The sequence below is a fragment of the uncultured Gemella sp. genome (genome assembly GCF_963515875.1).
GTDB lineage: Bacteria > Bacillota > Bacilli > Staphylococcales > Gemellaceae > Gemella.
This window is the reverse complement of the sequence record NZ_CAUPZX010000001.1, coordinates 1-57,671: the sequence shown is the minus strand read 5'-3', so window position 1 is coordinate 57,671 and position 57,671 is coordinate 1. Positions and strand designations below refer to the sequence as shown.

Sequence of the window (57,671 nt, the reverse complement as noted above, 5' to 3'; positions counted from 1 at the left end):
TTATAACAGGACACATCGAATATGATGCAGATACTCTTCATAATGAGTATGTTCGTGATAAAAATAGTAATCTACCGATAGATATTCCTGTAAATTATTACCCAGGAAATAATGATGAAAAAGTACCTAAAAATAGATGGAGAGGAGTTGCCTATCTATTCTATCACAACTGGTTAAACCAGGTATATCAATTAACTCCATATGATTTAACAGAGTTAGGAAAATAAGGTGAAAACAATAGACTTTACAGATATGCTTTAAACATATTGTAAAGTCTATTTTTAGTTATCTTTATTTTCGTCCTTTTTATCTGAGTTTTCTTCTTCAGTTAATCCTGAAATTGATTTTTTAAATGATGTGAACATTTTTCCGATTGATTCTCCAAGTTCAGGCAGACGTTTAGGACCGAAGATAATTAGAGCAGCTATAATAAGAACTATAACTCCTGGGGCTCCTATATCACGTAAAAATCCCATTATTTTTCACCTCTTTTGTTGTAAATATACTTACTAATAATTATGCTAATCTCATAAATTAAAATTAATGGTATAGACATGACGATATCACTAATTAAATCAGCAGGTGTAATAACTACTGCTATTACAATTAATATAAAATATGCGTATCTTCTATTTTTAATAAGGAAGCTTGGTGTTAGTATACCTAATGATATTAGGAATGCAACAATAACAGGAAATTCAAAAAGTATTGCTATCGGTATTGTTGTATTAATAACAAATGATAGATAGTTTTGAGCTGTTAATTGAGTGTTGAATAAATTATCTCCAATAGAAAGTAGCACGTTTAAAATAGCAGGGGTCACTATAAAGAACCCGAAAGCTAATCCTATTGAAAAGCAAATGAATACCGCTGGTATATAAGCAAGTAATGCACGAGCTTCTTTTTCTTCTAATGCAGGTTTAATGAATGCCCAGATTTGATAACAAATAAATGGTATCGAAAAAGTGAAGGCACAAATACCTGCGAGTGTTAGATATATCCATAGTATATCATTAGGCCCAAGAACAATCAATTTATTATTAAAATTACTCGTTAAAAATTTATAAATATCTGAAGACCATAATAAACTTATTATGAAAGAGACAATAAAAAACACAAGGCTTAGTATCAATCTCTTTCTAAGTTCAGTTAGATGATCCACGGTAGAAATTTTATCTCCATATTTCATCATAAATTTTTCCTATTTATCTTTAGATTTTTCATAGAATATGCTAATAGCTATGACAATTATATAGATAACTTGAGTTATTACTACTTCAGAACTAGGATAGATTCCTAGAGTTTCAATAGTAGGTAGATAATCTATAATATGATTTGATAGAATGTTAGTAATTTGTAAGGCGTGTATGCTTACACCTAGCATTTTGAATCCTAGAATATATATTAGCCAAGATAATACTAGGAATACCTTACTGATAGGAAGTTTCCCTGAGGCTTTAACCATTATTAAACCGATAATTATTAAGGCAATAATAGCAAGAGCTATTCCGATTAGGAGATTTGTTGTTGAAATTAACGGCATGATTCCAGCATAGAATAAAATAGTCTCAGCACCTTCACGGAATACTGCCAAAAAGCTAAGTGTGAACATAGATATAAAGCTTCCGGTTGAAAGTACTAGATTTAGTTTAGTATCCATATATTTTTTCCATGCCTTAACAGAACTCTTACTATGTAACCAGATCCCGATACCTATCATCATTACTACTGCGAAGATACCAACCACACCTTCGATAATCTCTCGGTTAGTACCTGACGCAAGAGCAGGGAATGAGTATTTTAAAATAACGGCTGCTAGTATACTAGAAAGAATACCTACTAAGGCACCCGCATAAATCCAGATTAACCCTTTTTTCTGTTTAGCAGCTTTTAATGCACTTGCTAAAGATAAGACGATAATTAGTGCTTCTACACCTTCACGCAGTAAAATTAGCATAGAATCTACAGCGGTATAGTTAGATTTTGTATCTATTTTAGAAAGCTCTGAAATCAAGTTTTTAAGTTGATCTTGATATTTTTGTTCGCTACCTTTGACCATAATTATAGGAGTTTCGCTTTCTACTTTAGTATATAAAGAAGCGTTACGTGTGCGTACTTCTCCTTCGATAACAGGCCAAACTTCTATGAATTTCTTCATTTTTTGTGAACCTTGAGCGTTGTTTCCATCTTTAAAGGCTGAAAGACTATCTTCAAGAAGTCTTATTCCTTGTTCAAGTGTTTTAACATCTGTATTTTGTTCTAGTTTTTTACCTGCTAGAAAATCGTCTAGGTAATTTTTTAAATCTGTTAGATATAATTTTGTAGTTTGATAGTCATATGGTTCTATCTCCATAGAACTTCGTAGAAATGACATAGTTGTTTCTATTTTTCCATAGTAAGTAGGTTCTAGTGTTCTTACGATACCTTCATTTCGTACCCAAGCAGCATTATATTTAACGTATTCTGCTTTCATTGTTTCTATATTTTTAGTATTAATAGCTTTTTCTAATTTATCGAATGCAGGATAAAGTTTTGCTTTAAAAGCTTTTTTCTCGGCATCAACGTCTAAAGGATTTTGTTCATTTTCAAAAGCGAGTAGTGCTGTTGATAATTCCCTAAGTTGTTCTTCATTAATATCATTTGATTTTAATGTTTGTTTAACTTTTTTTCCAGCTTCAGAATCTGAATTTTTCGTTATTTCAAATTCTGTTTTAAATTCTTCTATTAGTTTTTTAGCTTTTTCGTGCTCATTATTTTTTAATGCAGTATTAGCGTCAGTAATTTTTATAAAAAGATTACTATATGATTCTTTAGCTACTATAGTTTTTAAATATGTTGAACTAAAGCTAAATAGCACGATGAAAGCTAAAATAATTTTAGTCAAAAAGTTTTTGCCCAATATATTCTCCCTCCTTAATTCCTCCAAAACATGCGAATAAACCACTACCTATGTGAGTTATGTATTCATTCATTTTATCTTCATTTCCAAGACTATTTTGGATTGTAATAAATTGTTTTGGATCTTTTTGGAATGAAATAAATAGTAATCCAGAATCAAATTGTCCAGTAGTTTCATTTATTCCATCTGAGTAAGAGTAAGAACGTCGTAATAGTTCTACACCCGGTTTATGTGCTAAATGAACATGGGAAGTAACGGGGATTAGTGGTTTTCCATCTGGCCCTTTTTTATTAAGGTCAATTGGTGCAAATTCATCAGTTTCTCCGAAAGGAGCACCACTATCTTTATATCTTCCAAATGTATTTTCTTGTTCATTTAGACTGGTTCTATCCCATGTTTCAAGATGCATTTGAATACGCCTAACAGCCATATAACTTCCATCTTTCATCCAGTTATTATTATCACACCAAACGATTTTATTAAACTGGTCTTCTTTAGTTGCATTAGCAGTACCATCCTTAAATCCAAAAAGATTACGTGGTGTTTCAATACGGTTTCCAATTGCAGCAAAACCAGATTGACTCCATTTCATAGTGACTGTAGAACGAGCTTTTCTAACTAAGTTACGAACAGCGTGAAATGCTACTTGTTCATCATCTGCACATGCTTGAATGCAAATATCTCCACCTGTGTATTTTTCTTTTAGTTGTTCACGAGCGAATGGAGGTAAGTCTTTAAATTCTTCAAGACTTTTATTCTCTAATTTCATTTTTTTTAGGAAACTTGGACTAACTCCAAATGTCAGAGTTAAACGATAGGGATTTAACCCTACCGTTTCTCCAGTATCTTTTGGTGGTAAATAATGGTTTTTAAGAGCAGGTTCAACAAGTTCACCATTCATTAATTTTTCACTATATTTAGTCCATTCTTTAAACATATTAATAACATCGTCACGTTTATTTGAGTGTAAATCTAATACGACAAAATAAACGCATTTTTGCATTAGTGTAGTAATACCAGCTTGGTGTTTACCATAGAAACTGATTTTTTCTTCACCATCAGCAATGACTCTATTGTTTTCAGCTTTATTTGCGAAAAAACCACCAAGAGCTGAGGCACCAACAACCGCACCGGCTCCAGTCATCCCTGCTTTTTTTAGGAAATCACGTCTTGTTATTTTTTTGTCAATCCATTTTTTACCAGATTCTTCCATATTACTTAGCCTCTTCGTCTAATATTACACCAATTTGTGAAAGTGGTTCACCTAATTTTGTTACTGCTTCAGAAAGTTCTTTAGTATTTTCTTTAGTTAAGTCAGTATATAGTTTATAGTGTTTGTCATCAGTTTTATACTTATCTAATAGTTTATTAATTGTAGCAAATTTCTCAACTAAATCACTAGCTAATTTGCTATCTTTTTTCTCGATTAATGGTTTAAAGATTTTGAAGATTTCTTCAGCACCTTCGATATTAGCTTTAAAGTCGTATAGGTCAGTGTGAGAGTAAATTTCTTCTTCTCCTGTGATTTTTTGTGTTGCAACTTCGTTAAGTAGGTCAACAGCTCCAGTTACCATTAAATCAGGAGTAACTTCAACAGTAGCAACTTTAGCTTTTAATTCTTTAATATCTTTTACTAGCTGTTCAGCGTATTGTTCAGTACCTTTTGTAGTATTTTGTTCCCACATAATTTTTTCAATTCTGTGGAATCCACGCCATCCTTCTTCTGTTTTGTTTTCTTCTAAGTAGTCAGCAAGACGAAAGTCGATATTTACATCTAATTCTCCAAAACTTTCAGCAATTGGCTCTGAACGTTCATAAGCCATACGAATAACTGGGTATTGTTTCTTAGCTTCTTCAAGATTCCCTGCTTTAATAGTTTCAGCAAACTTTTCAGTATCTTTAAGTAGAGTATCTACTTGGTTTTCTACGAATTTTTTATAAAGGTCAGTAGCTTGTTTAAGTTGCTCTTTTGTACCTTTAGAAGTGTCAACTTGAGCAGTTTTGTTTTCTTCTTTCTTGTCAGTTTTAGCAGAACATCCGCTAATTACGATAGTACCAGCCATTAGTGCTAAAAATAATTTATTTTTCTTCATTTATAATTATACTCACTTTCAATTTAATCTACTATAAATTATAATCATTATCAGTTAGAAAGTAAAGTGATAAGAAACAAATTTTTTCAAAAAGAAAAGTTTTATTCATTTATTAAAAAAATTAATGATTTATTAGGTAGATTTTCTAGTGAAATAATCAAGAACTTAGTGTATACTATAGGTATAAATGTTTAAATAAAAATGATAAAGTAGGAGGGAAAATATGAGAAAAGGTATTGCTATATTTTCTAGTATTATTGTTGCCATACTAATTTGCGCCACAGCTTATTATTTTATGTTTGGTGGTGGAAAGGATAACAAAGTAAAAGAGGAATATCAAAAATATGTTGATATGATTAATATTAAACATGATTTTGAAGGTGGATCTAAAGGCTTAGATACATTAACAACTGATGTTGCACAAAAAGTTATACCAACTATTAAAACAGATATAAAAGTTGCAAAGGAAATCAGAAATACAGCCATAAGTCTTGAAGATAAAAAAATTGATGATGCTAAGGAAAGCATAGAAAAAGCTAAGAAACTAGATACTAACTCTAATTTTTCACCAGCAATTAATTGGTTAAATTCGGATATTGATAATTATAAAAGAGCAGAAGATGAAATAAAAAATCTTAAAATAGATTCTAACTTTAATAAAAATCTTTCTCAAGTTTTAGAAAAATATAAATTTAATAATAATAGTTTGAAACAATTATTAAATGATGCGGGAAATAAAATTTTAGAGAAGGCTGAAGAGACAGCGAAAAAAGAAAAAGAACTTGCTGAAAAAAGAGAACAAGAACGTAAAAAGAAAAGATCGGATGTTGATTTAGGTGGACCTAATCCAGCTTTATTAAATGATAGCAATTCATTGCCAGCAGACGCAAAAGGTATAGGTGGTGCAATGGATGAAGAAGGGGCAAGAAAAATGAGCTCTGAGCTTGTTAATAGATATAAAGGATATCTTCTTAAAAAGTATGATGGTGAATCAATAGAATGGTCTACAAATGGTAAGAGCTTTAAAATTATTAAAGAAGATGGAAGTAAACTTACTTTTACCACTAAGGCTCAGCTTTATAAAAAAGTTGGAAACAGACTGGTTTCTGGAGTGAATCTTAATAGTGAAGAAGGTTCTGAATTCTTATATAGAACTTAATAATTTAATCTTAGATAATAAAACTCAAGGTAGGACGTATTTGTCTATTACCTTGAGTTTTATTTTATATTTCTACTATATCTATATCTGCTCGTGTTTTATAAATAACGTCTTTACGTTCAATAAGAATAGTAGCTTTTTCTAATAATTCTTTATTTTCTTTGATTTTACTTAGTAATTCACGGCTTGGATTCATGGCAACTGGGTTTCCTACACGTCTTAACATGTTATAGTCTCCGTTAGTGTCACCATAGGCGTATGATTCATTAAGATCGATATTATATTCTTCTACTAATTTATCAATCATTTTATTTTTACTGTCGGCATCCCACATAGGAATAACTTCCCCAGTGAATTTATCGTCTTCCATTATGTATTTACTACCAATTGCTAGAAATGCATGGTGTTTTTTCCCCATTGCTTCAACTAAATAATCTGGACTACCTGATATAAAAATAATTAAGTGACCATTTTTTTTATGTTGTTCTATGATATTTCTAGTAAATTTATATACACGATCTGCTTTTAATTTTATTACTTGTTCAGTTGCGAAATCAATATATTTTTTATGAAGTCCTGTTATTGCATTTACATAGGCTTCAGAAACGCCAAATAGATAGTTATCGTAGTCTTCAAATCTTTTATCCCAGTTTATATAGCTATCTTTAACACCGTTTAACCAATATTTTTCATCTACAACTTCGTATTTTATTAATTTTTTAAAATGCTCTGTCATTAAAGAATCCCTATAGAGAGTCCCATCAATATCAAAAAATGCAGCTATCTTTTTATCTTTCATATTTTATCCTCCTGGTTTTAAAATAATTACAATTATTTATAATTAAAGGCGAGAATCACTCGCCTTTAAAGTTCTAGAATTTAGTTGTATCAACAGAATTGATATATTTTTTAAGTTCTGGTACGATATTAGAAATAGTTCCGTCTTTGAATGGATTTTCTAAGTTAGCTTCTTTTACTAATTCTAAGAATGGTTTAGTTCCTCCAAGTTTACATAAATGTAGGTATTCTTTCCATGCTTTTTCTCTATTTTCGTTAGCTTTTTTCCAGAATTGGAATGCGCAAACTTGAGCTAGAGTGTAGTCGATGTAGTAGAAAGGTGCACCGAATAAATGACCTTGTCTATAGAAGAATAATCCTTCATCAAGTTCAGGAATATCTTCGTAGTAACGAGATGGTAAGTATTTTCTTTCAATTTCTAACCATTTCATTCTACGCTCTTTTGGAGTTAGTTCTGGATTTTCATATACTTCGTGTTGGAATTCATCTACAGTAACACCGTACGGTAAGAATTTAATAGCTGTTGCCATGTGATAGTATTTGAATTTTTCAGTTTCTTCTTTAAAGAATAGGTTCATCCAAGGCCATGTTAAGAATTCCATACTCATTGAGTGAATTTCGCAAGCTTCGTATGTCGGCCAAACATAATCTGGCATGTGATGTCTACTTTCAAAAACTTGGAAAGCATGTCCAGCTTCGTGAGTTAACACTGTGACATCATGAGGTGTTTGATTGAAGTTAGCGAAAATAAATGGAGCTTTGTAGTTTGGAATAAATGTACAGTATCCACCACCAGCTTTTCCTGGTTTTGTATCTAAGTCTAGTAAATTGTTTTCAGTCATAAATGTAAAGAATTCATTAGTTTCTGGTGATAATTCTTTATACATTGTTTTAGCATAGTCAACAAGTGTTGGACGATCTCCTTTAGGAGTAGGGTTACCTGATTTAAATGTTACACCTTCATCGTGGAATGAAAGTTTTTCAAGACCTAGACGATTAGCTTGCGTTTTTTTAAGTTCTTCAACTACTGGTACGATTTCTTCAAAAATTTGTTTTCTGTAGTTTGCTACGTCTTTTGCATTGTAATCAGTTCTACGTAAACGTAGGTAAGCAACTTCTACAAAGTTTTTAAAGCCAAGTTTTTTCGCAATACGTGTACGTACTTTAATCATACGATCATAGATACTATCGTATTGTTCTAAGTTTTCTTTGAAGAATTTAGCTACAGCTTTACTTGCTAATAAACGAGTTTCACGATTAGCATCTTGTGTATATTTAGCCATACCGCTTAAGTTATGTTCTCCACCATCGAATGGTATTTTAGCACTTGAAGTTAATTTAGTGTATTCTGAAGAGAGTTTATTTTCTTCTTTTAAGTCTTCGATAATTTCATCGCTGAATACTTTTAGAGAAGTTTCTATTAGATTGAAGTAATGTTCTCCAATTTCTTTTTTTAGTTCTTCTTTAAATTTTGAATTAAACATCGCTTCATCGAATTTGCTGTAAAGGGAATCTAATTCAGGACCGAATTCATCCCAAAATTCTTGTTCAGCTTCATAAAATTGATCTGTAGTATCAATTGTTACACGAATTTCTGCTAATTGTGACATTGTACTCACATCATCACGAAGTTTGTTGTATTCGTTGAAAATTTCTACAACTTCCTCAGCGCTGTTTGATGTATTTAATTTTTCTCTTAATGTTTCTAATTGTTCTTTTAATTGTTCTGTATTTGGTCTTGTATATTGGTAATTTTCAAAAGTCATAATTTATCCTCCTAAAAATTTTTAAAATTATCAATACCATTATCATAACATGAAATTAATAAAAACACAAAAGTAAATTTCAGAAAATTCAAAAATAAAAATAGAAAATTGCGGTTATATTTCGTGTAAAATAATACTACAAAAAAATTGTCGTATAGGAAACTTAGACCTTTGACATTCTGCTGTATTTATGAAATAATAGATAAGGAAGAAATACTGATATAAAAAATAAAGGAGAAAAATTTTGATTACAACTAAAGATATAATTATAGATCCTCATACGACTCTTAGAGCGAGAGCTGAGGAAGTGAAAAGCCCAATTTCGGATGAAGATAAAGCAACATTACGAGGATTATTAGAATATGTTATTGCTTCTCAAGATGACGAAAAAGCTGAAAAATTAGGATTAAAACCTGGAATAGGGTTAGCTGCACCACAAATCAATGTTTCAAAAAGAATGATTGCAGTGCATATTCCAGATGAAGAATATCCGGAAAATACGGTTTCTTATGCATTATATAATCCAAAAATCATCTCAAACTCAGCTGCAAAATGTTACTTAGCAGGTGGAGAGGGATGTCTATCTGTAGATAAAGAAATTAAAGGGTATGTTCCACGTTATTCAAAAATTAAAGTAGTTGGTTATAACGAAAATGATGAAAAAGTTACTTTAACTTTAACTGATTTACCAGCTATTTGTTTCCAACATGAGATTGATCATTTAAATGGAGTTATGTTCTACGATCATATTAATAAAGAAAATCCATTTGATGTTCCGGCAGAGTATGAAAAACTATAATATATAGAAGAAAATACACGGGAGTGACTCAAAAATCATGATTTCTAAGAAATCAATTTTATCGAGTCACCCTCGTGTATTTGATTATGATATTTCTTTTTCTTTCATATTAAAGTGAAGATAAGCGTCGATAAAGTCGATTATTTCACCATCCATTACTCTATCTACAGTAGAGACTTCATAGTTTGTTCTATGGTCTTTGACCATTGTGTATGGAGTAAATACATATGAACGAATTTGTGAACCCCAACCAATGTCTTTTTGTTCTCCACGAATAGCGGCTAGTTCTCTTTCTTTTTCTTCTATTTCAAGCTGATACAGTTTAGATTTCAAGTTTTTCATTGCTGCATCTTTATTTTTTATTTGGCTACGTTCGGCTTGTGATTGCACAACAATACCAGTCGGTAGGTGAGTAATACGAACTGCAGAGTCAGTAGTGTTAATATGTTGTCCACCTGCTCCTTGAGCACGATAAGTGTCTATTTTCAAATCTTCATTATTTATTTCTATATTAATTTCATCATCATTAAATTCTGGGATTACATCGATTGAAGAGAATGATGTATGTCTTTTTCCAGAGGGATCAAAAGGTGAGATACGAACAACACGGTGTACTCCTTTTTCTCCTTTTAATAAACCATAAGCAAAATCACCTTCGATTTTTATGGTCGCAGACTTGACACCTGTAATATCGCCAGATTGGTAATTTAAGTAGCTGTATTTTAATCCTTGTTTTGTGAAGAATCTTTCATACATACGAAGCATTAGCTCTGACCAGTCTGTAGCATCAGTACCACCAGCACCTGCATGTATTTCTAGTATAGCATTATTATTATCATATTCTTCAGAGAATAACAATCTAAAACTAAAATCTTCAACACTTGATTTAAGATTCACTACTGTTTCTAGTAAATCTTGATAAATTTCTTCGTCATCTTCATCTTTTAAAAATTCAATCATTTCTTCAGAGTGTTCAAGATAATCTACCATTTCGCTAAATTCATCAAGTTCTTTTTTTATACTTTTAGATTCGGTAACTAGTAAACTGGCAGCCTCACTATCATTCCAAAAATTAGCATAAAGCATCATATTTTCTATTTCAGCAACACGTTCAGTTTTATCTTCTATCTTTAATGAAGTTTTAAATTCAGTTATTCTTTTGTTAATTTCTTCGAGTTCTTTTCTAAGTTCAATAAGTTCCAAAATTTTTACCTCTATTAACTTCTTTCGCTTATTTATTATACAAGAATTTCGCTCAAGATACAAGATTAGAATAGAGTACGCAATAAATTAAACTAATAAAATAGAGTAGAAATAACATGAAAAATTAATATAAGGAATAAAGGTCAAAAAAAGTCAAAAAAATTTCAAAAAAGGTATTGACTTACTTTGACCTTAATGATATTATTATATATGTAATTAGCAGTCGAACTCTTAGAGTGCTAAATTACAAAATTGGAGAATAGGTGATGACGATGTTAATAGATAGACAAGTACTCATTCTTCAATCTATAGTCGAAAATTTTATTACAACCAATCAACCTGTTGGTTCTAAACAAATTGCTCAAAATATAGATTTCAGTTCGGCAACGATAAGGAATGACATGAGTAAATTAGAAAAAGAAGGTTTGATTAAAAAGACACATATTTCATCAGGTCGAGTACCTTCGGAAAAAGGTTATCGCTATTATGTAGATTATATAAAAAAAGATTATGAACTATCGAATAGTGAGAATGAAAAACTTAAACAGCTCGTTAATGGTGATATAGTTTCGGAAAATAACTTCTTAGAAAAAAATGCTATAGTATTATCGGACTTAACTGATTGTACAGCGGTAATATTAGCTCCGACAAAAACGGATAGGCGTATTAATAAAATAGAGGTTATTCTTCTAAGTAGTCGTAGTATTCTTGTTATATTAGTAACAAACATAGGAGAGGTATTCCAACAAAACTATAAACTTGATGCGGATTTTACTGCAGAGGATATAGTGGAAATTAATAAACTTCTTCAGAGTTATTTCTATGATGTGGATATGGCAACAGCTCACGTAATAATCCATGGTGAGTTAGAAAAATATCTTAAAAATAAAGTTAATAACTACGATATGATAGTAGTTGCTTTAAATAGATTGTTGCAAAATAAAATTAAGAAGACTGTAGCATTAGGGGGTAAGTACAATTTACTTAAACAACCCGATATAGATAATGTAGAAAAATTAAAAGAAGTAGTATCGCTCTTAGAAGATGATAAGATAGTCGAGCTTCTAGATAATAATGAAGTAACAGACCAACCATCTATTAAAATAGGAACAGAGCTTAACCTTGGAAATATAGATGATCTTTCATTAGTTTCTAGTAGTTATAATACATCTAATGGTCAAGGTGTAATCGCCGTTTTTGGACCGAAGAGAATGGACTATTCAAAAATCATGACACTTATAGCTTGTGTACGTGATAATTTAAATAATAATTTAAAATAATTAGGAGGTAGAGATGGCTACTGAAGAACAAAAAGAAACTCTACAAGAAGAAGTAACAGCAGAAGAAATTCTACAAGAAGATACGACAGATTCAGAGGAAGTAGTAGAGAAATCTGCAGAAGAGTTATTACAAGAACAAATTGAAAAACTGCAAGAAGAAGTAAAAGCGTCAGAAGATAAGTATTTACGACTTTATGCAGAGTTTGAAAACTTTAAACGACGTAAAAATCAAGAAATTGACACTATAAATGCTTATAAGAGTCAAAAAGTCATAACAGAAATCTTACCAAGTTTAGATAATCTTGAACGTGCTTTACAAGTTGAATCAACTAATGAAGAAGTACAAACAATTCTAAAAGGTGTTCAAATGGTGTATGAAGGATTACAAGCAGCGCTTAAATTAGAAGGTGTAGAATTAGTAGAAACTGAAAATGCTCAGTTCGACCCAAACTTCCACCACGCAGTAATGCAAGGGGAAGAAAGTGACAAAGAAAGTGGAGTAATCTTAGATACATTCCAAAAAGGTTACAAATTAAAAGATAGAGTAATCAGACCAGCAATGGTTAAAGTTAATTCTTAAAGGTTACATCGTTAGCATTTCAAGTATTGTAAATACGAAGAAATGGTTACGAGGAAGCTTCTCAAAGATACTCAAAGAATAAGGAACGAAGTGACGGAATGATTTGAAAGTATCGACTGAGCCTTAGTTTTTTCGAACCTAGAAGGTGAAGAAAAAAGTTAGGAGTAAGAATCGCACAGCTACACCAAGAATGAGGAGCGTAGCAATGAAATGATTGGTATGTAGCCACTGCGTAGATGAAATAAGTAATATTAGATTTTGTTAGAGTGAAAAATCATTTTAACAAACGAATTATAAAATATAGTTATTATAAATTTAAGGAGGACAAAAAAATGTCAAAAATTATAGGTATAGACTTAGGAACAACAAACTCATGTGTATCAGTATTAGAAGGTGGAGAAGCTAAAGTAATCCCTAATCCAGAAGGTAACAGAACTACTCCTTCTGTAGTAGCATTCAAAGGTGAGGAGATTCAAGTAGGAGAAGTAGCAAAACGTCAAGCAATTACTAACCCCAACACAGTAATTTCTATCAAACGTCACATGGGTACAGATTACAAAGAAGAAGTAAATGGTAAAAAATACTCACCACAAGAAATTTCAGCAATGATTTTACAAAACTTAAAAGCAACTGCTGAAGCTTACCTTGGTGAAAAAGTAACTAAAGCAGTTATTACAGTACCAGCATACTTCAACGATGCTCAACGTCAAGCAACAAAAGACGCAGGTAAAATCGCAGGATTAGAAGTAGAACGTATTATTAATGAACCTACAGCAGCAGCATTAGCATATGGATTAGAAAAAACAGATGTAGATCAAAAAGTATTAGTATTTGACCTTGGTGGTGGTACGTTCGACGTATCTATCTTAGAACTAGGAGATGGAGTATTCGAAGTATTAGCTACATCTGGAGATAACTTACTAGGTGGAGATGACTTTGACCAAGCTATTATTGACTACCTTGTAGATGAATTCAAAAAAGAACAAGCTATCGATTTGTCACAAGATAAAATGGCAATGCAACGTCTAAAAGATGCAGCAGAGAAAGCTAAAAAAGATTTATCTGGTGTAACTTCAACTCAAATTTCATTACCATTCATCTCAGCTGGAGCTAATGGACCAGTTCACTTAGAAAACACATTAACTCGTGCTAAATTCGATGAGCTTACTCACAACTTAGTTGAAAGAACATTAGTACCAACTCGCCAAGCTCTTAAAGATGCAGGATTAACACCAAGTGAAATCGATCAAGTAATCCTAGTTGGTGGATCAACTCGTATTCCAGCAGTTCAAGAAGCTGTTAAAAAAGAAATGGGCAAAGAGCCTCATAAAGGAGTAAATCCTGATGAAGTAGTAGCTATGGGGGCTGCTATTCAAGGTGGAGTAATCACAGGAGATGTTAAAGACATCGTGTTACTAGATGTAACTCCATTATCACTAGGTATTGAAACAATGGGATCAGTTATGACAGTATTAATCCCAAGAAATACTACAATTCCAACATCTAAATCACAAGTATTCTCTACAGCTGCAGATAACCAACCAGCAGTAGATATCCACGTATTACAAGGTGAACGTCCAATGGCATCTGATAACAAAACTCTTGGAAGATTCCAACTTTCAGATATACCACCAGCACCACGAGGAGTACCTCAAATCGAAGTTACATTCGATATTGATAAAAACGGTATTGTAAATGTTACTGCTAAAGACCTTGGAACTCAAAAACAACAAAAAATTACTATTGAATCTAGTAGCTCATTAACTGATGCTGATATTGATAGAATGGTTAAAGAAGCAGAAGCTAATGCAGAAGCAGACGCTAAACGTAAAGAAGAAGCAGATGTACGTAACGAAGCTGACCAACTTTCATTCCAAGCTGATAAAGCATTAGAAGAAGCTAAAGATAAAGTTGATCAAAGCTTATTAGATAACATTAAAGCTAAAAATGATACATTAAAAGAAGCTATTAAAAATAATAACTTAGAAGAAATTAAAGCAGCTAAAGACGAATTGAACAAAGCTGTTCAAGAAATGACTATGAAACTTTACGAGCAAGCTAATGCAGCAGCTGGAGCTCAAGGTGCAGATGCTGGAGCAACTTCATCTAAAAATGATGATGATACAATTGATGCAGACTTCACTGAGAAAAAATAATTAAATAAAAAGTTGAAGGGCTGGTAGCGTTAAGCGCTAGCCCTTCGTTAAATAATTATAGGAGAGATTAAGATGGCTAAAAGAGATTATTATGAGGTACTTGGCGTTAGTAAAAGTGCCAGTGCAGCCGAAATAAAAAAAGCATATCGTAAATTATCAAAACAATATCACCCAGATATCAACAAAGAGCCAGGAGCTGAAGATAAATTTAAAGAAATTACAGAAGCTTACGAAGTTCTAAGTGACGATACTAAAAAATCTCAATATGATCAATTTGGTCATGCTGCGTTTGAAGGTGGAGCAGGTCAAGGTGGATTTGGTGGCTTCGGTGGAGGATTCTCTGGATTCTCAGGTGGTTTTGATGACCTTGGAGATATTTTTTCAAGTTTCTTTGGAGGTGGTGGATCACGTCGTAATCCGAATGCACCACGTCAAGGAGAAGACTTATTACACCGCATTCGTATAAGTTTTGAAGATGCCGTATTCGGTACTAAAAAAACTATTAAAATCCGAAAAGATGTAGAATGCGATCACTGTCATGGAAGTGGAGCGAAAGATTCTTCATCTGTGAATACTTGTCATAGATGTAATGGTAGTGGACAAGAAGCGGTAATTCAAGATACTCCATTTGGACGTATGCAAAGTCAGCGTACATGTTCAGAATGCCAAGGACGCGGAAAAATTATTAAAGATAAATGTGCTCACTGTTTCGGTAAAGGATATAATAACCGTGAAGTAGAATATGAAGTAGAGATTCCAGAAGGAATTAGTTCAGGTCAACGTGTTCGTCTTCGTGGTAAAGGTGGAGCAGGTGAAAATGGTGGTCCAGCAGGTGATTTATTCATAGAAGTAATCGTTGCTGAGGATTCATACTTCCACAGAGAAGATGATGATATTTATACTGAATTAAGACTTTCACCAGCACAGGCAGCGCTAGGTACAAAACTTGATGTACGTACATTAACAGGAGAGATTGAATTAAATGTTCCTGCAGGAACACAACATGGCCGTAAGTTCCGTCTAGCAGGTAAAGGGGTTAAGAGTGTAATGGGATATGGACAAGGAGATCACTATATCGTGGTATCTATTGAAATTCCTAAAAACTTATCAACAAAAGAACGTGAGCTATACCTTGAACTTGCTAAATTAAATAATGAAAAAATTGAAGAAGATGAGAGCTTCTTAGATAAAGTAAGTAGAAAAGCGAAAGACCTATTTGACTAATAAAATTAAAAGATATTGGATTAAAAGTCTCATAAAATATTTTTAGATATAGCAATTTATTGATTTTATAAAAGCACTTTTGAGATCTAATAAATTATGCGAGGGTGATTCAACAAAACGATTTCAGAGAAATTATGATTGTTGAGTCACTCTTTTTTGTTATTTTGAAGAGTATGCTACTGTATTTATTTGAATTTTTTTGTAATACAAAGTAAAATATAATATGGATATAAAATATACAAAAGAAGGAGTGAGGAAATGTTCATAAGCGATTTTAAGACCGATCAAGAGATTGGTATGTTTTTATTGTTAGATAATGTAATTCGTGGAATTGCAACAAGTGGAAAAGCATATTTAACACTTTATCTTAAAGATAAAACAGGAAGTATTGATGGTAAAATTTGGGAAGTTAAAGAAGAAGATAGTGAAAATTTAAAAGCTGGTAAGATGATTTATGTTGAGGGAACTGTTTTAGACTATCGTGGGAAGCTTCAGTTAAAAATAAAGAACTATAGAATGGCAACTGATAGTGATAATATAGATATTCAAGATTATATTCAAACAGCACCAGTTCCAAAAGATGTAATGATAAATGAATTAAATTACTTCTTAAAAGAAATAGGAAATGATAATTTAAGAAATGTAACTATTGAATTGTTAAATAAATATAAAAAACAATTTATTAGTTATCCTGCAGCTAAATCAATGCATCATGATTTCTATTCGGGATTGATTTATCACACAACAACAATGCTGAAAATAGCGAAAGCTCTAGTAGCTATTTATCCATCACTAAATAAAGATTTATTATATAGCGGAATCATTTTGCATGATTTAGGAAAAACTGTAGAACTTAGTGGACCTGTAGGAACCTCTTATACATTAGAGGGAGAACTTTTAGGCCATATTGTTATTATGAGTGATGAAGTAGCTCGTATGGCAGATAAATTAGGAATTGAAGCTGAAGAGATTACACTTTTAAGACATATGATTCTTGCTCATCATGGTAAATATGAATTTGGTTCACCAAAATTACCAATGATAAAAGAAGCAGAAATTATTCATTTCATAGACAACATTGATGCTAGAATGATGATGTTTGAGAAAAATTTAGCGAATGTGGAACCTGGTACATTTAGTGATAAGTTGTTTGGACTAGAAGGGAGACATTTCTATGTTCCTACATTTGATAGAGAAAACAATTAAGGAAAAGAGAAAAGATATGAATAAAGGAATGAAATATTTATTAGGTTTTGTTACGATATTTATTGCAGCTATAATTTGTGTATTTGGTATTATTAAATATGAAGAAATGCAAGATGGTTCAGCTACAAACAATAGTGCGAACTTAGGAAGTGTAGATGGGAAGCAGCTTAGTAAAGAAACAACAATTATTATTGAAAAAATTTCAACATTAAATGATATCGATGCTCTTAACTCTGAATTACATTTATCACAATCTGTAATTGATATCTTGAAAAAATATGCACCAACTGTAAGTTACGCGGTAGATAACAGTGAAGGATATGATGTAATCTACTTCCGTTTAGGTGGATATTATGCTGATTTTAAAATTAATGATGTAAATAAAATTATCGGTTCTTATAAAGTTGATGGTGGAAAATTAACACCAACAGGGGATGATTTGAATAAGATTGGTACTAAAGTTAATGGTAATGATAAATTAAAATGGACTGATTTAAATCTAAAGAATACTGACCATAATAAATCTGCAGCAAAAGAAATTCTTAAAAAATATTTCTTTGTAACTCATGGAGGAAGAAAGTTAGAGCCAGTAGCATTATTTGGTTATTTAGTTGATATAGATAAAAATATCACTGTCAGTGGTAAGGATTATCATGTAACTAAAATGTCATTGGCTGAATTAACGGATGTTTATAATACAGCTTACAAGGATACATACAGTGCAGAAGATGTTTATAAAGATGTACTATCACTGAAAAATATAAAATATAGAGAAGTAGATGATAGTTATTCAGGTAATGAAGATAAGTATAATAATTCTCTTGTGTTAGGAGAGACAGTATTCTTTAAAAAAGATAAAGTTTATATAACAGGAATGGGAGGAATTGGTGGTGCAACTCAATTTACTCCAACTGATGAAAGTAGTTGGACTACTGAAGGGGATAGATTAATAGTTCCAATTAAAAATTCATCTTTAAATAGTGTTGCAGGTAAATATATACTGCGATTAAACGATAAGCAATATAAGGGTGGAGAATCTCGCTCTAAATACTATATAGAGAGTATAGAACTAAACTAATATGTTAGAGATAAATAATAAAGTAGCTTTAGTAGTTTGTTCTAACGGCAAAGCTAGGGAAGATAAAATTAAATTAGATAAATTAGAAGAAATATTAAAAAGTCTAGGCTTAGTTCCTGTTTATAGTAACTATTTATATAAAGATAAATTTGGAAAAAGTGCTAGTGCAGAAATACGTAGTGAAGAGCTAATGAATTTTTTTAGTGATAAAAGTATAAAGGCAATTTTTGATATTTCTGGTGGAGATCTTTCTAATGAAATATTAGATTATCTAGACTATGATATTATTAAAAAGAATATTAAACTATTTTTTGGATATAGTGATTTAAGTGTAGTATTAAATGCAATAACGGTTAAAACAGAGAACCTACATATTTATACCAAGTATTGAATATTATTGGAAATGAAAATATAAGAGATAGTTTTAAGAAAACAGTGATGTATAATGAACCAGATTTAACAAATATATCATGGAATTTTTTTCAAGGTGAAGAAATTAGTGGAATAGTTGCAGGTGGAAATATTAGGTGTTTTCTTAAACTAGCAGGCACTCAGTATTTTCCAGATTTAGAAAATAGAGTATTATTTTTAGAAGGACTAGGTACAACAGTAGAATCATTAATTACTCATCTAACTCAATTAAAACAAATGGGTGTTTTTGATAAAATTTCAGGTTTATTACTTGGAACTTTTACTAATATCGAAAAAATATATAATAAAAATGATATTTATAGTATAGTCAAAGATTTTATAGATAAAGATTTACCCGTAGCTAAGACAAGTGAAGTAGGGCATGATATAAATTCTAAAATGATTACTATAGGTGGCAGAATAAATATAAAAAAACTTTCAGAGTAGATAAATTACTCTGAAAGTTTTTCTATTAATTATAGGTTATACCATTTAGAAATAGCTTGAGTACCATTAGTATTTCTTACTTCTTCTTCTAATTCGTTATAAATTTTGTACGCTGTCTCAAGCCCAGGAAGTTTGATATTCATTTTTTCACATTCTTCTAAAGCAAGTTTCATATCTTTAATAAAGTGGTGAGTGAAAAATCCTGGTTTAAAATCACCGTTTAAGATACGAGGCCCATATGAAGTCATTGAAAAGCTACCACCTGATCCAGTAGATACTGTTTTGAAGAACGAGTCTAAGTCTAAACCAACTTCTTTAGCGAATTTAAAGCTTTCTGCAACAGAAATCATAGTAGTAGCTATTGCTATTTGATTAGCCAGTTTTGTATATTGCCCTTTACCAGCTTCACCGAAATATGTGATGTTTTTACCTAGTTTTTCAACTAATGGAAGAACAATTTCTTCAAATACTTTCTTGTCCCCACCAGCCATAATTGATAATGTAGCATTTTTAGCTCCAACATCTCCTCCTGTAACAGGAAGATCAAGTGCATATGCGCCAACTTTTAAAAACTCATTACTAATTTTTTCCGCTAGACTTGGAGAAGAAGTAGTCATATCGACAAATACTTGTCCTTTTTTAGCGGTTGTAATAAGTCCATTTTCTCCTAAATAAACTTCTTCAACATCTTTTGGATAACCTACAATGGTAAAGATTACGTCTGCAAATTTAGGGGCATCTTTTACTTCGCTAAGAAGTTTAGCTCCGCGACTTACTAAGTTGTCAGTTTTACTCTTTGTTCTGTTGTAAACGTAAAGTTCATGACCAGCATCCATAAGATGACTTGCCATGCTTTCACCCATAACTCCTGTTCCAATCCATGCAATTTTCATTGGGGAAACCTCCAAATAATATAATTTTCTGTACAATTATTATAACATAAAATACTGAAAACGCTATATTATGTATTTGTGAATAAATTAGAAATTTTAATATCAATGCTTTGTAAAAATATGATATAATAGTCAAGAAAAAAGTTAACTTGGAGGATGTTGTGAATAAAAGTAAATTAATAGAGTTTTTTATGTGTACAAGACCACATAGTTATCCGGCATCGATAGCACCAGTGTTATTTGGAGCAACATATGCTTTAGGATACGAGAGTAACTTCTCAATTTTAAAATTTATGTTGTTTTTACTTGCTTGTCTGTTGATTCAAGCGGCAACTAATTTATTTAATGAGTATTATGACTACAAACATGGGTTAGATAAGGTCGATTCAGAAGGAATTTCTGGTTCGATAGTTAAAGGGAATTTAAGTCCAAAAGAGGTTATGGTAGGAGCCTTGGTATTGTATGCACTAGTATTTGTACTTGGATTAATTTTAACATTCATGACTAGTGTCTATGTACTATTAGTCGGTTTAGTGTGTATGCTTGCTGGGTATTTCTATACAGGTGGAACGTATCCTATAGCTTATTCCCCATTTGGAGAAGTTGTTTCTGGTTTCTTTATGGGAACAATAATTATTGCTTTATCATTTTATTTTCAAACTGGCTATGTTAATACCGATATTATTGTCGTTTCACTGCCGTTATTTATCATGATTGGAGCAATTTTATTAGCGAATAATATCCGTGATTTAGATAATGATAAAGAATCAGGAAGAAGAACATATGCAATATTAGTAGGAAGAAATAATGCGATAAAAACTTTGGCAAGCAGTTTTGTAGTAGTGTATTTGCTAAACATAGTATTCGCTGTTATAAAATATGTTTCATGGTATAATTTATTAGTATTAGTTACTATTCCTTTAGCGATAAAAATAATTAAAGGTTTTAGTGCAAATAATCACAAAAAAACAATGGCGCCATTTATGGTGTTAACAGCTAAGTTAACAATTTTTGTAGGATTTATAATGTCGTTATCGAATATACTAAAATATTTAATGAACTAAAAAAATATAAAAAGAGTCAACTTTTTTTGTTGACATCTTAAACTAAAAGATATATAATAAATAATGTGTTTATGAGGTGATATTTAATGAAATGGTTAAGATCTTCGTTATTCAAAAATAATAGTGATACTTTTGTTTTTGAAGAAAATATAAATGTTAAAGTAGCACACTATGATAGCTCTTTAAAAGATATTAGAGACGTTGTTGTTAGTGGAAAATTAACTCGAGGTGGACAAGATAAAATCTATGCTGATCTATTAATTAAAGGTAACTTCGAAATGATTTCAGGAAAAACACTAAAAGAAGTTGTTGTTCCATTTGAAATCGAAGAGAGAGAAGAATACGTTGATAAATCTGTATTTGCAGGTGAAGAGGTATTCGATGTTAATTTAATGGATATGTATATTGATTTAACACCTTTAGTAAATGAGCTTATAATTTTAAATATTCCAATAACTACTTCTGATGAAGAAGAGTTAGAAATGGTTTCTGGTAATGACTGGGAAGTGGTTTCTGAAGAGTCTTTAACTGATGTTAAAGAAAAGAAAGAATCACCATTTGCGGCTCTTAATGGATTATTTAAAGAACAATAAGAATTATTTAAAATAATTGGAGGAAATTAACTATGGCAGTTCCTTTTAGAAGAACATCAAAAACAGCTAAAAGAAAAAGAAGAACTCACAAAAAACTATCTGCACCATCAATTACTATCGATGCAACAACTGGTAACTACGTAATGGGTCACCGTGTTGATAGAAAAACTGGTATGTACAAAGGTAGACAAGTTCTAGACGTTAAATAATTTAAATATTACCAAACCCTAAGGAGGTGTCCTTAGGGTTTTTTTATGTTTAAAATTAAGTTAGTAAATGAAATATATTAGATTTGCATTTAAAGATCTAAATTTATATTAAAATGAACAGAAAATAAATCTTTAAATTTGTATTAGTAAGTTGTATAATAAATATAAGGGAATAGAATATTATTTCTTAATTGTTTAGGAATATGAAAAGAGGATTTTATTATGACAAATTATGGAATTGTTGGATCAGGTTATTTCGGAGCAGATTTAGCTCGTTCATTAGAAAAAATAAAAGATGCGAAGGTGACTGCAGTTTTTGATCCGGAAAATGGAGAAAAAGTTTCTAAGGAGCTTAATACAAAAAATTGTTTGTCGTTGGAAGAGTTGGTTGGTCTAGATGAGGTAGATTGTGTTATCGTCGCAACACCGAGTAATTTACATCGTGAGCCAGTATTATTAGCCGCTAAGAATGGTAAACATGTATTCTGTGAAAAACCAATCGCTTTATCTTATGAAGATTGTAAGGTTATGGTTGAAACTTGTCGAGAAAATAATGTGATTTTTATGGCAGGTCATATTATGAACTTTTTTAATGGAGTACGTCACGCAAAAGAATTGATTAAGCAAGGAAAAATAGGAGATGTAATATTTTGTCATGCTGCAAGAACAGGATGGGAAGAAAAACAAGAAACTGTTTCTTGGAAAAAAATTCGATTACAGTCTGGAGGACACTTATACCATCACATTCATGAACTTGATTGTATTCAATTTATTATGGATGGTCTACCGGAGCAAGTAACTATGATAGGCGGAAATGTATGTCATGTCGGTGAAAATTTTGGTGATGAAGATGATTTCTTAATAGTTAATCTGGAATTTTCTAATAAACGATATGCAGTACTTGAATATGGGAATGCATTTAGATGGGGTGAACATTATGTCCTTATAGAAGGTACAAAAGGAGCTATAAAATTAGATTTATATAATACTAAAGGTACTTTAAGAGTAGTAGGAGAAAAAGAGAGTTATTTCTTAATCCATGAATCAAAAGAAGAAGATGATGACAGAACGGCTATTTATACAGGTAGAGGAATGGACGGAGGAATAGCTTATGGAAATCCTAATATACGTTGTCCACTTTGGTTACAAAGCTGTATAGATAAAGAAATGTTGTATTTGCATAACATTTTGAATGGAGAAAAAGTATCAAAAGAATATGAAAAACTATTAAATGGTGTCGCAGCTCTAGAGTCAATTGCGACTGCTGATGCATGCACATTGTCTTTAAAAGAAAATAGAAAAGTAGAGTTGAGAGAAATAGTGAAATAGAAAATAAGAGACTAATAAAAACAATACTCCAAGAGAAATTCTCTTGGAGTATTATTTTATAATATTAATCTAAGTAGCCTAATTTTTTAATTAGTTCTGCAGTTAAAACAGCTCCACCAGCTGCTCCACGTAATGTATTATGAGAAAGTCCTACGAATTTGTAGTCAAATAGGTTATCTTCACGAAGACGACCTACAGTAATTTGCATACCTTTTTCGTTGTCACGATCAAGCACTGGTTGTGGACGATCATTTTCTTCATAATATTTAATGAATGGAGTTGGCGCTAATGGTAAATCATGTTTAGCAATTTCAGGAACATGATTTTTAATTTTTTCAACTAAAGTTTCTAATCCTGGATCATTTTCTAAATTAAATGATACACAAGCAAGGTGACCATCAAGAACTGGAACACGAATACATTGAGCTGATAGTTTCATAGAGTTATCTGGAACGATTTTTCCATCAACTACTTTACCAAAGATTTTAAGTGGTTCTTTTTCACTTTTCTCTTCTTCTCCTCCAATGTAAGGAATGATGTTTTCAATCATTTCAGGCCACTCATTGAAAGTTTTTCCGCTTCCAGAGATAGCTTGATAAGTACAGATAGAAGCTTCTTTAACACCGTACTCTTTAATTGCTTCAAAGATAGGTACATAACTTTGAATTGAACAGTTAGGTTTTGTAACGATGAATCCTTTTTTAGTTCCAAGACGTTCTCTTTGTGCAGGAAGAACATCTAGGTGCGCTGAGTTAATCTCTGGAATAATCATTGGTACATCATCTTTGTTACGGTTAGCAGAGTTGTTAGAAACAACTACTACTTCACGTTTAGCATAGTCTTCTTCAAGTTTGATTAAAGCTTCTTTATCAAGGTTGATTGCACAAAATACCATGTCAATTCCCTCAGAAACTTCATCAATTTTATATAAGTCTTCAACAACTAACTCTTTAGTATATTCAGGAAGCGCTTGGTCTAACTTCCAACGACTTTCCATAAGTTCTCCATATTTTTTACCAGCAGAACGAGGTGATGCTGCTAATTTGACTACGTCAAAGTATGGGTGATTTTCTAATAATACTAATAGGCGTTGACCTACCATTCCTGTTGCCCCAAGTACGGCTACTCTTGATTTTTGCATAATAAATTTCTCCTTTATTTGTAAAAAATTATTTTAAAAAGAACTTCCTCTTTGAGTAAAGAAGAAGTTCAAAAATTATTAACATATTAATTTAGAACTACTGTTCCTTCTTTATCAACTTTTAATAAGATTGCTTGCCAGTTGTATTTTAATTTAGCAAGTTCAGTTTTTATTTTTTCTATATTGTTAGTATCGCTAACGATATTCATTAATGTAGAACCACTTCCAGAAATGAAAAATGCTGAACTATCAATTTTTTCACAAATTTCTCTAACTTCGTGATATTCATGTATTATTTCTTTTCTGTAAGGTTCATGGATTTTATCTCCCATAACCTTATTAAGAAGTTCTAAGTCATAAGTTTCAAATGCTTTAATAACTGATCCTATACGTGATAATGAGTAGATTGCATCTTGAAGTTTAATTTCTTTTGGCATTACTTTTCTAGCTTCTTCAGTAGAAGTTTCGAAGTTTGGAATTAAAGCTAAGAAGTTAAATCTCTCATCTACCTCGTATCTTACAGTTATCGCTTCTTTACTATCGGTAGTACAAGATGAACTTAAGCTTCCGAAGATAGCAGGTGAAACATTATCAGGATGCCCTTCAATTTCATTAGCTATAGTAAAGATTTTTTGTTTATCAATAGGTGTATCGGTTAATAAGTAAGCACCATATATTCCAGCTACTACACATGTAGAACTACTACCTAAACCGCGGCTAATTGGTACATCATTATCGATTGATATTCTAACACCTGAAATTTCCTTGTTTAATTTTTTTAGTGTAGTTAGTAATGTTTGATATACTAGATTGTTTTCATTTGAAAAACGTTCTTCAAATCCCACGAATTCTAGACCGCTGTCTAATTTTTCGAATTTAAAAGTAGTGTAAAGTGTTAAAGCAACACCAAGGCTATCAAATCCACATCCAACATTCGCAGAAGTGGCAGGTACACGAACACTTACCATTATAAATCACCTAGTTTCTCTAAGATGTATTTTTTCATGTCTTCTTTATTAATTACATCTTTATGTCGAATTTCTTTTTTATCAAGATCTCTTAAGTTTTCAGGAATAACAACTTTTGTTTGTTCATGAAGTTTATTCATAAGAGTAAACTCATCTTCACCTTGAGTTTCGAATAGAGAAGAGTAGACACTTTCAGTAAATTTGTATGGAGATGCTGTTGATAATAGGATACTAGCATGTTCACTATCTAAATTATCAAGAAGAACTTTATAAGCCACAGCAGTATGAGTATCTAATAGGTAGTTATCTTTCTCGTAGATAGCTTTAATAGTTTCTTTAGTTTGTTCATCGTCAGCAAATCCAGCTTGGAATTTTTCTTTAATCTTAGCAAGTACTTCACCTGTAACTTCGAAACGACCAGTTTCTTTTAAGTCTTTCATAAGCTTAGCGATATATGCATTGTCACAATCGCTAATGTAGTAAAGTAGACGCTCTAAATTACTAGAAATTAGAATATCCATACTAGGTGATACTGTTTTTAAGAAGTCTCTATTTTTATCATAAACACCAGTTGTTAAGAAATCATAAAGTACATTGTTGTTATTACTTGCACAGATTAGTTTGTTTACTGGTAAACCAATTTGTTCAGCATAGTAACCAGCAAGAATATTACCAAAATTACCTGTAGGTACAACAAAGTTAACTTTATCATTTAATTTAATTTTGTTTGTATTTACTAAGTCTAGGTATGAAACAACGTAGTAAACTACTTGTGGAATAAGGCGTCCGATATTGATTGAGTTTGCACTTGATAACTTAATATTTTTAGAAAGTAATTCTTTTTTGAATTCTTCATCTACAAATAGTTCTTTAATTCCACTTTGAGCATCATCAAAGTTTCCGTGAATTGCACAAACTTTTGTATTCTTACCTTCTTGAGTTTGCATTTGTGTTTTTTGTACAGTACTTACACCATCATTTGGATAAAATACCATTATCTTAGTTCTATCTACATCTTTAAAACCTTCTAAGGCGGCTTTACCAGTATCTCCACTAGTTGCAGTTAAAATAAGAATATCATTTTTGTCTTCTACTTTTGTAAGTGCTGTTTTTGTAAGTTGTGGAAGAAGTGATAGCCCAACATCTTTAAATGCACTAGTAGGTCCGTTGAATAGTTCAAGAACATAACTGTCTTTTAATCCTACTAGAGGAGTAATATTTTCATGAGAGAATTTACCTTTGTATGCCTCTTTAACACATTTTTTTATTTCTTCATCACTAAAGTCAACAAAAAGTCGTAGCACTGCTTCAGCTACTTCATAATAATTTTTTCCTTTTAGATTTTCTAAATCTAATTTATTTTTTCCTAAATCTCTTAAAACGAAAAGTCCACCTTCTTCACTTAAACCTTGAAGAATAGCTTCACTAGGATTTAATTTTCTATTAATATCTCTTGTACTTTCGTAAATCATTTAAAATCTCCTTGCTTTATCGTTGTATATATGATACAATGTTCTCTATAAAAATACAAGTGTTTTTTACAAAAAGAACCTGATTAATTTTTATAACTTTAATTTTACACTAAAAATGGTTATAAAAACAGTCAAAAATTGAAAAAAGTTGAAATTGATTGAAAATTATAAGTGTTAAATTATTGACATCGAAAAAATACTTGTTAAACTTTTAATTATGTAAGAAAAAATACTTTCAAGGAGGAAATAAATTTTATGAAAGTTGCTATTTTGGGATATGGAACTGTTGGTAGTGGAGTATACGATATAATAACAAATGGAAATACAGACGAATTAAAGAAAATTGAAGTGAAAAGTGTTTTTGCGAGAAGTCGTGACAAAATGCATTTAGCTACAGATGATATTAATGAAATTATTAACGATAAGGAAATCTCAGTAGTTGTTGAGTGTCTTGGAGGAATTAATCCTGCGTACGAATTTATAAAAAGATCTTTGGAGAGCGGAAAGCATGTTGTTACAGCGAATAAGGCAGTAGCAGCTAAATATTTAGATGAGTTTATAGAATTAGCAGAGAAAAACGAAGTGAAGTTTATTTTTGAAGCTAGTGTAGGTGGTGGAATACCTTGGCTTGTAAACTTAGAAAGAACTAGACGTGTTGATGAAGTAAAACGTGTTTATGGTATATTTAATGGAACAAGTAATTTTATTCTAGATAATATGTATAGAAATAATCAAGAATTTGAATCTACATTAAAAACTGCACAAGATCTAGGTTATGCTGAAGCAAATCCTAGTGCTGACGTTGATGGTGGGGATGTAGTTAATAAAATTATTTTAAGTAATGCACTTGCATTTGACATTCACGTTGATCCAAACTTTCCTACATACTCTATGAGAAATATTACAAAAAATGATATTGACTATTTAAAACAATATGATTTAGCTGTTAAGTATATAGGAGAGACTAATGTAGAAGGCGGAAAGTATGAGACTTCAGTAATGCTTTCTATTTTTGGAAAAGAATCTCAAGAAGCGGCTGTTCCTTTAAATAATAACATCATTACCTTAGATGGATCATTTATTGGTGAACTTAAATTTTATGGTCAAGGAGCAGGGAAATTACCTACAGGAAACGCTATTGTTCAGGATATTGTAGATATTAATGAAGGGGCAGCTAGAGTTGATGTAGTAATAAATAATGACTTAACTTATTCTGAGGAATTAACTAGAAGAAATTATTTAATACGTTCGTCGGTTGAATTATTTGGTGGATTAGTAGAGAGTGTTGAGGAATATAAAGATAACTACTATATAAAAACAAAAGAAATTTCATTAAAACAGCTATCTGATTTAGTTGCTGAGGTAAAAGATAAAGATAGTAAGTTTGTTGTTGCCAAGTTTCACAAATAATTGTTATAAAGAATAAAATGATTATTAAAAATTAATTTTAGATTTTTCAGAAAATTTATTGATTTTTTTACGGATAGTTATATAATATATTATAGATATAAAATACAAATAACAAGTTAGAAAAAGGAGTTAAGATGGTTAGAGTAGCAAAATTTGGAGGAAGCTCGGTAGCGAGTGCGGAACAATTTAAAAAAGTTAAAAGTATTGTAGAGCTTGATGATGCACGTCGTTTTGTTGTAGTTAGTGCTGTAGGGAAAGCGAATAAAGAAGATAATAAGGTAACAGACTTACTTTATTTATGCTATGCACATACTAAATACAATATTAACTTTGACAATATCTTTAAAATGATTGAAGATAAGTTTATTGCTATAAAAAATGAATTAAACTTAAAATTTGATATCGAAGGAGAACTTGCTAAATTAAAAGCAGAGATTAGTAAAGGAATCGATGAGGAATATTTAGTAAGCCGTGGAGAATATTTAACAGCTTTATTGATGGCTGAGTATTTAGGGTATCATTTTGTGGATGCTAAAGATTTAATTTTTTACAATTATCAAGGTGAAATTGATTTTGAAAGAACTCAGGCAGCTTTTGATGCTGTAGTGAAAGAATATGATCGTCTACTTATTCCTGGATTTTATGGAAGTCGTCCTAATGGTGAAATAAAAATTATGACTCGTGGAGGAGGAGATGTTAGTGGTGCGATAGTTGCTAATATTGCAGATGCTAGTGTTTATGAAAACTGGACGGATGTATCAGGTATTTTAATGGCAGACCCACGTATTATTGAAAATCCACATGAAATTAAAGTTATAAGCTACACAGAACTTCGTGAACTTTCATATATGGGTGCTAGCGTTCTTCATGAGGAGGCTATTTTCCCAGTTCGTGATAAAGACATTCCAATTCAAATTCGTAATACAAATGATCCAACAGCAGAAGGAACTATTATTTCTGATAATAAGCACCTTGATGCAAAACAAATAGTAACTGGTATTGCAGGGAAAAAAGATTTCTCAATTATTACAATTAAAAAACGTCATATGGCAAATGAGGTTGGATTAATAGGTAAAGCACTTAAAATATTTGAAGATTTTAATGTTAGTATCGAACATATTCCAAGTGGAATAGACTCATTTTCTGTAGTTGTAGAAACAGGTAATGTTAGACCATTTATTCATGAGTTAGTTGCTAAAATTAAAGCAGTTTTAGAAGCTGATGAGGTTAATGTTACTCATGAAATTTCACTTATTGCTACAGTAGGAGAAAAAATGAAAAATACAAAAGGCTTATCAGGCAGATTATTCAAAGCTTTAGGGGAAGCAGGGGTAAATATTGCATTAATTTCACAGACTAATGATGAAATTAATATTATTGTAGGTGTTCATAATAATGATTATGAAAAAACTATAAACACAATTTACAACGAGTTTAAATAAAATCACAACTTCCCAATTACTTTATAGTTGGGAAGTTTTTTTATGATTGGTAATTACTATTTAGAGGTGAGTTATGAAAATTTTACAGATTATGTGTCATCCAGACTATGATGGAAAACATCGTATATCAAATATCTTAGCTAATGTAGGAAAAGATAAATTAAGAGAAGAAGGGTTCAAAAATATAGAAAACCTTAATTTATACGACCCAAGTTTACATATTCCAGTAATGGATAAGTTTATGTTTAACTATGAAGGAGTACATTTATCAGAAAAAGAACAACATGATAAACTTAGACAAAAAGAGTTATTAGCACAATGGAAAAGCGCTGAAGCAGTGTTTATTTATATGCCACTTCATAATTTTAATGTAGTGTCAAAATTTAAAGATTACATAGATAATATTGTAATTGTGAATGAGACATTTAAATGTGAAGTAGAATCTTTAATAGGATTGGATAATTCTGATAAACAAATAACATTTGTTATAACTAGTGGAGGGGAATTTGATAAGCATATTCAATATACAAATTTAGACTTTGCGGTTCAGTATGTTAGAGGTATATTTGGTGTGCTAGGAATAGATAAAATTAAAGTTTTACGAGTAGAAGGACTAGATTTAGAATTTAATGATAAAGAACAAATTGTAAAAGAGGCGATAGTTGATTTGAAAGCATGGATAGAAGAATTTTCAAGAAAGAATAAAAAATAAACTAAGAAGGAATAAGAGACCGTTTAATTTGGTTTCTGCTTCCTTCTTATCTTTATTTTATATCAAATTCGAGTTGTTTTTCTTTAGAAGATATAATTTTAAATTGACCATTTGTTAGATTAGAAATCCAATTTTCAAAGTTATCATAATCTTCTTGCATAACATAGATTGTATAAACAATTTTGTCGGTATATTCTAGGTTGTTTACGATAAAATTAGTTTTTCCAATCTCATATTCTATTTTTCCGTTAAGGCTGTAGTCTAACTCTAGTCTAACTTCAAAAGCATTTTTTCTTTCTACTAATGTTGCATTTTTTAAGGCATTAATAACTCCGCCACCATATGCACGGACTAAACCGCCAGTTCCTAGTTTAGTTCCACCGAAATAACGTATTACGGTAGCACAAACATTTTTTATTTCATTTTTTACTAGTACATCTAACATCGGAGCTCCAGCAGTTCCACTCGGTTCACCATCATCGTTAGCTCGAGTAATTTCGTTATTGTCACCATATACATAACAAGAACATACGTGTGTAGCATCGTAATGTTTCTTTTTCATTTTTTGAATAAACTCTCTAGCTTCTTCTTCGCTATTGATTCTTATAAGATGAGTAATAAATGTAGATTTTTTTTCAATGAATTCATCGTATGAGTCTTCTTTAATTGTAATAAATTTCTTCGCCATAGTACCTCCTTTGTAATTTATAATTTGCTGAATTTACTATATTAATTATGATGTATTATAAATAAAATGTCAATAATTAGAATATATTTCTCATTATACTACTTGACAAATTATACTATGCAATGTATAGTATTATGTGAAAGGAGATATTTGTATGGAAGCTCAATTAAAAAGAGGTTTATTGGAAATATGTGTTCTTGCTACTTTACGTAATTCTGAATCATATGGGTATAAAATTATAAAAGATGTTTCAAATGTAATTCCTATATCGGAATCAACGTTATATCCAATCTTAAAACGCTTGGAAGCAAACGATTGTGTTACCTCATATTCGGTAGAACATAATAGTAGACTAAGAAAATATTATAAAATTACAGATGTTGGTCTCAATAAAATTCAGGAATTTCTTATCGACTGGAAAGTAATAAGTAATGCACATAAATATATATTAGGAGATGAAAAATATGAATAAGACACAGTTTTGCGCTCTTTTGGGAAATAAATTAAAACTATATTTATCGCCAAAAGAGATATATAAAACACTCAATTTTTTCGAAGAAATGATTGATGATCGTATTGATGAGGGCTTAAGTGAAGAAGAAGCTGTATCGCAATTAGGGGATATTAATATCATCGTTGATCAAATTTTAGATGAACATAATATTGGAAAAAAACAAACAAAACTAGTATGGAGGTTTATACCACGAGAGCTCGGCTTTATTAATATCGTATTATTATTTCCTGCTTGGATAATTATATTTTCTCTAGTCGCTAGTCTTTTTATAGTTATTCTATCTATAATATTTAGTATTGTATTTTCTATTATAGCTATTTTCATTGGTGGAATCTTATTAATATTAAAATCCCCATTTTATCTTATTTACGAAAGAAATATTTCGTATTTCTTAGATACTTTAGGATTTGGATTTGTTATTTCAGGGGCTGGTTTAATTGGTATTGACTGGTTGATAAAAATATATAAAAAATCACGTCAAAATGGTATAAACATCAGAACAATTTTTGTGAAGATTTTCAAAAAAGAGGTGTATATAAATGAATAAATTTATAAAAATTTCTATTAGTTTTATAATTTTTGGACTAGTATTGATAGGATTAGCAACTTACTTAAATAATGGTCATATACCTAGATTTTCTTCTAATTTCGAGAAAAAGAATTATACTGTCTCAATTGATGATGTTAAAAATTTAGATTTAGATATTATTGATTCTGATGTAACCATAGAAGAGAATACTACTTCTAAAAATATGGAAATAGAATACTATACTGCTCTAGAACGTAAAGTTAATATAGAGCACATAGGAAATAAGTTATCTATAAAAGAAAATAAAAATATTGTGAGTATTAATTTTAATTTCTTTACTGAAAAAAGAAAACTTATTATAAAAATACCTAAATCTTCTAATATCGATATCAATTCAGTTAATAAATTAGGAGATTATTTTATCAAGAATCTAGATATTAAATCTCTTATAATTAATAGTGAACTAGGTGATGTATATATAACTAATATTTCAGCTTCAGATGTTGATATTAAATTAGCAACTGGAAATTTAAATATAGATAACTTAAATAGTAAAAATAATTCTCTAAAAATTAATGTTGCTACAGGAGATGTTAAATTAAATAATATTAATGATTTAAAAGATATTAGTGTTGATAATGAAACAGGAGATACAGAGTTGTCATCATCAACAATAAAAGATATTAATATAACTAATGAACTAGGAAATATTAAGGTAAGTAATCTTCCTAGTAAAAGTTCAGATAATATTAACTTAAAAACAACTACTGGTAATATTATTCTAAGTAATCTTACTGCAAATAATTTTATTACTCTTAAGTCAACAGAAGGTGATATTATAGCTGAATTAAGTGATGAAGAATCAAATTTTACAAATAGCTCAAATAAAAAGAAACAATTATTCACATCTTCAAATACTGGAACTGTAAATGTAAAATTTTCAAATAAATAATTAATATCCCATCAAAACTAGTTTTTGATGGGATATTAATTATTCTTGATTATTATTAACTTCAGTATTTTGATTATCTATTGTTTTTTGTATTGCTAGCAGAGTTATTGTTTATATTATTGCTGCCATTGTTAGTATTATTAGTTGTCTCATCTGGACGATTTTCGTTACTAACAGTAATGTCATTTTTCAAATCTTCTGATGTAAGTCGTTCAGGAAGATTTAATAATGAATCTTCTGGTGACATAACCGTAAGATTAGAAATTGGATAATTTTGCACTAAACGTAAATTATTAATTCTATATTGTTTAAGTCCTATAGAGATATGACCTTGATAGTAGATGTTTAATAAATCTGTAGCCTTTTGTAAAGGTAAATCTAGATTATTTCTTAATGCAGAAGATGCATAAAGTAAAGACAGTGGTCTTGGATAGTAGTAGTAGACACCACCATAATAAATGTCATAACCTTCAATTCTATGAGATACGATTTTCATATCCTCATTAAGGAACATTTTAATTGCTGTAGAGATTTGAGTTGTTGATAAATTATGCTCTACATTATCTCCAGCTATATTAATAACTTCATTGATTTTTGCTAAGGCATTTAAGCTCTTCGCTTTATCAATAAGAGAATGAATAGCTTGAAGTTGACGTTGACCACGTTCAATATCACTATCGTAATATCTACTACGAGCAAAGGCAAGGGCTTGTTCACCACTTAAAGTATGCCACCCTTTTTTCAGTTTAATCGTATTTTCTTCACCATTAGCATTTTGCTCATCCATATCGAAAGGAACGTATAAATCAATACCACCAAAGGCATCAACAGTTTGAACAAATGCTTTAAAGTTAATTAATACATAGAAGTTAATTGGAGTATTTAGCAAGTTTTCTACTGCATTAGTCGTTCCTTTGACATCATTATACGCATGTGCATGGGTAATTTTGTCGTAGAAATAAGCACTATTGTTGTTTTCATCATCTTTTTCTCTCATTAAACTAAGAGAGTCACGAGGGATACTAACCATATCCATACGTTTTTTATCTTTATTGATAGTTGCTAAAATCATAGAGTCTGTTCTACTGTCTTCACGAGTTTGACCTTGTGCTTTACGATCATCATTCATATCAATACCTAAAATTAAAACTGAGAATTTTTTAAAGTTAGGATCAACTTCTTTTAGATAGTCTACATTTTTATAACCTTTTTTAGCAGAATTTGAGAAGTTATGGAATGTATAAGCAGCAAACGCTCCAGTTCCAACTAAGAATAATGCTAAAATTGTAAATAATATTTTTTTAAAACCTCTTTTTTTAGGAGAGCGTCCTCCTCTTTTATATGAGGCTGAACTAATTCTTTTTCGTCTAGATTCTCTTTCTTCCATTTAATAACGGCCCCTTTTTATATTTAACTTTATTATTATACTACATATTTTGTTCTAACGCTATAATAAAGCGAAAAAAACAAAGAAATTAGGTGTAATATAAAGTTAAGTAAAAATGAAATCTTTGAATTTTTCAAATATTTGTATTACAATTAAAAAGTAAGTATAAAAATAGGAGTACATTATGCCAGAGTTACCAGAGGTTGAAAATATAAAATTTGGATTAGAAGAAGTAGTAATAGATAAACAAATTCTAGATGTAAAATATTCAAATACTGTAAAAGAAAGTCATACACTAAATAAAATGGCAATTGTGAAGCAAGATATTTGTTGCTTTTCTGAGAATGTTAAAGGAAAAACAATAGAAAAATTATCACGTAGAGGAAAATATCTATATTTCACATTAAATGAGGGATATATAATTACTCATTTTGGAATGACAGGAGCATTTTTTCTAGTTAAAGATATAGCAGAAATTACTAATAAAAATTATTTTAAGCATCAACATGTAATTTTTGAATTATCAACTGGAGAAAAACTGGTTTACAGCGATATTAGAAGATTTGGAGAACTTAGATATATTGAAGATATAACGAAGTTTAAACCTTTTATTAATCTTGCTCCAGAACCTTTTGATAAAAATTCTAAAAAATATTTTTTAGAAAAATTAGACGAAAATAAATATAAAGATCAACCTATAAAAGCACTACTTTTAGAAGGAAATGTATTTTGTGGATGTGGTAACATTTATGATTGTGAAGTATTATATCGCCAAAAAATTCATCCATTAACAAAGGCGAGTGAACTTTCTAAAAAGAAAAAGGAGAGTTTATTTAAAGAATTAGTAGATATTTTAGAGTTGGCAATAAAAGAGGGTGGATCTACAATCTCTGATTATGTTCATACTGATGGAGGAGAAGGGAATATGCAAAATTTCCACCAAATATATGGGAAAAAAACCTGTCCCCAAGGTCATGATGTGGAAAATGTTACGATAAAAGGTCGTTCGAGTCATTTTTGTCCTATTTGTCAAAAAAATAAATAAAAAGGAGAATCAATGGAGAGTAGAATAGATTTTTTGAAGAAATATATAAGTATAATTATTGGATCATTAATTTTTGCAGCAGGATTAGAATTTTTCTTAATTCCTAATAATATATTAGATGGTGGAGTGATTGGGGTGTCGATTATTGCCCGTCATTACTTAGGATTACCACTTGGGGTTTTCATTTTAATTTTTAATATTCCATTTTTGTATTTAGGATATAAGCAAATAGGTAGAGGTTTTTCTATAGCATCTATTTTTGGAATTATTATTTTATCTTTTGCAACATCTTATTTTCATAGTTTTCCTCCGCTAGTTACTGATCCATTCTTAGCCTGTATCTTTGGTGGGATAATATTAGGAATAGGAGTTGGATTAGTTATTAGAAATGGTGGAACATTGGATGGAAGTGAGATGTTTTCAATCTATGCTACTAAAAAGCTACCGATTTCTGTAGGTGAGATGGTTCTTGGAATAAATGTTGTGATTTTTATAGCTTCTGGATTTGTATTCACATGGGAAGCAGCGTTATATTCTATGATAAGTTATTTCGTAGCTTCTAAAGTTATGGATATAGTTATTGAGGGACTAAATGATTCTAAATCTGTAATGGTTATTACAAGTAATTACCAAGTAATTAGTCAAGAAATTCAAGATCGATTAGGTCGTGGAGTAACTTTATTACATGGAGAAGGTGGCTATTCTGGACAGGAAACAAAAATCATCTTTTGTGTAATTACTCGTATTGAAGAATCAAAACTAAAAAAAATAGTCTTTAGAAATGACAAAAATGCCTTTCTATCGATTGGAACAGTTAGTGAAGTAAGTGGAGCTAACTTTAAGAAAAAAGATATACATTAACAAATTTTCCTTTGCAGGTTGTTCTGTAGAGGATTTTTTGTGTTATAATGAGTATAAAGAGGTGAGAGGTATGGAAGAATTATATAATTATCTTATTAAGAGTGAGAAGGTTTATTTGTTAGAAAGAAGAAAAACAGTAAAATGGTGGCATATACTATTAGACCTTGTTGGACTGTTATATTTTGCTGGAGCATATGGGGAAGATAAAATCCATGATTGTTATCTGGTTAAGTTTGAAAAATATTGGGAAATACTAGTGTGTAAAAAAGGGAAAGCACTAGAAAAAATTAAGCTTAAAGATAAATTTGAATTAAAAAAGAATTTTCTTTGTGATGGTTATAAGTATAAAGTTCACAATGAAATTACACATGAACTATACAACTATTTGAAATATTCATGCTAGTATGAGCAAAATTTGTCTAAATATGTTATAATAGACTGATGAATTTTTTAAAGGATAATAAAATGAAAATCAAAGAAATAATAGTAGTAGAGGGAAGAGATGACACCAATAGGGTCAAAGAAGCAATAGATTGTGATACATTTGAAACTAATGGCTCTGCCCTAACTAAGAAAAAAATAGAACGTTTAATCTTTCTAGAAAAAACAAGAGGACTAATAGTTCTAACCGATCCTGATTATGCTGGAAAAAGAATTAGAAGTATTATAGAAAAAAATATCCCTACGGCAAAACATGCATATATTTCAAATAAAAAAGCAGTGGATAGCAAAGGGAAGATTGGAATAGAAGCTGCGAGTAAAGAAGATATTATTGCGGCCATAAAAAATCATTATACACCGATGGATGAGGTGAAAAATGATATAAGTAATGAAATATTGATAGAGTTAGGTTTAGTAGGAGGCACTACTTCAAAAGTTTTAAGAGAAGAACTTTGTGAAAGATTAAATATAGGATATACTAATGCAAAACAATTACTAAACAAACTTAATATGTATAACATTTCTAAAGAACGATTATTAGAAGAAATGGAAAAAATAAGTAAAGGAATAAAATAATGATAGGAACACCTAAGAAAACTTTTGAAATACTAAAAAAACACGGTTTTACATTTAAAAAGAGTTTAGGACAGAACTTTTTAATAGATGCAAATATCTTAAATAGAATCGTTGATGGAGCTGGAGTAAATGAAAATGTAGGAGTAATAGAAATTGGACCTGGTATTGGTTCTCTTACAGAGGCGTTAGCTAAAAAAGCTAAAAAAGTAATTTCATTTGAAATTGATGGTAGACTTTTACCGATTTTATCAGAGACACTTGCTGATTATTCTAATGTTGAGATTATTAATAATGATATCTTAAAAGCTGATGTTGACAAAATAATCGCTGAGAAGATGTCAGATTGTGAAAAAATTATGGTAGTAGCAAACTTACCCTACTACATTACAACGCCAATTTTAACTCATTTAATAGAAAATACTGAGAAAATTGATGGTTATGTAGTTATGATGCAAAAAGAAGTTGCTAATAGATTAAATGCTAAGGTAGGAACAAAAGATTATAACTCACTAACAATTTTATTAAATTATTATACAGATGTTGAGTATTTATTTACCGTACCGAAAAAAGTTTTTGTACCAGCACCGAATGTTGAAAGTGCAGTTGTGAAAATTATGACAAAAGAAAGTCACGAATTTGAAACTGATGCTAAATTCTTTAAATTTGTTCGTTCATGTTTTGTTCAACGAAGAAAAACTTTATTAAATAACTTAATTTCAAGTTATGGTAAAGACAAAAAGCAAGATTTACAAAATGCTTGTGTAGATAGCGATATTGAACCAGCTAGACGAAGTGAAACTTTAACTCTAGCAGAATTCTACAATCTATATAATAATTTAACAAATAACAACTTAATCTAAAGGAAAAAATATGGAAGAATTAAAAACTATAATAACAGAGTTTAGAGAAAAAAGAGGTTGGGAAAAATATGATACTTTGGAAAGATTTTCTAAAAGTATTTCTATAGAAGCGGCAGAGTTATTAGAACATTTTCAATGGGACGAAAAAGGTGATAATATACAAGAGATAAAGGATGAGCTAGCAGACGTTCTAATCTATTCTTTAGCAATGTGTTATCATCTTAATGAGAATCCTAAAAAGATTATAGAAGATAAATTAATAGATGTTGCAAGACGTTACCCAGAAAAATAAAATAAAAAGAGGAATGATAATGTATCGCTCCTCTTTTATTATTAATGATGATTATTAAATACATAAAAGGGAGTGACTCAAAAATCGTGATTTATTTCTGAAAAGTCGATTAGGTCACTCCCTTATTTAAAAGTTTTTAATGTTACTATCGACTAGTTTTTGTTTTTAGCACGGGTACTTCTTTACCTTTGTAGAACATTGCATAAAGAACTGTTACACCAATTGTAATTACTGCACAAAGAATATATATCCCTCTATAAGATAGAATGCCGTGAACAGTACCTAAAACATAAGGTCCAAATCCAAGACCAAGATCTAATCCTATGAAGTAAGTAGAAAGTGCGATACCTACTTTAGTAGAGTTAACGAGTTTTAGACAAACCGCTTGACCATTAGACATGAATGTTCCGTAACCTAAACCAATTAATGCACCTGAGAATAATAACATAAAGCTACCATTAGTAAAACTTAACATTAATAAACCTAAAGTTAAAAATACAAAACTTGGGTACATAACTGCATTCTCACCACGAGCATCGAATACGCGTCCTGCGAATGGACGAGTAGCAGTGATAATAAGAGCGTAAACTACAAAGAAGAATGCTCCAGCTGTTGATAAATTTAAACTATCAGCATAAATAGACAAGAAGCCTAATACGCTAGAGTATGCTAAACCTATTAAAAATGCTACTGTTGAGATGAATAATACTTTATATTCGATAAAAGTATTTAGTGCCCAACTATTTAAAAGTTGTTTTTGTTTGCTATCTAATTCGATATTTTTAACAGGGAATAAGAAACAAGCTACAGTTACAGCAATAGATAGAATAATTGCTAGAATTATTACCGCATTAAATCCTGTAATAGGAAGTAGTAACATACCGATAAATGGTCCAATTGCAGCAGCTAAACTTGTACTTAATCCATAGTAGTTAATACCTTCCCCATTACGAGTTTTAGGAATATAAGCTGTAACGATTGCGTTAGCAGCAGTAGAAATAGTTCCGTAAGCAAAACCATTTAGAAAACGAACAGTATCTAAGATAATAATGTTTGATGAAATTAAGTAAGCTGCTGTTGTGATTAAGTAAATTAAAGCTCCAAAACGTAAAATTTGTTTGCGACCAACAATTTCTAATTTCTTACCAATATAAAGACGAGCGACAAGTGTTCCGATAATATAAATACCTGCGGCAAATCCCGCCTGAGCTGCAGTAGCTCCTAATTGAGATGTTGCATATTTTGCTGTAATAACTACAAAACAATAATAAATTAAAAATACAATAAAATTAATTGTAGTTATTGTGATGAATCCTTTGTTAAATAATTTTTCTTTTTCTATAGCTATCTTGCTATCCATAAAAATTCTCCTAACTTCATTTTAAGTAACATATATCTATCATACTCCTATGAAAATAGATTTTCAAGTGAAAATTTTCATAAAAATGATATATTTTCAATTTTATTTTCATAAGAAACCCGATATTTTATAAAATATAATTCACCCATATATAGTAGTGAAATCAATGAATCAACTACTGTACTATTATAAAAATCTCTATATTTCAATTATGAAAACGACTTATTTTCATTGTTTTCATAATGAGCTATTTTTTCATAGGATAATTTATAGTACAGAAAAAATTGATAAAATGGGGCTAATATATTTTTAATATTTTTTTAAAATAATTACTTCGAGGTAGTGATAGTGAGTTTCAATAAAAATAATAAACAAAATTTTATTGAAATAGATAGAAATTATATGGAATTGTCAGAATTTTATATATTTTTTTAAAAAAATATATTGACAATTAAAAAAACAGTTGATATAATGTAATTAAGAATTAAACGTAAAGGAGAAAAGAGATATATGAAACTGTATCAAGTTGACACGCTACAATTAAATATTCGTTGGCAAAGCCACTAGATACTGAGTCGATCTTGTTTCTTTTTAACATAGATACGGCTCTCAGATGAGAAGTAAGTATCTATGTGGATTATTTGTGATGGGAAAATCGAGACCACATAGAAATATCTAGGTGGCTTTTTATATTATAAAAATTATAGTTAAAGGACCACTAGATATTATGCTAGTGGTCTTTTTGTATAGATACGCTTCTAAAATTTTTATTACAAAAAAATTTTTATTACAAAAAATATTATTAAATTTAAAGGAGATTATTAAAATGAAAGTAAATAAAATTTTTGTAGCATTTGCGGTATTATTAGTTTGTGTATTAGGTTATGGGTTCTTCTCTAGTAAAAAAGGTGAAGAAACTAAAAAAGTTGATAATAAAGAGGTTAAAGTAGGGGTGCTTCAATTACTTAGTCATCCAGCTCTTGACCAAATCTATAAAGGTTTAGAAGATGGACTGAAAAAAGAAGGATATGAAGTAGGTAAGAATTTAAAAATTGATCTTCAAAATGCTCAAGGTGATCAAAGTAACTTAGCAAGTATGGGTCAAAAATTAGTTACAGATAACAACGATATTTTAGTAGGTATTACAACACCAGCTACTTTATCATTATCAAATGCAACAAAAGACAAACCAATTATCATGGGTGGTATTACATATCCAGTTGAAGCAGGATTAATTAAAGCTGAAAATAAACCAGGAAATAACATTACTGGTGTTAGTGATAGAACCCCAATTAAACAACAACTTGAAATCATGAAAAAAGTATTACCTAATATGAAAAAGGTTGGTATTCTTTACACAGCTAGTGAAGATAACTCTGTAAAACAAGCTCAAGAAGCAGAAAAATTAGCTAAAGAATTAGGATTAGAAGTTAAAGTATCAACAGTAGCGAACACAAATGATATTCAACAAGTAACAGAAAGCCTTGCTTCACAAACTGATGCAATCTTCGTACCAATTGATAACACAATTGCAAGTGCGATGGCAACAGTTGTAAAAGTCACTGATGCTAAGAAAATTCCTGTCTTCCCATCTGCAGACACTATGGTAGCTGATGGAGGACTATTAGGAATAGGTGTTGATCAATATCAAATCGGTATTGAAACAGCAAAAGTAGTTGCTAAAGTATTAAAAGGTGCGGATACTAAAGATATGCCAATCGTTCTTGCTAATGAAGGTGTAATTTACTTAAATGAAGCAAAAGCAAAACAATTAGGAATAGAAATTCCAAAAGAAATTAAAGATAAAGCAAAAGTAGTGGATAAAAAATAATATTATTGATATTATATTATTAACAAACTATTTTAGGCAATAAATATATTAAAGGAGCGGCTCATAAAATCGATATTATAAATAGTTGTTTATGAGTCGCTCTAAATTATATAATATTAATTTAGGAAAAAAAGAGGTGTAAAATGGATTTATTTATTTCAGCGATTTCACAAGGAATGCTGTGGGGAATATTATCGCTTGGATTATTTATTAGTTTTAGAGTATTGAATATTGCGGATATGACTACAGAAGGTGCGTATCCATTAGGAGCTGCGGTATGCGTAATCTGTATACATAATGGAATTAATCCCATTATTGCTACACTGATTTCTATAGTAGCAGGAATGTTAGCGGGACTTGTGACAGGATTTTTAATTACTGTTTGTAAAATACCAAGTTTACTTGCAGGGATTCTAACAATGACTGCATTATTATCAGTGAATCTTAGAATTATGGGAAGACCAAATTTAAGTTTAATCAATAAAGATACGATTTTTAGTAAAATCCAGGGGTTAAACTTACCAACTCATTATGATACTGTACTTGTTGGAATTATTCTTTCTGGATTAATTATCTTAGCTATGTCTTTATTCTTTTCAACAGAATTAGGTCAGAGTTTAATTGCAACAGGAGATAATGAGAAGATGGCAACAGCGTTAGGTATTTCTACAAAAACAATGACGATTTTAGGATTGATGCTTGCCAATGGGATTATTTCTTTAGCTGGTGCAATTTTAGCTCAAAATAATGGATATTCAGATGTTAATAGTGGTATTGGGGTAATAGTAGTAGCTTTAGCAGCAATTATTATAGGAGAAGTAATTTTCAAAGATGTCACTTTTACTACAAGACTAATTTGTGTAATCTGTGGTGCTATAATCTATAGATTGTTGTTAGTTGGAGTATTGAAATTAAATATTATTGGTGCTAATGACTTTAAACTAGTTTCAGCTCTAGTAATTGCTATATTCTTAACTTTACCTCAATTAAAATTAAAAACTAAGAGAAAGGATGCGTAGAATATGTCATTTATAAAAATAAATAAAATAGATAAAACATTCTTTCCTGGAACTATTAGAGAACAACATGCATTAAAAAATGTTAGTCTTGAAATTAAAGATGGAGATTTTATTACTATTCTTGGAGGAAACGGAGCAGGAAAATCAACTTTTCTTAATGCCCTAGCAGGTTCTTTCTCGTTAGATGGTGGAGAAATTTTAATCGAGGGAAAAGATGTAAGTAATATTGTAGAACATAAAAGAGCTGGATTTATTAGTAGAGTTTTCCAAAATCCACTTGATGGAACAGCTCCTCGTATGACTGTTGCGCAAAATATGTCATTAGCGCTTCGACGTGGTAAGGTTAGAGGTTTTAAACCGGGGACTACTAAAGAAGATAGAAAACTTTTTAAAGAGTTACTAGCAACTTTAGACTTAGGACTTGAAGATAGATTAGATAGTGAGATGGGGCTATTATCAGGAGGTCAACGTCAAGCTATTGCACTTTTAATGGCTACTATGACAACACCTAAACTTTTGCTTCTTGATGAACACACGGCAGCGTTAGATCCTAAAACACAGAAGAAGATAATGGAACTTACTCGACAAAAGATTGAAGAGAAAAACTTAACAGCTTTAATGATAACTCACAATATTCAAGATGCGGTGAAATACGGAAACAGAATAATTGTATTGCACCGTGGAGAGTTGGTTCAAGATATTAGTAAAGAAGAAAAAGAAAAATTAGATGCAAAAGCATTGTATGAGTTACTTTATAACCTTGAAGAAAGTGAATAGGAGTAATGAGAACGACTTAGATATGTGATTTTATAAATTACTATTTTAGGTCGTTTTTTCATTTTAAATTCATTTATATAATATATACTGACTTTATTAATAAATGTAAATCTAAAATTCTATAGAATTTGATAACTATTGTTTTACATTTCTAAATGAATTAAGTAAAATATAGTAGAAATTTGGTATGAGGAGATTGTTATGAAGATTCTTGTTGTAGAAGATGAACGCGATTTGAATAGAATAATTACTAAACATTTAAAAAAGAATAATTATAGTGTAGATAGTTGTTTCGATGGTGGAGAAGCATTAGATTTTGTTAGTTATAGTGAGTATGATTTGATTATTACTGATATAATGATGCCAAAAGTTAATGGTTATGAGTTTATCGAAAGGCTTCGTGAGAGTAAAAATAATACCCCAGTAATTATGTTGACGGCAAAAGATACTTTAGAGGATAAAATTGTTGGACTAGATAGTGGAGCTGATGATTATATCGTTAAGCCGTTTGAATTTGATGAACTACTTGCTAGAATAAGAGTTTTAATGAGGAGAAATTATGGGCTAGCAACTAATGTTATACAAATTGATGATGTTATACTTGATATCTCAAAAAAACAAGTTACAAGAAATGGTGAGAATATAGGATTAACTGGTAAAGAATATGAGGTATTAGAGTATCTTATGAAGAATAAAGAGAGTATTCTAAGTCGTGATCAAATTCTTAATCATGTCTGGGATTATGATTATGATGGAGCTTCGAATATAGTAGATGTAATTATAAAAAATATTAGGAAAAAACTAGATAATGGAACGGATAAAACCATTATTTATACTAAAAGGGGGCTAGGATACTTTGTTAAATAAAAATAAGAAACTATTATTCTTTCCATTTAAAAAGGTATCTTTAACTTTTAAAATAACATTATGGTATACGACATTTATAGTTTTACTAATAGGATCGTTAATAATTGGGACATTTTTTGTTAGTGATAGTGTTGTAGAGAGTGAGGCAAAAAAAAGGTTAATAGATGAAGTTGTAGAAATCTCAAGTGGAGCAGATAAATTTACACCGTATGAAGATGGAGTGACCTTATCTGTTTACGATAAAGATGGTAATCTTGTCGCGGGATCTGTTCCTAGAAATTTTAAAGTTAATGATTTTAGTCTTGGAGCTATTTCTGAGTATAAAGATGTGAATCATAATAAATATTTATATTATGATTCAGAGACTAGCTCTGCTAGATTAGGTAATGGAAAATATGTGAGAGGTATTGTTCAAGTTACCAATAATATTAATGGCTGGATATTGCCAATAATAATTAGTATTGGTAGTCCGTTTATTATAATGATAATAATGTATGGTGGTTACTTGATAATAAAAAGCTCATTAAAACCCGTAAGAGATATGACAAAAACAGCTGAAGCTATTGCAAATAGTAATGATTTAAGTAAGAGAATTTATATAGAGGAAGGAAACGATGAGGTTCACAAGTTAGGTAAAGTTTTTAATGAAATGTTAGAAACACTAGAAAATTCATCAAAAAGAGAACGTCAATTTAGTTCTGACGTATCACATGAGCTTAGAACTCCAATTTCTGTGATAATGGCAGAAAGTGAATATGGATCTAAATATATAGATTCTATAGAAGAAGCGAAAGAATCGTTCTCTGCAATTGAAAGACAGAGTAAGAGAATGACATCTATGATAAATCAAATTTTAGAATTAGCTAGACTAGATAGTAGATTAGAAATACCAAAACAAAAATTTCAATTATCTGATAAGATTAAACATACATTAGAAGACTATAAAATTTTATTTGATAACAAAAATATAAAATTATCAATAACAATAGAAGAAAATATATCAATCTATGCCAATGAAGCTTTGATTATGCGTATGATAGATAATTTATTGTCAAATGCTTTGAAATATGCTGAAACTGAAGTTACGGTATGTTTAGCTAAAAGAAATAGAATAATTTTCGAGGTAGCTGATGATGGTATTGGAATAAATGATGAAGAAAAAATAAACATATGGAATAGATTTTATAAAGTAGATAAATCACGAACTACAACAGAAGATAATTCATCTGGATTAGGATTATCTATTACAAAAAAAATTGTAGAATTACATAATGGTAAAATAGCAATTATAGATAATAAACCTAATGGAACTAGATTTGTAGTTAATTTATAAAATATGAACACACCTTTAAATTATGAAGGTGTGTTTATTTTGTATAATATTTACAGAGATCCTCATTTAGCATTCATAAAAATGGAATACAATAAAAATATAAAAAGAGATGAAAAAATGAAATCTTCATTTGACGTTCATAAAATAAAGATATAATAAAAATATCAAAAGAGACGAATAAAAATGAAATCTTCATTTAGGATTCATAAAAGAATAATAAAATAAAAGTATAAAGAAAAAGAGGTAAAAGAAAAATGACAAAAAATATTAATAATAATGAAATTGAAACTATAGAAGGAACATATACAGAAACTATAAATACTGATAGTCAATTTAATGAACAACCCCAAAAAGCTAAAAGAAACTTTTTAAAACCATTAATTATTGGAGCATTAGCAGTAGTAGTAACAGGAGGGGTAGGAGCGTATGCATACGATAAGTATGAAACAGCACAAAGAGCTAAAATTCTAGATGCTTATTCAAATGTGAAGATGAAGGTAGAATCACAGTCAAATTCTAATAATAACAGTAACAATAATGGAGATAATAATTCGAATAATAACGTTCAAAATAATATTAATAATAATACGCAGCAAAACACACAAAACGCAAAATCACAACAAGAGATTCGCTCAATTGTTTCAGGGGCAATATCAGTGCCGGAACAAAATATAAACTTTATAAAAATTAAACCTAAATATGAGGATGATTATGCACCTCAAAATAATGGAGTATCTTTATATGTTTATAAAGTAGAGGCACGTGCTAACGGATTAGAGTATGATGTAGTAATAGATGCCATTTCAGGAAAAGTATTAAAAGTTGAGATAGATAAGTAAAAAATATAAAAAGTTAGAATGTTTGGGTCAACCTTTCATTTAAGATTTATAAAACAAAGATATAATAAAAATATCAAAAGAGACGAATAAAATCTTCATTTAACGTTCATAAAACAAAGATATAATAAATATATCAGAAAAAGAAAAATACATAAAATATAATAATAAAGAAAAAGAGGTAAAAGAAAAATGACTAAAAATATTAATAATAACGAAATCGAAACATTAGAAGGAACATATACAGAAACTATTAACAATAATAATCAATTTAACCAAGAACCAAGAGGACCAAAAAGAAACTTCTTAAAACCACTTATAATTGGAGCATTAGCAGTAGTAGTAACAGGCTCAGTAGGCGCATATGCATATGATAGATATGAAGAGGCACAAAGAGTTAAAGTTCAAGAAGCTTATTCAAATGTTAAGATGAATGTAGGACCGCAAACAAATCCAAATAACAACAACAATAATAATAATAGCGGAGATAGCAACTCAAATAATAATTCACAAACTAATAATCAAAACTCAAACAATAATAACAATAATAACTCAGCTCCAGTTGTTCAAAACAACAATAATGTTCAACAAAATACACAAAATGCAAAATCTCCACAAGAAATACGTTCATTAGTAGCAGCCGCAATCTCAACTCCAGAGCAAAATATCAATTTTGTAAAAATTAGACCAGAATATGAAGATGATTATGCACCTCAAAACAATGGAGTACCATTATACATCTATGAAGTAGAAGCTCGTGCAAATGGATTAGAATATGATGTGAAAGTTGATGCTGTATCAGGAAAAATCTTAAAAGTAGAAATAGATAACTAATAAAAAATAAACTGATAATCTAGAAATAAAGACTAGGTTATCAGTTTTTTTATATCTACAATAAAAATAAATTAAATCTATTGTTATTTTTTATTGTTATAAATATAGTATCCAATAAAAATAGCAATTGTTAAATATAGGTTAATATTAGGATTAGTGACGTAAAAGAGCATAGCCTTGTATGATAAGCGCATCAATAATCCTTGGATAATAGATGGGGCAAAAAGCAAAATTAAGATTATAGAGTTATCCATTTTTCTTGCTAATAAAATAATAAACAATAATATAAGAAGAAGTAGGATAATAGCTATATATTTATTTATTACTACATTAAATACAATCGGGAATTGAATAGGATTGAAAAATATTAATAACGCTATTAACAACACGCAACTTGTAATAATTGTACTCTTGGTGCGTTCATTAAGAGTACTTCTACTTGTATATGTGAAAATGTAATTTAAGTAAGAAACACCGAATACTAATATCCCTATTAAAAATGCTTCCAATAAATTTAATGCAGTAAATGGATTAGCTATAATAGGAGCTAAATAAAAAAGTATGTAAATACCAGTTGCTATAATTAAATTTCGTTTTAAAATTGTCATTTTTTCTCCTTTTTTTTATTTTAGTAATGCTGTTAAAAAATAACCTAAAAAAGAAAATACTATTATTATAAGTATTATCACCAGTGCGCTAGAATTAAAAATGAAAAATAACGGCAATGCTAGCATACTACTTAGTAACGGTGTGAATATAGTTCTTTCCATAAAATAAGAAATTAGTACTGTTATTGAAAATGAAAAGAAACCATACGCTAATATTAGAATAAAACCAGCTTTATCAGTTGTACCGTTATAAAATTTTAAAAAAGTCAGTGGAAGAACATAGTAAAAAATACTAGTTAATAAAAATATCCCTAAAAAGATTCTTTTGTTCATGTTAATGTCTCCATATATTGTTTTTATTATTGTAATATTTTCTATGAGTGAAGTCTAGTAATATAGTAAAATTAATAAAAAAATATTTTCTTGAATGGAGTAAAATATTTTTGGATATCCCTTGTTAAAATGAAATAATTAGAGTAAAATAAATATAATAACATTACAAAGGAGAACTATAATTATGTCAAAAGTTCATGTATTTGATCATCCATTGATCCAACATAAATTATCTTTTATAAGAGATAAAAGAACGGGTTCTAAGGACTTTAGACAACTTACTAATGAAGTAGGGTCTTTAATGGCTTATGAAATCACTCGTGACCTTCCATTGGAGGATGTAGAAGTAGAAACACCAATCCAAAAAACTACTTGTAAACGTCTTTCAGGTAAAAAGATAGTATTTGTTCCAATTCTACGTGCAGGATTAGGAATGGTTGATGGATTAATGAATCTAATTCCATCAGCAAGAGTAGGACATGTAGGATTATATCGTGACCCAGAAACTCTTCAACCACATGAGTATTTTGTTAAAATACCAAGTAATCCAGAAGAACGTCATTTCATCGTTGTTGATCCGATGTTAGCAACAGGAGGTTCTGCCATTGCTGCAATAGATTCATTAAAACAACGTGGAGTTACGGATATTAAATTTATGTGTCTTATAGCTGCACCAGAAGGAGTAGAAGCGTTGCATAAAGCTCACCCAGATGTAGATATTTTTATCGCTGGATTAGACGAAAAATTAAATGATCATGGATACATTGTACCAGGGTTAGGAGACGCTGGAGATAGGATCTTCGGAACGAAATAATAATTGATTTTTTTTAATCAATTTATATAAAATTTAAGAAATCGCTAGCAAATCTTATAAAATAATATTATAATAGATATTAAGTATTTCTAAATTTTATATTACAACAGATTTAGAAATATAAAAGATACTTTAAGAAAAGAGGTGAGGGGAATATATGGAAAAACACACATATCTTATTACCAAATTATTTGGCTATGATATAACGGTTAATATTCCTAGTGTAATCACAACTTTAATAACAGTTTTACTTACCTTTATTATAGTGATGTTTCTAACTAGTAGAATAAAATTAAGACCAGATAGTAAACGTCAAAATGCGGTTGAATTACTTGCGTATTTCGTTAGTGATAACGTAATAAAAGGAAATGTTAACTGGAAAAAATATGGTAAGGGATTATGGGCGACAGCGCTAACAATTATTTCACTTGTTGCAGTAGCAAATACTATTGGTGTATTAATAGAGGTTAGTTATGATGAAGTAATCTATGTAAACTCTGTTACAGCAGATCCAACATTTACTTTCTCTCTTGCATTATTGATTATTGTATTTACTCATTTTGCAGGAATTAAGTATAAAGGTGTTAAACATTATTTTAGTACTTATACTTCTTCAGGTATTGGTATTACACCATTTAAAGTTATTGAAGAGTTTACAAACTTAATGACTTTCTCAATGCGTTTGTTCGGTAACATTTATGCAGGTGAAATATTATTAGCCTTATTAGCAACTCTTACAACCGTAGGGTTCTTTGGAGCTATCGCCGGGATGGTAGGTTTAGTAGTATGGAAAGGATTCTCTCTATTCATTGGGTTTATCCAAGCGTACATCTTTACTGTCTTAACATTTATTTATTTATCACATAAAATTAGTGATGAACACTAATTTTAAAATGCACTAAAAGTGCAAAAATCTAATAATTAATAAAATTCATTTATTATCCAAGGAGGAAAATATAATTATGGTAGAATTAATTGGAGCAGGTTTAGCAGCAGGTTTAGCAGCAGTTGGTGCTGGTATCGGTAACGGATTTTTATTCGGTAAATTCATCGAAGGTGTATCTCGCCAACCAGAATTAGAGTCAAGATTAAAATCAAATGCTTTCGTATTATTCGCACTTGTTGAAGCAGTACCTATCTTAGCTATCGTTATTTCATTCGTTATCTTAGCTAAATAATTTAGTATAATACTGTAAACAAAAGAACTATGAAGAATAGGAGCATTTAGTAAATGGAAAATTTAGTATTTTTAGCTACTGAACACTCTTCTCATCAAGGTTTTAATCTAGGAAATATGGCTATTAACATTGTAGCTGTATTGATCCTTTTAGTATTACTGAAAAAATTTGCTTGGGATAAACTTATTGACATGTTAGATGAGCGTCAAAAATTAGTTGAAGGTCAACTTGATGATGCCGCTAAAAATCAAAAAGAAGCATTAGTTTTACTTGAAGAAAATCAAGAAAAATTAAGAAATGCTCAAAAAGAAATCAAAGTTATGATGGAAGATGCTCGTGAACAATCTAAGGTTGAAAAACAAGCTATTCTTGAAGAAGCTCGTAAACAAGCAGAACAATTAAAAGTAAATGCTCAAAGAGATATTGAGGATGAGAAGACAAGAGCACTTGAAGAAATTAACAAACAAATTGCTGAATTATCAGTGCTTGTAGCTTCGAAAATTTTAGAAAAAGAATTAGATGACTCAACACAAAGTGAATATGTTGATAAAGTCATTAAAGAGGTAGGGGTGAAATAATGAGTAAGTCAGTATTAGCTAATAAAATTGGATATTCATTATTTGAAGTTGCAAAAGAAAATAACACTTTAGAAGAAGTTTCTTATGAGTTAAAGGAAGTTGCAAAAGTTGTTAATGAATCTTCAGATTTTGTTACATTGATGAACAACCCTAATATAGAAAAAATTAAAAAAATTAATCTGATTGATGCTTCATTTACAGGTGTTAATACATATGTTGTAAATGTAGTGAAAATCTTAGCAGGTAATCTGCAAATCTCATTAATAAATTTTGTTTTAGAGCAATTTACAGAATTGTTTAATAAACATTCAAAAAGCGTTGTTGTGAAAGTTGAATCAGCTTCGCTACTAACTGACGTACAGTTAGAGAATCTAAAAGAAAAAATTAAAAATGAGTTACAACTAGAAAATGTAGAAATTAATAATTTTGTAGACGAAAGTCTTCTAGGTGGTTTAAAACTTACTTATAATAATAAAGTAGTTGACGCTAGTATTAAGGCAAAATTAAATGCTATAAAATCAAAAATTTCTACAATCTAGAAGAAGTTGAAACAAGGAGGGACATAAATGGCTATTAAAGCTGAAGAAATTAGTTCATTACTAAAATCACAAATAGAAAATTATCAGTTTGAAGTTAAGTCAACAGATGTCGGTACAGTTATAGAAGTAGGGGACGGTATTGCTCGTGTATACGGTCTTAATGAAATAATGAGTGGTGAGCTTGTAGAGTTCACTAAAACAGGAGTTATGGGTCTTGCCCAAAACCTTGAAGACACAAATGTTGGTATCGTAATCTTAGGTCCAACAACTGATATAAAAGAAGGAGACGAAGTTCGTCGTACAGGTCGTGTTATGGACGTACCTGTTGGTGAAGAACTTATCGGGCGTGTAGTAGATCCATTAGGACAACCAGTTGATGGTCGTGGACCAGTAAATACTACAAAACGTCGTCCAATTGAATCTCCAGCTGTTGGGGTTATGGGACGTAAATCAGTATCAGTTCCATTCCAAACAGGTATCAAGGCAATTGATGCATTAGTACCAATCGGACGTGGACAACGTGAGCTTATTATCGGAGATAGACAAACAGGTAAAACTGCAGTAGCTATCGACTCAATTTTAGCTCAAAAAGGACAAAATGTTATTTGTATCTATGTTGCTATCGGACAAAAAGAATCTACAGTACGTAGTGTTGTAGAAACTCTTAAAGAACACGGTGCATTAGATTACACTATTGTAGTAACAGCGTCAGCATCTCAACCAGCACCACTTCTATACATTGCACCTTATGCTGGGGTTGCTATGGCAGAAGAGTTCATGTTTAATGGTAAAGATGTAGTAATCGTGTATGATGACTTATCAAAACAAGCAGCAGCTTACCGTGAGTTATCATTACTATTAAAACGACCACCAGGTCGTGAAGCATATCCAGGGGACGTATTCTACTTACACTCACGTCTTCTTGAACGTGCAGCTCGTGTAAATGAAGATTTTGGTGGAGGAAGTATCACTGCGCTACCATTCGTAGAAACACAAGCAGGTGACATTTCTGCATATATTCCAACAAACGTAATTTCAATTACAGATGGACAAATCTTCTTACAATCAGATCTATTCTTCTCAGGAATTAGACCAGCGATTAACGCGGGGCTTTCAGTATCTAGGGTAGGAGGATCTGCACAAATTAAAGCAATGAAAAAAGTATCAGGAACACTACGTCTTGACTTAGCATCTTACCGTGAGTTAGAAAGCTTTGCTCAATTCGGTTCTGATTTAGATCCAGCAACTCGTGAAAAACTAGAACGTGGTAAACGTACAGTTGAAGTATTAAAACAAGACTTACACAAACCAATTCCAGTAGAAAAACAAGTTATGATTCTTTATGCTTTAACACACGGTTTCTTAGATGATGTTGAAGTTAAAGATATTCACAGATTTGAACAAGAATTATATGCATACTTAGATGCTCATGAGAATGAAGCAGTTAAGCATATTATTGAAACAAAAGACTTACCATCAACAGAAGTTATGGATGGAGTAATCGCTGCATTCAAAAAAACTTTTGCCTAAGATGATAAGTAGTAGAGTAAAGGTGGTGAACTAATTGGCGTCACTAAGAGATATTAAAAACAAAATCAATTCTACGAAAAAAACTAGTCATATTACAAAAGCAATGGAGATGGTTTCAACATCGAAACTATTAAAAGCACAATCAAACGCACAGAGATTTAATCCATATATGCAAAAAATGCAAGAGGTAATGGGGACAATTTTTGGTAAAGGTGCTAATATTAAACACCCTATGTTAGAAAAAAGAGAAGCTAAGAAAACTCTTTATGTTGTAATTACTAGTGATAGTGGTTTATGTGGAGGATTCAACTCGAACGTTATTAGAAATTTTGTTAACACTGTTAAAGAAAGACATAATAATGAAGGGTATGGTATCGTAGCTATAGGAAACTATGGTGCTGAATTCTTTAGAAAAAATGGCTATAATGTAGTTGATAGTTACAGAGATATACCAGATGAGCCAAGTTTCACTCAGGTTAAAGAAATTACTAATAAAGTGGTAGGTTACTTTATTGATAAAGAATATGATGAAATATACATACACTTTAATCACTTTGTTAGTATGATTCAACAGGTTGTAACTGAAAGTAAAGTTCTTCCTATTGAAAATACAGATCAATTTACAAATTCAAATGATCAAATTACTGGTGCATATGAATTTGAACCTGGTGAGGCAGCAGTACTAGATGTAATACTACCGCAATATGCTGAAAGTATGATTTATGGAAGTATATTAGATAGTAAAGCTAGTGAACATTCTGCAAGAAAAACAGCAATGAAAAATTCAACTGATAATGCAGGAAATATTATTGATACACTTACGATTAAATATAATCGTGCAAGACAAGCTGCTATTACACAAGAAATCACAGAGATTGTAAGTGGAGCAGCAGCAACAAAATAGTAATGAGAAAGGAGAAGCTATTAAGTTAGCATACAACATATGAATAAAGGTTATATTCTCCAAGTTATGGGACCTGTAGTAGATGTTAAATTCGAATCAGGGCATATGCCGAATCTATTAAACGCTTTAGAAGTTTATATAGAAAAAGGCGATGGGAAAAAAGAAAAATTAGTTCTTGAAGTTTCTCTAGAAGTTGGTGACAATGTAGTTAGAACAATTGCGATGTCATCTACAGATGGATTAAATAGGGGAGCAGAAGTAGTAGATACAGGAGCACCGATTACAGTTCCTGTAGGTAGCTACACATTAGGTCGTGTGTTCAACGTACTAGGTGAAGCAGTTGACCACGGTGCAGAAGCAGGAGAAGAAGTTCGTAAAGATTCAATTCACAAAGAAGCTCCTACTTTTGATGAATTATCAACACACGTTGAAGTTTTAGAAACAGGTATTAAAGTTATTGACTTACTAGCACCATATATTAAAGGTGGAAAAATCGGTCTTTTCGGTGGTGCGGGAGTTGGTAAAACAGTTCTTATCCAAGAACTTATCAATAACGTAGCACAACAACACGGTGGTCTTTCAGTATTCACAGGTGTAGGTGAGCGTACTCGTGAAGGAAATGACTTATACTATGAAATGAAAGATTCTGGTGTTATTAATAAAACAGCCATGGTATTCGGGCAAATGAACGAACCACCAGGAGCTCGTATGCGTGTAGCATTAACAGGATTAACTATGGCGGAATACTTCCGTGATGAAGAAGGACAAGACGTACTTCTATTCATCGATAACATTTTCCGTTTTACACAAGCAGGTTCTGAGGTTTCTGCGTTATTAGGACGTATGCCTTCAGCCGTTGGTTACCAACCAACACTTGCTACAGAGATGGGACGTTTACAAGAACGTATCACATCAACTAAGAAAGGTTCTGTAACATCTATTCAAGCGATTTATGTACCAGCCGATGACTATACTGACCCGGCACCAGCTACAACATTCGCCCACTTAGATGCGACAACAAACCTTGAACGTGCGTTAACAGAGATGGGTATCTACCCAGCTGTTGACCCACTAGCTTCTACATCAAGAGCATTAGCTCCTGAAATCGTAGGAGAAGAACACTACCAAGTAGCGACAACAATTCAAAGAACACTTCAAAAATATCGTGAATTACAAGATATTATTGCCATCTTAGGTATGGATGAATTAAGTGATGAAGATAAGAAAACAGTTGATAGAGCACGTCGTGTACAATTCTTCTTATCTCAAAACTTCCACGTTGCAGAGCAATTCACAGGTCAACCTGGATCATATGTTCCAGTATCTGAATCTGTTCAAGCATTCAAAGGAATACTAGAAGGTAAATACGACCACATTCCAGAAGATTGCTTCCGTCTTGTAGGTGGAATTGAAGATGTATTAGAAAAAGCTCGCAAACTAGGAGTAGAAGTATAATACAAATAGGAGGTAAATAAATGAATACTTTAAGTGTAAGCATTGTTACTCCTAATGGAGAAGCTTATAGTGCTAAAGAAGCTTCTATGGTTGTATTGGGAACTACTACTGGACAAGTTGGGATAATGGCAAACCATGTTCCTATGGTAGCGTCATTAAAAATTGGTCCGTTAAAAGTGATTTTTCCTGATGGACGAGAAGAATTTCTAGCTGTAAGTGAAGGATTTGTGGAAACACATAAAGGCGAAGTAACTATTATAGTTCAAACAGCAGAATTAGACAAAGATATTGACGTTGAACGTGCCCAAAGAGCATTAGAACGTGCAGAAGAGCGTCTTGCTAAAAAAGAAGATGGTCTTGATGTAAGACGTGCAGAACTAGCTTTAGCTAAAGCTTGTGCCCGTCTAAAAGTATCTGGAAAGTAAAATAAGAAAAGATATTAGTTGAATCTATTTGACTTTAAAAGTCAAGATTATATAAATAGCGTAGCAGTCATAAAGACAGTTACGCTATTTATTTTGATTTAAATATATATTCCTGTTAGATTTTAGATGTTTGCTATTTTATTAAAGTCATCAGTAAAATACATATATATATATATATATTAATATATTATTCTTTTAATGTAATATATTTACCAATAAGATAATTATATAAATAAAAAAATATTTTAACTTGTTGTTTTTTTAAGTATATTTTAAGTAAAATTTTAACTATATTTAAGGTGAAATAGAAAAGGTTTTAAAGTTGTATTTTATGGTTTTTTAAAATATATTAATTGATAAAAAATAATAAATTTGATATAATATGAAGGAAATAATTTATAATTCACATTAACTAAAATAATATAATAATAATTAGGTGATAAATGTAATGTGTAAATAATTGTTATTATAGAAAGGAACATGTAATCATATGGAAAGAAAGGAAATATTTTCGATAAAAAAATTAAAAGTTGGTGCAGCGTCAGTTTTAATAGGTACTGGTATTGTATTTTTAGGTAGTGAAGCATCTGTAGTTTTAGCTAATGAGTCTGTTGTTGAAACTACTGTCAATAGAACAAATAGTGACGATGTGGATGATAATTCTGTAAGCCCCAAAAATATTCTTAATAGTGATAAAATGGGGGTAAATTCTAGTACAACACCCCAACAAGTGGATACTAATTCTATAAAATCTACTGAAAATAATAGTAATTCATCTAATGTTAATACTACAAGTGAGGTTAGTGATTTAGAAAATAAAACTGATATTGTAGATAAAAAAGATATGGATATTGTTACTAATAAAAATAGGAAGAAAATTAGTAAACGATCTAAAAGAGAATTAACAGATTCGGAAACAATTGATTATAGTGGTGCTAAGATATCTGGACGATTAAATGACGGAAAAACACAATATGCAGTTGGTGACCAAATCTTAGGTTCTTATAATTTAGATGTTTCGTCACCAACAAAAATTGAAGAAGGAGGATATATTTTAATTACTGCCTCTGATAATGAACCATTAGATACTTTTGAAATCGGATCAAGTTTAAGATCTGAAAAAGTTAATAATAATCAGTATAAATTATATACTGGAGAATTATCAGGTGGAGCATATGCTAATATTAACGTTAGTTATAAATTGAAAAAATTTGAAACAGGTAAAGATTCAAATACAACTATAAAGGCTGAATTATTTGATAAAAATAATACTTTAATTAAATCTACTAATTTTTCTAACACGAATACAACTGGTACGCCATATGTTTCAGTTGATACTAGAAATGGTATTCGTAGACAAACATTATTAGAAACAAATCAACCAGAAACAGAAATTGATGTTTCTAAGAGTAAAGATTTACAATTAAGTTTAAAATCTACTAATAAAGAGGCAGCTGCAATTACAAAAATTGATCATGCTGTTGAATTGCCGGCAGGTGTTACTATTGCGCAAACTTCCCTAGATGCGGGATGGAGATTAGAAAATGGTGTTGCAAAATATACAAGACTAGTCCCTTCTTCAACAACGATGTTTGCTAGTGGTGATAATACACAAAATGAACTGTTGTATTTAAATGTAAGTAATGGTGGAACGCCAGCAGAATTTTTAACAGGTAAAAAGTTAACATTTAAAGATAATGCAACTTATACTGATAAATCTGGATTTACGAATACAACTTCAGACGATGTTACAGTAACAGTTCGTGCTGTAAATCCTAAAAAATCTATTGGTGGTTCTAACTCTGGAAGTGGTTCAAACCCGAATAATGATCAGACTAATCCAAGTGACAATAACAGTGGAACTGGTGGTAGCACAGTACCTACTAAGAGTGATGTTCAGGTAGCAATTTTTAATGAAACGATGGAGAAGAATAATTCTCGTGTTGTTAATATTGCAATGCCTTATATTAATA

The 57,671-nt window shown here is 30.5% G+C and carries 61 protein-coding genes (1 of these 61 running past the window's edge); 44 read left to right on the top strand and 17 right to left on the bottom strand.

The window, feature by feature from the left end; genetic code table 11:
• Window positions 1–227, top strand: partial view of a homoserine O-succinyltransferase gene (gene metA, locus RWL85_RS00305; protein WP_314083699.1) — the final stretch only. It extends 691 nt beyond the left edge of the window; only the last 227 of its 918 coding nucleotides appear in the window; the start codon falls outside the window, past its left edge; its stop codon occupies window positions 225–227.
• A gap of 54 nt (window positions 228–281) precedes the next feature.
• On the opposite strand, the gene RWL85_RS00300 is transcribed toward metA, so the two are convergent.
• From RWL85_RS00300 to efeO, 5 genes are read right to left on the bottom strand one after another with little or no spacing between them, the layout of a single operon-like run.
• Entirely contained in the window at window positions 282–476 is a 195-nt protein-coding gene (locus tag RWL85_RS00300) for a twin-arginine translocase TatA/TatE family subunit (protein WP_314083698.1), read from the bottom strand.
• Complete coding sequence (gene tatC / locus RWL85_RS00295; RefSeq protein WP_314083696.1) at window positions 476–1,192, bottom strand: twin-arginine translocase subunit TatC; 717 nt, start codon at window positions 1,190–1,192, stop codon at window positions 476–478. The genes RWL85_RS00300 and tatC overlap by 1 nt, the downstream gene beginning before the upstream one ends.
• 9 nt (window positions 1,193–1,201) lie before the next feature.
• Window positions 1,202–2,899 (bottom strand): FTR1 family protein, encoded by a 1,698-nt coding sequence (locus RWL85_RS00290; RefSeq protein WP_314083694.1) that lies wholly within the window; start codon window positions 2,897–2,899, stop codon window positions 1,202–1,204.
• Window positions 2,877–4,112 (bottom strand): iron uptake transporter deferrochelatase/peroxidase subunit, encoded by a 1,236-nt coding sequence (efeB, locus tag RWL85_RS00285; protein ID WP_314083692.1) that lies wholly within the window; start codon window positions 4,110–4,112, stop codon window positions 2,877–2,879. Before efeB ends, RWL85_RS00290 begins: the two co-directional genes overlap by 23 nt.
• A 1-nt stretch (window position 4,113) precedes the next feature.
• Window positions 4,114–4,992, bottom strand: coding sequence for an iron uptake system protein EfeO (gene efeO / locus RWL85_RS00280; protein WP_314083691.1), 879 nt, complete (start codon window positions 4,990–4,992; stop codon window positions 4,114–4,116).
• 223 nt (window positions 4,993–5,215) lie between these two features.
• On the opposite strand from efeO, the gene RWL85_RS00275 reads away from it, so the two are divergent.
• Complete coding sequence (locus RWL85_RS00275) at window positions 5,216–6,151, top strand: hypothetical protein (protein ID WP_314083689.1); 936 nt, start codon at window positions 5,216–5,218, stop codon at window positions 6,149–6,151.
• 64 nt (window positions 6,152–6,215) lie between these two features.
• On the opposite strand, the gene RWL85_RS00270 is transcribed toward RWL85_RS00275, so the two are convergent.
• Both RWL85_RS00270 and RWL85_RS00265 read right to left on the bottom strand, forming a co-directional pair.
• Entirely contained in the window at window positions 6,216–6,950 is a 735-nt protein-coding gene (locus RWL85_RS00270) for an HAD-IB family hydrolase (RefSeq protein WP_314083687.1), read from the bottom strand.
• A 73-nt stretch (window positions 6,951–7,023) separates the two neighbouring features.
• On the bottom strand, window positions 7,024–8,715 hold the full coding sequence (locus tag RWL85_RS00265; protein WP_314083685.1) for a M3 family oligoendopeptidase: 1,692 nt from the start codon (window positions 8,713–8,715) through the stop codon (window positions 7,024–7,026).
• Between the two features lie 244 nt (window positions 8,716–8,959).
• Between RWL85_RS00265 and def the strand changes: the two genes are divergently transcribed.
• On the top strand, window positions 8,960–9,514 hold the full coding sequence (gene def / locus RWL85_RS00260) for a peptide deformylase (RefSeq protein WP_314083683.1): 555 nt from the start codon (window positions 8,960–8,962) through the stop codon (window positions 9,512–9,514).
• Window positions 9,515–9,598: 84 nt separating this feature from the next.
• On the opposite strand, the gene prfB is transcribed toward def, so the two are convergent.
• The gene (gene prfB / locus RWL85_RS00255; RefSeq protein WP_314083681.1) at window positions 9,599–10,717 is read right to left on the bottom strand and encodes a peptide chain release factor 2; all 1,119 of its coding nucleotides are present in this window, start codon (window positions 10,715–10,717) and stop codon (window positions 9,599–9,601) included.
• Window positions 10,718–10,983: 266 nt separating this feature from the next.
• Here prfB and hrcA point away from each other — a divergent pair, with 266 nt between their 5' ends.
• The 8 genes from hrcA (at window position 10,984) to RWL85_RS00215 (ending at window position 19,099) form a co-directional block, all read left to right on the top strand.
• Window positions 10,984–11,997, top strand: a complete 1,014-nt coding sequence (hrcA, locus tag RWL85_RS00250; RefSeq protein ID WP_314083679.1) for a heat-inducible transcriptional repressor HrcA — start codon at window positions 10,984–10,986, stop codon at window positions 11,995–11,997.
• Between the two features lie 13 nt (window positions 11,998–12,010).
• Entirely contained in the window at window positions 12,011–12,577 is a 567-nt protein-coding gene (grpE, locus tag RWL85_RS00245; protein ID WP_314083677.1) for a nucleotide exchange factor GrpE, read from the top strand.
• A 332-nt stretch (window positions 12,578–12,909) separates the two neighbouring features.
• Window positions 12,910–14,733, top strand: coding sequence for a molecular chaperone DnaK (dnaK, locus tag RWL85_RS00240; protein ID WP_314083676.1), 1,824 nt, complete (start codon window positions 12,910–12,912; stop codon window positions 14,731–14,733).
• A gap of 72 nt (window positions 14,734–14,805) precedes the next feature.
• Window positions 14,806–15,957, top strand: a complete 1,152-nt coding sequence (gene dnaJ / locus RWL85_RS00235; RefSeq protein WP_314083674.1) for a molecular chaperone DnaJ — start codon at window positions 14,806–14,808, stop codon at window positions 15,955–15,957.
• Between the two features lie 258 nt (window positions 15,958–16,215).
• Entirely contained in the window at window positions 16,216–17,163 is a 948-nt protein-coding gene (locus tag RWL85_RS00230; protein ID WP_314083673.1) for an HD domain-containing protein, read from the top strand.
• Window positions 17,164–17,179: 16 nt separating this feature from the next.
• Window positions 17,180–18,241 (top strand): hypothetical protein, encoded by a 1,062-nt coding sequence (locus RWL85_RS00225; protein ID WP_314083672.1) that lies wholly within the window; start codon window positions 17,180–17,182, stop codon window positions 18,239–18,241.
• Between the two features lies 1 nt (window position 18,242).
• On the top strand, window positions 18,243–18,632 hold the full coding sequence (locus RWL85_RS00220; RefSeq protein ID WP_314083670.1) for an LD-carboxypeptidase: 390 nt from the start codon (window positions 18,243–18,245) through the stop codon (window positions 18,630–18,632).
• Window positions 18,629–19,099 carry a hypothetical protein gene (locus RWL85_RS00215; protein WP_314083668.1) on the top strand — a complete coding sequence of 157 codons (471 nt, stop codon included), beginning with the start codon at window positions 18,629–18,631 and terminating at the stop codon, window positions 19,097–19,099. Before RWL85_RS00220 ends, RWL85_RS00215 begins: the two co-directional genes overlap by 4 nt.
• 29 nt (window positions 19,100–19,128) lie before the next feature.
• Here the strand turns inward: RWL85_RS00215 and RWL85_RS00210 are convergent, their stop codons facing one another.
• Entirely contained in the window at window positions 19,129–19,992 is an 864-nt protein-coding gene (locus RWL85_RS00210; RefSeq protein WP_314083666.1) for an NAD(P)-dependent oxidoreductase, read from the bottom strand.
• A gap of 161 nt (window positions 19,993–20,153) precedes the next feature.
• Here RWL85_RS00210 and RWL85_RS00205 point away from each other — a divergent pair, with 161 nt between their 5' ends.
• From RWL85_RS00205 to RWL85_RS00190, 4 genes are all read left to right on the top strand, one after another.
• Entirely contained in the window at window positions 20,154–21,056 is a 903-nt protein-coding gene (locus RWL85_RS00205) for a 1,4-dihydroxy-2-naphthoate polyprenyltransferase (RefSeq protein ID WP_314083665.1), read from the top strand.
• A gap of 86 nt (window positions 21,057–21,142) precedes the next feature.
• Window positions 21,143–21,649: a YceD family protein gene (locus tag RWL85_RS00200; protein ID WP_314083662.1), complete on the top strand. Its 507-nt coding sequence runs from the start codon at window positions 21,143–21,145 to the stop codon at window positions 21,647–21,649.
• A 32-nt stretch (window positions 21,650–21,681) separates the two neighbouring features.
• Complete coding sequence (rpmF, locus tag RWL85_RS00195) at window positions 21,682–21,858, top strand: 50S ribosomal protein L32 (protein ID WP_003147267.1); 177 nt, start codon at window positions 21,682–21,684, stop codon at window positions 21,856–21,858.
• Between the two features lie 222 nt (window positions 21,859–22,080).
• The gene (locus RWL85_RS00190) at window positions 22,081–23,187 is read left to right on the top strand and encodes a Gfo/Idh/MocA family oxidoreductase (protein ID WP_314083659.1); all 1,107 of its coding nucleotides are present in this window, start codon (window positions 22,081–22,083) and stop codon (window positions 23,185–23,187) included.
• 64 nt (window positions 23,188–23,251) lie between these two features.
• Here RWL85_RS00190 and asd read toward each other — a convergent pair whose 3' ends face one another.
• The 3 genes from asd to thrC all read right to left on the bottom strand — a co-directional run bounded on the left by asd (window position 23,252) and on the right by thrC (window position 26,768).
• Window positions 23,252–24,328 carry an aspartate-semialdehyde dehydrogenase gene (gene asd, locus RWL85_RS00185; protein ID WP_314083657.1) on the bottom strand — a complete coding sequence of 359 codons (1,077 nt, stop codon included), beginning with the start codon at window positions 24,326–24,328 and terminating at the stop codon, window positions 23,252–23,254.
• Between the two features lie 86 nt (window positions 24,329–24,414).
• Window positions 24,415–25,296 carry a homoserine kinase gene (gene thrB, locus RWL85_RS00180; protein ID WP_314083655.1) on the bottom strand — a complete coding sequence of 294 codons (882 nt, stop codon included), beginning with the start codon at window positions 25,294–25,296 and terminating at the stop codon, window positions 24,415–24,417.
• Entirely contained in the window at window positions 25,296–26,768 is a 1,473-nt protein-coding gene (thrC, locus tag RWL85_RS00175; protein WP_314083652.1) for a threonine synthase, read from the bottom strand. The genes thrB and thrC overlap by 1 nt, the downstream gene beginning before the upstream one ends.
• Before the next feature lie 255 nt (window positions 26,769–27,023).
• On the opposite strand from thrC, the gene RWL85_RS00170 reads away from it, so the two are divergent.
• The 3 genes from RWL85_RS00170 to RWL85_RS00160 all read left to right on the top strand — a co-directional run bounded on the left by RWL85_RS00170 (window position 27,024) and on the right by RWL85_RS00160 (window position 30,332).
• Entirely contained in the window at window positions 27,024–28,178 is a 1,155-nt protein-coding gene (locus RWL85_RS00170) for a homoserine dehydrogenase (protein WP_314083650.1), read from the top strand.
• A gap of 134 nt (window positions 28,179–28,312) precedes the next feature.
• On the top strand, window positions 28,313–29,620 hold the full coding sequence (locus tag RWL85_RS00165) for an aspartate kinase (RefSeq protein WP_314083648.1): 1,308 nt from the start codon (window positions 28,313–28,315) through the stop codon (window positions 29,618–29,620).
• Between the two features lie 73 nt (window positions 29,621–29,693).
• On the top strand, window positions 29,694–30,332 hold the full coding sequence (locus tag RWL85_RS00160) for an NAD(P)H-dependent oxidoreductase (RefSeq protein WP_314083646.1): 639 nt from the start codon (window positions 29,694–29,696) through the stop codon (window positions 30,330–30,332).
• Window positions 30,333–30,384: 52 nt separating this feature from the next.
• Here the strand turns inward: RWL85_RS00160 and RWL85_RS00155 are convergent, their stop codons facing one another.
• Complete coding sequence (locus RWL85_RS00155) at window positions 30,385–31,020, bottom strand: YigZ family protein (protein ID WP_314083644.1); 636 nt, start codon at window positions 31,018–31,020, stop codon at window positions 30,385–30,387.
• A 154-nt stretch (window positions 31,021–31,174) separates the two neighbouring features.
• Between RWL85_RS00155 and RWL85_RS00150 the strand changes: the two genes are divergently transcribed.
• The 3 genes from RWL85_RS00150 to RWL85_RS00140 are packed head-to-tail and all read left to right on the top strand — an operon-like array spanning window position 31,175 to window position 33,015.
• Window positions 31,175–31,492 (top strand): PadR family transcriptional regulator, encoded by a 318-nt coding sequence (locus tag RWL85_RS00150; RefSeq protein WP_060913527.1) that lies wholly within the window; start codon window positions 31,175–31,177, stop codon window positions 31,490–31,492.
• Window positions 31,485–32,081 carry an HAAS signaling domain-containing protein gene (locus tag RWL85_RS00145; RefSeq protein WP_314083640.1) on the top strand — a complete coding sequence of 199 codons (597 nt, stop codon included), beginning with the start codon at window positions 31,485–31,487 and terminating at the stop codon, window positions 32,079–32,081. The genes RWL85_RS00150 and RWL85_RS00145 overlap by 8 nt, the downstream gene beginning before the upstream one ends.
• Window positions 32,074–33,015: a DUF4097 family beta strand repeat-containing protein gene (locus RWL85_RS00140; protein ID WP_314083638.1), complete on the top strand. Its 942-nt coding sequence runs from the start codon at window positions 32,074–32,076 to the stop codon at window positions 33,013–33,015. Before RWL85_RS00145 ends, RWL85_RS00140 begins: the two co-directional genes overlap by 8 nt.
• Window positions 33,016–33,088: 73 nt before the next feature.
• Here RWL85_RS00140 and RWL85_RS00135 read toward each other — a convergent pair whose 3' ends face one another.
• Complete coding sequence (locus RWL85_RS00135) at window positions 33,089–34,402, bottom strand: LCP family protein (protein ID WP_314083636.1); 1,314 nt, start codon at window positions 34,400–34,402, stop codon at window positions 33,089–33,091.
• A 184-nt stretch (window positions 34,403–34,586) separates the two neighbouring features.
• On the opposite strand from RWL85_RS00135, the gene mutM reads away from it, so the two are divergent.
• The 6 genes from mutM (at window position 34,587) to RWL85_RS00105 (ending at window position 38,477) form a co-directional block, all read left to right on the top strand.
• Window positions 34,587–35,447, top strand: a complete 861-nt coding sequence (gene mutM, locus RWL85_RS00130; RefSeq protein WP_314083634.1) for a bifunctional DNA-formamidopyrimidine glycosylase/DNA-(apurinic or apyrimidinic site) lyase — start codon at window positions 34,587–34,589, stop codon at window positions 35,445–35,447.
• Window positions 35,448–35,459: 12 nt separating this feature from the next.
• Window positions 35,460–36,308 carry a YitT family protein gene (locus tag RWL85_RS00125; protein ID WP_314083633.1) on the top strand — a complete coding sequence of 283 codons (849 nt, stop codon included), beginning with the start codon at window positions 35,460–35,462 and terminating at the stop codon, window positions 36,306–36,308.
• 70 nt (window positions 36,309–36,378) lie between these two features.
• Window positions 36,379–36,711, top strand: coding sequence for a hypothetical protein (locus tag RWL85_RS00120; RefSeq protein ID WP_314083631.1), 333 nt, complete (start codon window positions 36,379–36,381; stop codon window positions 36,709–36,711).
• A 62-nt stretch (window positions 36,712–36,773) separates the two neighbouring features.
• Window positions 36,774–37,325 carry a ribonuclease M5 gene (gene rnmV / locus RWL85_RS00115; RefSeq protein ID WP_314083629.1) on the top strand — a complete coding sequence of 184 codons (552 nt, stop codon included), beginning with the start codon at window positions 36,774–36,776 and terminating at the stop codon, window positions 37,323–37,325.
• A complete protein-coding gene (gene rsmA, locus RWL85_RS00110; protein WP_314083627.1) occupies window positions 37,325–38,185 on the top strand; it encodes a 16S rRNA (adenine(1518)-N(6)/adenine(1519)-N(6))-dimethyltransferase RsmA in 861 nt (286 codons plus the stop codon). The genes rnmV and rsmA overlap by 1 nt, the downstream gene beginning before the upstream one ends.
• A gap of 10 nt (window positions 38,186–38,195) precedes the next feature.
• A complete protein-coding gene (locus tag RWL85_RS00105) occupies window positions 38,196–38,477 on the top strand; it encodes a MazG-like family protein (protein ID WP_314083626.1) in 282 nt (93 codons plus the stop codon).
• A gap of 145 nt (window positions 38,478–38,622) precedes the next feature.
• Here RWL85_RS00105 and RWL85_RS00100 read toward each other — a convergent pair whose 3' ends face one another.
• Window positions 38,623–39,837, bottom strand: coding sequence for an MFS transporter (locus tag RWL85_RS00100; RefSeq protein WP_314083624.1), 1,215 nt, complete (start codon window positions 39,835–39,837; stop codon window positions 38,623–38,625).
• Window positions 39,838–40,663: 826 nt separating this feature from the next.
• Here RWL85_RS00100 and trpX point away from each other — a divergent pair.
• The 7 genes from trpX to RWL85_RS00065 all read left to right on the top strand — a co-directional run bounded on the left by trpX (window position 40,664) and on the right by RWL85_RS00065 (window position 47,334).
• Complete coding sequence (gene trpX, locus RWL85_RS00095; protein ID WP_314083622.1) at window positions 40,664–41,668, top strand: tryptophan ABC transporter substrate-binding protein; 1,005 nt, start codon at window positions 40,664–40,666, stop codon at window positions 41,666–41,668.
• 143 nt (window positions 41,669–41,811) lie between these two features.
• Window positions 41,812–42,687 (top strand): ABC transporter permease, encoded by an 876-nt coding sequence (locus RWL85_RS00090; protein WP_314083621.1) that lies wholly within the window; start codon window positions 41,812–41,814, stop codon window positions 42,685–42,687.
• A 3-nt stretch (window positions 42,688–42,690) separates the two neighbouring features.
• A complete protein-coding gene (locus tag RWL85_RS00085; protein ID WP_314083618.1) occupies window positions 42,691–43,464 on the top strand; it encodes an ATP-binding cassette domain-containing protein in 774 nt (257 codons plus the stop codon).
• Window positions 43,465–43,665: 201 nt separating this feature from the next.
• Window positions 43,666–44,331, top strand: a complete 666-nt coding sequence (locus tag RWL85_RS00080; RefSeq protein ID WP_314083616.1) for a response regulator transcription factor — start codon at window positions 43,666–43,668, stop codon at window positions 44,329–44,331.
• Entirely contained in the window at window positions 44,321–45,664 is a 1,344-nt protein-coding gene (locus tag RWL85_RS00075) for a HAMP domain-containing sensor histidine kinase (protein ID WP_314083614.1), read from the top strand. The genes RWL85_RS00080 and RWL85_RS00075 overlap by 11 nt, the downstream gene beginning before the upstream one ends.
• A gap of 254 nt (window positions 45,665–45,918) precedes the next feature.
• Window positions 45,919–46,503 carry a PepSY domain-containing protein gene (locus tag RWL85_RS00070; RefSeq protein ID WP_314083612.1) on the top strand — a complete coding sequence of 195 codons (585 nt, stop codon included), beginning with the start codon at window positions 45,919–45,921 and terminating at the stop codon, window positions 46,501–46,503.
• Window positions 46,504–46,692: 189 nt separating this feature from the next.
• Entirely contained in the window at window positions 46,693–47,334 is a 642-nt protein-coding gene (locus RWL85_RS00065; RefSeq protein WP_314083610.1) for a PepSY domain-containing protein, read from the top strand.
• An 83-nt stretch (window positions 47,335–47,417) separates the two neighbouring features.
• Here RWL85_RS00065 and RWL85_RS00060 read toward each other — a convergent pair whose 3' ends face one another.
• Both RWL85_RS00060 and RWL85_RS00055 read right to left on the bottom strand, forming a co-directional pair.
• Window positions 47,418–47,942, bottom strand: a complete 525-nt coding sequence (locus RWL85_RS00060) for a hypothetical protein (RefSeq protein ID WP_314083608.1) — start codon at window positions 47,940–47,942, stop codon at window positions 47,418–47,420.
• A gap of 15 nt (window positions 47,943–47,957) precedes the next feature.
• Complete coding sequence (locus RWL85_RS00055) at window positions 47,958–48,275, bottom strand: hypothetical protein (RefSeq protein ID WP_314083606.1); 318 nt, start codon at window positions 48,273–48,275, stop codon at window positions 47,958–47,960.
• Window positions 48,276–48,459: 184 nt separating this feature from the next.
• Between RWL85_RS00055 and upp the strand changes: the two genes are divergently transcribed.
• The 10 genes from upp to RWL85_RS00005 form a co-directional block, all read left to right on the top strand.
• On the top strand, window positions 48,460–49,089 hold the full coding sequence (gene upp / locus RWL85_RS00050; RefSeq protein WP_314083604.1) for a uracil phosphoribosyltransferase: 630 nt from the start codon (window positions 48,460–48,462) through the stop codon (window positions 49,087–49,089).
• 157 nt (window positions 49,090–49,246) lie between these two features.
• On the top strand, window positions 49,247–49,975 hold the full coding sequence (gene atpB, locus RWL85_RS00045; RefSeq protein ID WP_314083602.1) for a F0F1 ATP synthase subunit A: 729 nt from the start codon (window positions 49,247–49,249) through the stop codon (window positions 49,973–49,975).
• A gap of 76 nt (window positions 49,976–50,051) precedes the next feature.
• Window positions 50,052–50,267: a F0F1 ATP synthase subunit C gene (gene atpE / locus RWL85_RS00040; RefSeq protein ID WP_003143965.1), complete on the top strand. Its 216-nt coding sequence runs from the start codon at window positions 50,052–50,054 to the stop codon at window positions 50,265–50,267.
• Window positions 50,268–50,320: 53 nt separating this feature from the next.
• The gene (gene atpF / locus RWL85_RS00035) at window positions 50,321–50,845 is read left to right on the top strand and encodes a F0F1 ATP synthase subunit B (protein ID WP_314083600.1); all 525 of its coding nucleotides are present in this window, start codon (window positions 50,321–50,323) and stop codon (window positions 50,843–50,845) included.
• Window positions 50,845–51,384 carry an ATP synthase F1 subunit delta gene (atpH, locus tag RWL85_RS00030; protein WP_314083598.1) on the top strand — a complete coding sequence of 180 codons (540 nt, stop codon included), beginning with the start codon at window positions 50,845–50,847 and terminating at the stop codon, window positions 51,382–51,384. The genes atpF and atpH overlap by 1 nt, the downstream gene beginning before the upstream one ends.
• A 27-nt stretch (window positions 51,385–51,411) precedes the next feature.
• Complete coding sequence (gene atpA, locus RWL85_RS00025; RefSeq protein ID WP_314083597.1) at window positions 51,412–52,914, top strand: F0F1 ATP synthase subunit alpha; 1,503 nt, start codon at window positions 51,412–51,414, stop codon at window positions 52,912–52,914.
• Window positions 52,915–52,948: 34 nt separating this feature from the next.
• Window positions 52,949–53,818, top strand: coding sequence for an ATP synthase F1 subunit gamma (gene atpG / locus RWL85_RS00020; RefSeq protein WP_314083595.1), 870 nt, complete (start codon window positions 52,949–52,951; stop codon window positions 53,816–53,818).
• A 39-nt stretch (window positions 53,819–53,857) separates the two neighbouring features.
• The gene (gene atpD / locus RWL85_RS00015; RefSeq protein WP_314083593.1) at window positions 53,858–55,273 is read left to right on the top strand and encodes a F0F1 ATP synthase subunit beta; all 1,416 of its coding nucleotides are present in this window, start codon (window positions 53,858–53,860) and stop codon (window positions 55,271–55,273) included.
• A gap of 20 nt (window positions 55,274–55,293) precedes the next feature.
• Window positions 55,294–55,698, top strand: coding sequence for a F0F1 ATP synthase subunit epsilon (locus RWL85_RS00010; protein ID WP_314083591.1), 405 nt, complete (start codon window positions 55,294–55,296; stop codon window positions 55,696–55,698).
• A gap of 490 nt (window positions 55,699–56,188) precedes the next feature.
• On the top strand, window positions 56,189–57,671 hold a 1,483-nt coding region (locus RWL85_RS00005), incomplete at its 3' end, for a YSIRK-type signal peptide-containing protein (protein WP_314083590.1).

Coding starts and splice junctions, on each gene's coding strand:
- RWL85_RS00300 (WP_314083698.1), bottom strand. CDS start 476: ATGGGATTTTTACGTGATATAGGAGCCCCAGGAGTTATAGTTCTTATT.
- tatC (WP_314083696.1), bottom strand. CDS start 1,192: ATGATGAAATATGGAGATAAAATTTCTACCGTGGATCATCTAACTGAA.
- efeB (WP_314083692.1), bottom strand. CDS start 4,112: ATGGAAGAATCTGGTAAAAAATGGATTGACAAAAAAATAACAAGACGT.
- efeO (WP_314083691.1), bottom strand. CDS start 4,992: ATGAAGAAAAATAAATTATTTTTAGCACTAATGGCTGGTACTATCGTA.
- RWL85_RS00275 (WP_314083689.1), top strand. CDS start 5,216: ATGAGAAAAGGTATTGCTATATTTTCTAGTATTATTGTTGCCATACTA.
- RWL85_RS00270 (WP_314083687.1), bottom strand. CDS start 6,950: ATGAAAGATAAAAAGATAGCTGCATTTTTTGATATTGATGGGACTCTC.
- RWL85_RS00265 (WP_314083685.1), bottom strand. CDS start 8,715: ATGACTTTTGAAAATTACCAATATACAAGACCAAATACAGAACAATTA.
- hrcA (WP_314083679.1), top strand. CDS start 10,984: ATGACGATGTTAATAGATAGACAAGTACTCATTCTTCAATCTATAGTC.
- grpE (WP_314083677.1), top strand. CDS start 12,011: ATGGCTACTGAAGAACAAAAAGAAACTCTACAAGAAGAAGTAACAGCA.
- dnaK (WP_314083676.1), top strand. CDS start 12,910: ATGTCAAAAATTATAGGTATAGACTTAGGAACAACAAACTCATGTGTA.
- dnaJ (WP_314083674.1), top strand. CDS start 14,806: ATGGCTAAAAGAGATTATTATGAGGTACTTGGCGTTAGTAAAAGTGCC.
- RWL85_RS00230 (WP_314083673.1), top strand. CDS start 16,216: ATGTTCATAAGCGATTTTAAGACCGATCAAGAGATTGGTATGTTTTTA.
- RWL85_RS00225 (WP_314083672.1), top strand. CDS start 17,180: ATGAATAAAGGAATGAAATATTTATTAGGTTTTGTTACGATATTTATT.
- RWL85_RS00220 (WP_314083670.1), top strand. CDS start 18,243: ATGTTAGAGATAAATAATAAAGTAGCTTTAGTAGTTTGTTCTAACGGC.
- RWL85_RS00210 (WP_314083666.1), bottom strand. CDS start 19,992: ATGAAAATTGCATGGATTGGAACAGGAGTTATGGGTGAAAGCATGGCA.
- RWL85_RS00200 (WP_314083662.1), top strand. CDS start 21,143: ATGAAATGGTTAAGATCTTCGTTATTCAAAAATAATAGTGATACTTTT.
- rpmF (WP_003147267.1), top strand. CDS start 21,682: ATGGCAGTTCCTTTTAGAAGAACATCAAAAACAGCTAAAAGAAAAAGA.
- RWL85_RS00190 (WP_314083659.1), top strand. CDS start 22,081: ATGACAAATTATGGAATTGTTGGATCAGGTTATTTCGGAGCAGATTTA.
- asd (WP_314083657.1), bottom strand. CDS start 24,328: ATGCAAAAATCAAGAGTAGCCGTACTTGGGGCAACAGGAATGGTAGGT.
- thrB (WP_314083655.1), bottom strand. CDS start 25,296: ATGGTAAGTGTTCGTGTACCTGCCACTTCTGCGAATGTTGGATGTGGA.
- thrC (WP_314083652.1), bottom strand. CDS start 26,768: ATGATTTACGAAAGTACAAGAGATATTAATAGAAAATTAAATCCTAGT.
- RWL85_RS00170 (WP_314083650.1), top strand. CDS start 27,024: ATGAAAGTTGCTATTTTGGGATATGGAACTGTTGGTAGTGGAGTATAC.
- RWL85_RS00165 (WP_314083648.1), top strand. CDS start 28,313: ATGGTTAGAGTAGCAAAATTTGGAGGAAGCTCGGTAGCGAGTGCGGAA.
- RWL85_RS00160 (WP_314083646.1), top strand. CDS start 29,694: ATGAAAATTTTACAGATTATGTGTCATCCAGACTATGATGGAAAACAT.
- RWL85_RS00155 (WP_314083644.1), bottom strand. CDS start 31,020: ATGGCGAAGAAATTTATTACAATTAAAGAAGACTCATACGATGAATTC.
- RWL85_RS00150 (WP_060913527.1), top strand. CDS start 31,175: ATGGAAGCTCAATTAAAAAGAGGTTTATTGGAAATATGTGTTCTTGCT.
- RWL85_RS00145 (WP_314083640.1), top strand. CDS start 31,485: ATGAATAAGACACAGTTTTGCGCTCTTTTGGGAAATAAATTAAAACTA.
- RWL85_RS00140 (WP_314083638.1), top strand. CDS start 32,074: ATGAATAAATTTATAAAAATTTCTATTAGTTTTATAATTTTTGGACTA.
- RWL85_RS00135 (WP_314083636.1), bottom strand. CDS start 34,402: ATGGAAGAAAGAGAATCTAGACGAAAAAGAATTAGTTCAGCCTCATAT.
- mutM (WP_314083634.1), top strand. CDS start 34,587: ATGCCAGAGTTACCAGAGGTTGAAAATATAAAATTTGGATTAGAAGAA.
- RWL85_RS00125 (WP_314083633.1), top strand. CDS start 35,460: ATGGAGAGTAGAATAGATTTTTTGAAGAAATATATAAGTATAATTATT.
- RWL85_RS00120 (WP_314083631.1), top strand. CDS start 36,379: ATGGAAGAATTATATAATTATCTTATTAAGAGTGAGAAGGTTTATTTG.
- rnmV (WP_314083629.1), top strand. CDS start 36,774: ATGAAAATCAAAGAAATAATAGTAGTAGAGGGAAGAGATGACACCAAT.
- rsmA (WP_314083627.1), top strand. CDS start 37,325: ATGATAGGAACACCTAAGAAAACTTTTGAAATACTAAAAAAACACGGT.
- RWL85_RS00105 (WP_314083626.1), top strand. CDS start 38,196: ATGGAAGAATTAAAAACTATAATAACAGAGTTTAGAGAAAAAAGAGGT.
- RWL85_RS00100 (WP_314083624.1), bottom strand. CDS start 39,837: ATGGATAGCAAGATAGCTATAGAAAAAGAAAAATTATTTAACAAAGGA.
- trpX (WP_314083622.1), top strand. CDS start 40,664: ATGAAAGTAAATAAAATTTTTGTAGCATTTGCGGTATTATTAGTTTGT.
- RWL85_RS00090 (WP_314083621.1), top strand. CDS start 41,812: ATGGATTTATTTATTTCAGCGATTTCACAAGGAATGCTGTGGGGAATA.
- RWL85_RS00085 (WP_314083618.1), top strand. CDS start 42,691: ATGTCATTTATAAAAATAAATAAAATAGATAAAACATTCTTTCCTGGA.
- RWL85_RS00080 (WP_314083616.1), top strand. CDS start 43,666: ATGAAGATTCTTGTTGTAGAAGATGAACGCGATTTGAATAGAATAATT.
- RWL85_RS00070 (WP_314083612.1), top strand. CDS start 45,919: ATGACAAAAAATATTAATAATAATGAAATTGAAACTATAGAAGGAACA.
- RWL85_RS00065 (WP_314083610.1), top strand. CDS start 46,693: ATGACTAAAAATATTAATAATAACGAAATCGAAACATTAGAAGGAACA.
- RWL85_RS00060 (WP_314083608.1), bottom strand. CDS start 47,942: ATGACAATTTTAAAACGAAATTTAATTATAGCAACTGGTATTTACATA.
- RWL85_RS00055 (WP_314083606.1), bottom strand. CDS start 48,275: ATGAACAAAAGAATCTTTTTAGGGATATTTTTATTAACTAGTATTTTT.
- upp (WP_314083604.1), top strand. CDS start 48,460: ATGTCAAAAGTTCATGTATTTGATCATCCATTGATCCAACATAAATTA.
- atpB (WP_314083602.1), top strand. CDS start 49,247: ATGGAAAAACACACATATCTTATTACCAAATTATTTGGCTATGATATA.
- atpE (WP_003143965.1), top strand. CDS start 50,052: ATGGTAGAATTAATTGGAGCAGGTTTAGCAGCAGGTTTAGCAGCAGTT.
- atpF (WP_314083600.1), top strand. CDS start 50,321: ATGGAAAATTTAGTATTTTTAGCTACTGAACACTCTTCTCATCAAGGT.
- atpH (WP_314083598.1), top strand. CDS start 50,845: ATGAGTAAGTCAGTATTAGCTAATAAAATTGGATATTCATTATTTGAA.
- atpA (WP_314083597.1), top strand. CDS start 51,412: ATGGCTATTAAAGCTGAAGAAATTAGTTCATTACTAAAATCACAAATA.
- atpD (WP_314083593.1), top strand. CDS start 53,858: ATGAATAAAGGTTATATTCTCCAAGTTATGGGACCTGTAGTAGATGTT.
- RWL85_RS00010 (WP_314083591.1), top strand. CDS start 55,294: ATGAATACTTTAAGTGTAAGCATTGTTACTCCTAATGGAGAAGCTTAT.